The organism is Deltaproteobacteria bacterium (genome assembly GCA_016874775.1).
GTDB lineage: Bacteria > Desulfobacterota > Binatia > Bin18 > Bin18 > VGTJ01.
Window position 1 is genome coordinate 1 of sequence record VGTJ01000017.1, and the last position, 48,116, is coordinate 48,116.

Here is a 48,116-nt window from a genome sequence, read left to right on the forward strand (position 1 = left end):
TTACCCGCTGTCATCGCTGTCAGAGTATAGAGGAATTAGTCAATTTAGTCTTTGCTTGGCTGCAAAAACGCCGGTCCTTCCCGGTGGAACGTCAGGTGTATGCGCTTCCCCTCGCCGCCTAGCACTTTCCATCGAGTGAGTTTCTATTTAGGAATAGCTTGAGATAGTGCGTCCAAATGGACTCGTAAATGAGGCCTGAGAAACCGGAAAAAGCGAAGATCACGAAAATCAGGTTGCGAACGCCATGACTGGACTCGTGGATCACCTCGGAGTCAGGACAAGGGGGGGCAACATGGGGGGACGGAACCGCAACTTGAAGAGGAGGTGGTCCACCAGGTGCTGCAGCAGCTTCTGTTTCTACCGTGGGAATTTGAGTGACTTGCATAATACCCCCCGAAGGTGATCAATCGAGTTCCACCCTGCGATGATCTCTACGGAAGACACATCGGAAAGCGGGATGAAATCTTAAAGAAGAAAGTGAGTGTGGCAGCGAACGCAATGTTCGATGGAAAAAGGAGACGACCTCTTCGTTAGGACAGGTGATACTTGTGTAAACGATGACGAAGGGAACGATAGTTTATGCCGAGTACTTCTGCTGCCTTCTTTTGTACTCCCCCAGCCTTTTCGAGAGCAGCTCGAAGAATGGTTTGCTCGTACGCTTCTAGCTCCGCATCTAAACTGACTCCTTTACTGAAGAAGTCGGTAGATGTTTCCTGACTGCTTGCCTTCTGTGCTGTGCTGTTCGATGAGCTCTCTATATGAATACGGCTCAGTGTATGGAGATGTGCGGTAAGGTCTTTACTACGAATGATGTCCTCTTCTGCCATAGTTACAGCGTGTTGGATAATATTCTCCAACTCGCGGATATTCCCGGGATAGTGATAATCGAGCAAAATGCGCATGGCTTGCGGAGAGATCTGGGGAAGACTCTTCCCGCTTGCACTAGCGAACCGAACAAGAAAATGGTGGATCAATAGTGGTAAATCCCCAGGACGTTCTCGTAAGGGAGGTAAGGAAAGGGAAATGACATTGAGTCTATAAAAAAGATCTTGCCGAAACCGTCCTGCTGTAACTTCTGCTTCAAGGTCACGATTTGTTGCTGCAATGACACGAACATCGACGTGTACCCCTTTGTTGCTACCGATCGGAGTCACTTCTCGTTCTTGAAGGACACGCAAAAGTTTCACTTGCATTGACAAGGGAAGCTCACCGATTTCATCAAGAAAAAGGGTGCCGCCATGCGCTTCACGAAAAAGACCTAGTCGATTAGTCGTTGCTCCGGTAAACGATCCTTTGAGATGACCAAAGAGTTCACTCTCTATGAGTGACTCTGGAATGGCACCACAATTTACGGGGATAAAGACGTGCTTGGCACGTTGCCCCTCGTTATGAACTGCTTGTGCAACCAACTCTTTCCCTGTACCGCTCTCGCCAACAATAAGCACTGTGCTGGTGCTGTCCGCGACTTTTGTGATGAGTTGATAAACTTTATTCATCACTTCGCTGCGTCCAATTAAGCCAGCAAATGCTTCTACGCGTTCTCCCTCACTCCAGACGACAGTGTATTCTGCTTCCTGCGCGGCGTGCAGGCTGCGTTCGAGCGCCTTGATGCTTGTGATATCCTGAATGCTGTATAACATTCCGATCCCATTACCATAGGTGTCGTTCAGTGCTGAGCATGTCAGGCGGAGAACTCGTTCGCTATTGTCGTCGTGCCCTTGAAAAGTAAACTCAAACGGCTTTTCTGTGATTTTTGTTTCCGGTAGTGTTGGAAAGTGCTCGACAATTGCTTTCCCGAGCAAAGTATCGACTGGAGTTCCAGTAATCTCCCCAACTGCGCTGTTGGCATACTCGATAATGCCCTTGCTGTTAGTAATTAGCAGTCCACTTTCGAGATGTTGAACCACTCCTTGGTAGAGAGAGGAAAGATGACCGAATTCGAGATCCCGTTCGGCCAAAAGCTTTTCGACTTGAAACACCCGAAGGGTGAGGTAGCTACCGAGAAACGCGATGACGTAAAAGGAGACTAGAATGCCAGTAAGGCGCACGGTTAAGGCAAGACCTGGAGTGGGGCTCGCGAGTAAAAAGGCTGATGAGCTAAATTATGAGTAAGGAAGAATCCCATAGTACAGCAGATCAATTATCCCGCCATAGCAAAGTGTTGCTACTGTTGCGGCAACCACTGCTCCACGGCGAAAGAGAAGAAATGCGGCATTAAGGATGGCAAGGTGGTAAAGGAAAACGAAAGGACTCACAATCCCACCTGTGACTACAATAATACCCGTAATAAAAAGCGGGTCAAAAAACACTTGCGTATAGGCCAAAACCGCAAGGTCACGTACCTTTGTAACAAGGAGTCCTGAGGCGAGAGAGACGAGATTAGTGAAAACGAGAACACTCAGGAGCATACGCTCGGCAGGCGAGGCAAAGCTCCTGTGTTGATAGGAAAGAAAGACCGCTCCGAGTAGGCACGTGGTGATAACGACTCGGAGAAAGAGAAACCACGAGAAGCGCTGGCGCAGAGCGGTCTGCGAGTCCGACATAGTCTGAGCCGTTGATAATCGAACCCATTTTAAAGATCGGCATGTACATCGCGACTACGAGCCCACCAATCACGATACCAAGGAAGGCAATGACCATTGGTTCCATCATCGCAGTCAAGTTGTTGACAGCATTATCGACTTCGTCATCATAGAAGTCGGCAATTTTATTGAGCATGGAATCAAGCGCGCCAGTTGTCTCTCCGACATTGACCATTTGGCAGACCATTGGGGGAAGCACTTGGCTGGCGAGCAGCGGCTCGGTAAGTGTTTTCCCTTCGCTAATACTCTGCCGCGCGTTGAGAATTGCTTTCTCTACAACTTTATTGCCTGCGGTTTTTCCCGTGATGAGGAGCGAATCAAGAACTGGGACGCCGGAGGAGAGCAACGTTGCCAGGGTGCGAGTGAATCGTGCAACTGCAGCTTTGCGGATAAGTGTTCCGAAAATTGGCAGCTTCAGCAAGAACCCGTCTATAGCAAAGCGCCCCTTCTCGGTTTTGTACCACATTCGTATAGCTATAACGATCGCAATCCAGAAGGCAATGATATACTTGAGATAGGCGATGGTAACGTAACTGAGGTTGATGGCGATTTGCGTTGGGAGAGGGAGAGCCTTTCCAAAACTAGAAAACATGTCTGAGAAAGTTGGTATAACAAAGATGAGCAGAATTGCAGTGACGATGACCGCGACAGAAACGATACTGATCGGGTAGATCATCGCCCCTTTGATTTTGGCTTTCAGTTTGATCGCCTTTTCCATATAGCCAGACAGGCGCTGAAGAATAGTATCGAGAATACCGCCGATCTCCCCAGCATGGACCATGTTGGTGTACAGATTGTCGAATTGCTTGGGGTGTTTGGCGAGTGAATCGGCGAAAGTGGTTCCCCCTTCGACATCAAGCTTAATCTGCCTGATGACTTTACTAAAAGTCTTATTTTCACTTTGCTGGGCAAGGATGTCGAGCGACTGCACAATGGGCAGGCCGGCGTCGATCATGGTCGCGAGCTGGCGGGTAAAGATAACGATATCTTTCGGGGCGACTTTTTCGCCAAACCCTGGGATCTTGATCTCCTGATCGAATTTCCCTTTTGCCCGGATTTTATTGGTTTTGGGGCGAATGCGCTGAGCACGAAGACGAGAGACTACTGCGTCTTTCGAGGCAGCTTCCATCTCACCCTGTACTGACTCGCCGTTGGGGCCGACACCTTGCCAAATAAAAATTGCCATAGATACCTCGGGTTCTGGAAGTAGTAGGTGATGTTTCGTGTATCGGAAGAGGTGAGGTTTCTCTTTAGCATGGCAGAGAGAACTCCTTTTCCCTGCTCTTTACAATGGGAGAGGGTGGATAGGCAAGAGTCCTGAGGAAAATTATAAGAAATGAGAAACTGCCTCTTTCCTACAGAGGCTATCGGCAAGTCAGCCCAGAAATTGAGTATCAAAGACGTAGTATGGGTGCTACTGAAGAGCATGCTGTAACGCCCGCTTCATTATCTGCAACGGCGCTGGCACCCCCGTCCACAACGCGAAGGCCAATGCGCCTTGATGGAGTAGCATTGTTCGCCCGTCGAGTGTGGGACGCCGCCCTCTTCTCGCGGGTTGCAGGAATGAGGTGGGTTTTGGTCGATACAGCAGATCGTAGAATAAGCACATGCGTGGAGTTTCAGCATAGGCAAGTGGAAAAAAGTCTTCATCATGGAGACCGACTGAGGTGCTGTTAATGATCAGGGATGCACGTTCTAGTAACTGCGAGTTTTGTAGCGCGGCTAAGGGGAGTGCCGTTACTTCAGTTTGACTCACATGACGATAACTCCGCACAAGTGCTCGTGCATTCGCGAGGGTTCGGTTGACAATCGTGATCGGTCCGTATCCAGCACGGAGTAACGAGACCAATACTGCGCGAGCCGATCCTCCAGCACCAATCAATATGACTTCTCCTTGCTTTGGCGAGAGTCCATATTCTTTCAATGATTGCAGAAAACCACGACCATCGGTGTTATCACCGAAGAGATGACCGTCACGGTTCACGACGGTATTCACGGCGCCGCAGAGTTTCGCTTCTTCGCTGAGCGAGTCGAGATAGCGAACAATCTGTTCTTTGTGCGGAACCGTGACATTCACCCCAGCAAGATTGAGCGCTCGGATGCTGTGGACTGCGCGAGCAAGATCGGACGGATGGACGAGGAGAGGCACGTAGACGTACGGCAGTTTACACGCTTGGAACGCGGCATTTTGCATTGCTGGCGAACGCGTATGGCTAATCGGGTCGCCGAAGATACCGACGATGCGAGTCTGTCCTGTGATGCTTGTTGTTGCCATACAGCCAATTGTGGATAGGCGATCTAGGTGTTGGGGATTATGTGCTGGGTGCTAGGTAAAGAGTGGGTTTTCCCAGCATCTAGCACCTAACCCCTAGCCCCTTCTAAGCAGAAGCAGAGAACGCCATCTCTCCTGCTCTTTGCTTTCGCGCTCCGCGGGATTTCTTCTCAGTTTGAGCTTCCCGCAACGCTGCATGGGCCGCCGCCAGGCGCGCAATCGGTACACGATACGGCGAACAGGAGACGTAGTCTAACCCTGTACGATGGCAGAAGTCGACCGATGCTGGGTCGCCACCATGTTCACCGCAAATACCAATCTTGAGGTCGACGCGTGTCGCTCGTCCTTTCTGGACCGCAAGATCAATCAATTGGCCAACCCCGCTTTGGTCAAGCGAGACAAAAGGGTCTTGCGGAACAATCCCTTGGAGGATGTATTCAGGCAGGAATTTAGCGGAGTCGTCACGACTCACTCCCAGTGTCATCTGCGTAAGATCGTTGGTGCCAAAGGAGAAAAACTCCGCACTCTGGGCGATGGTGTCTGCGGCAATCGCTGCGCGTGGCACTTCGATCATCGTGCCGACGGTGAATGAAACGGTTACGCCTTTTCGGCGGGTCACGTCCTGACAGACCTGGACAATACGCTCACGCAAGATCTCAAGTTCGCGTTTGAAACCGACGAGCGGCACCATAATCTCAGGGATGACGTGAACGCCTTCACTCACGAGTTCGCACGCAGCTTCCATAATAGCGCGAGATTGCACTTCGTAAATCTCTGGGAACGTCACTCCCAAACGACAGCCACGATGGCCTAACATGGGGTTGGCTTCATGCAGGGCGTTGCGTTTGGTGCGCAAGCGATCGGCGGAAACCCCAAGCTTGGTGGCGAGATCGTGGATTTCTTCTTCAGTATGGGGAAGAAATTCATGTAGCGGTGGATCAAGCAAACGGATAGTGACAGGCAGTCCAGCCATAGCGCGCAAAATACCGAGAAAATCCGCCTTCTGCATGGGCAGGATTTTCTCTAATGCACGTACGCGACCAGCAGTATCTTCAGCCAGAATCATTTCACGTACAGCATCGATGCGGTCACCTTCAAAGAACATATGTTCAGTGCGACACAGACCAATGCCTTCCGCCCCGAATGCGCGAGCGACGCGTGCATCATGAGGCGTGTCAGCGTTAGCTCGCACTTTTAGGCGCCGGAAGCGATCTGCCCAGCTCATGAACTCTTTGAATTCTGGCGTATCGGGGTTAGGGTCGCGAGTCGGCACTTTCCCGCGGAAGACTTCGCCGGTGGACCCTTCGAGCGTGATCCACTCGCCCGCGCGGATAACCGTGCTAGAGCCACGAATGGCAAATTGCTGTTGTTCGTAATCGACTTCTAAGGCTTCACAACCGACCACTGCGCATTTGCCCATGCCGCGACTGACCAGCGCAGCGTGAGAACTGGCGCCACCACGCGCAGTAAGAATCCCTTGAGCGGCGTGCATACCGTTAATATCATCTGGTGAGGTTTCAATGCGCACGAGAATGACTTTTTCACCTTTATGCGCTTCGGCTTCGGCATCTTCGGCAGAAAAGACCACTTTGCCACTTACCGCACCGGGCGAAGCAGGTAAGCCACGGGCAATACGCTCTTTAGTAGCATTGGGATCAAGGGTAGGGTGCAGGAGCTGATCAAGTTGTGCAGGAGAGACACGTAACACCGCAGTCTTTTCGTCAATAACACCAGCGTGCACCATATCGACGGCAATTTTCATGGCAGCGGCGGTCGTGCGTTTGCCTGCTCGAGTTTGCAGCATCCACAAGTGGCCACCCTGAACGGTGAACTCAATGTCTTGCGCGTCTTTGTAATGCGACTCCAGCGTGTTGGCGATATTTTGGAGGGTCGCGAAACTTTCTGGCATCCGTTCTTCAAGAGAAGGATACACCTGCGCCCGCTCTTCATCTGAACGCCCTTCGCGGTGTGCGCGCTCGCGCGATGCTTGTAGGGTAATTTGTTGGGGGGTGCGAATACCCGCAACAACATCTTCCCCTTGCGCATTGACTAAGAAATCGCCGTTCAACGCATTCTCACCATTTGAGAGATCGCGTGTGAAAGCAACGCCAGTGGCGCAATCATCGCCGAGGTTGCCAAACACCATAGTCTGCACAGTGACCGCAGTGCCCCATTCGTCTGGGATATTCTCGATCTTGCGATATGTAATCGCGCGCGGGTTTTGCCACGAACCAAACACCGCGCCAATCGCACCCCACAATTGTTCTTGGGGATTGTCGGGAAATTGAATGTGCAAACGGTCATAAATGGTCGCTTTGAATTCAGCGACGAGTTCCTTCAAGTCGTCAACACTGAGGTCGGTATCGAGTTCGATACCTCTTGCTGCTTTCTTTTCTTCGAGAATTTTTTCAAACGGGTCACGTTCAGTTTTTGATTCAGGCTTGAGCCCTAACACTACATCGCCATACATCTGCACGAAACGGCGATAGCAGTCGTAGGCAAAACGCGGATTGCCTGACTGTTGAATCAATCCTTGCACGGTGTCGTCGTTTAAGCCGAGATTTAACACCGTATCCATCATGCCGGGCATGGAAACGCGTGCACCGGAACGAACCGATAACAGCAAGGGATTGGCTGCGTCACCGAAGCGGCGCTTCATGATCTTTTCGATACGCGCTAAGCCTTTTTGCACTTGTTGTGCTAATTCTTCAGGGTATTTCCGCCCATTGGCATAGTAATACGTGCAGACTTCCGTGCTGATCGTCATGCCTGGAGGAACCGGTAGTCCCAGGCCTGCCATTTCGGCTAAGTTTGCGCCTTTGCCACCGAGCAGCCAGTTCATGCTGGCGTTGCCATCGGCTTTGCCACCACCAAAAGAATAGACGTAGCGAACCTTGCGAGCTTTCTGTGCTTGCCCGTTCCATGTGTATTCTGCCATACCTTCACCTTACTTCAGAGATTTGCTTGCAAATGTGCTATTGCTTGATTTGGATCCCCACTGCATGGCCCTTGTTCAGCCTAGCAAAACTAGCGAAAGCAATGCTAGCACTTCGTTCGGGAGATTTTGGGTTGTCTCTGTTGCGTCGCTTCACTGGCAATGACAACCCTTCATAGTTTTGTCGGATCGTGGGGACGATGTGGGGTTAGGCTTCGATCCTCGTCACCAGCTCTGGGATCAACCGATCAATCGGCAGGCGAATCTGTTCGAGGGTGTCACGATCACGCAGTGTGACAGTATTGTCCTGCATAGTTTGATGATCGACGGTTAAGCAAAACGGGGTGCCGACTTCATCCTGACGACGATAGCGACGACCAATCGCTCCAGCTTGATCGTAGAATACGGCAAACCGTTGCTTGAGCAGATCGCGCAGCTCTAGCGCTTTTTCCGGTTGCCCATCTTTGCGTAACAAGGGAAAGATACCAACTTTGATGGGGGCAAGACGTGGCTTCAGACGCAGTACCACGCGTGGCTCGTCGTTTTGCACATCTTCATCATACGCATCAAGCAGTGTCACCAGCAAAATGCGATCAACCCCAGCCGCAGGCTCTATCACATACGGTTTGTAGCGTTCTCGGGTTTCATCATCAAAGAAGGAGAGGTCTTTGCCACTGTACTGCGTGTGTTGTCCGAGATCGAAGTCCGTACGACTGGCGACTCCTTCGAGTTCTCCCCAACCAAAGGGATAGAGGTATTCGATGTCGGTTGTGCCCTTTGAATAGTGCGCCAGATCTTCCTTGGGATGATCATAGAAGCGCAGGTTGGCGGCTTTGACTCCAAGCCAGTCGGTATACCACTGCATGCGGGCATTGCGCCAATAATCGAACCACTCTTGCTCGGTGCCGGGTTTGACGAAGAACTCCATTTCCATCTGTTCAAACTCACGGGTGCGGAAGATGAAATTCCCTGGCGTGATTTCATTACGAAACGATTTGCCAATCTGGGCGATACCGAACGGCGGCTTCAAGCGGCTGGCCTGTTGGACATTCTGGAAATTGACGAAAATGCCTTGTGCGGTCTCTGGTCGTAGAAACGCGACTGCGGCGTCTTCTTCGACTGGGCCGACAAAGGTCTTGAACATGAGATTGAATTGCCGGGCTTCCGTCAGATCGCATTCCATGCCTTTGGGGCACTGACGATCGGCTTTTTCGGGAATGTGGTCAGCGCGAAAGCGTCGCTTACAATTGCGGCAATCAACTAATGGATCTGAGAAACCGGCGATGTGGCCTGAGGCTTCCCACACACGAGGATGCATCAGGATCGCACTGTCGAGACCAACGACATTTTCACGCGAAGTGACCATGAAACGCCACCAGGCTTCACGGATGTTACGTTTCAATTCAACCCCAAGTGGCCCATAGTCCCAGGTACTGGCGAAGCCGCCATAAATCTCACTGGAAGGAAAAACAAACCCGCGTCGTTTACACAGGTTCACAATCTTGTCCATTGTCGCTACTGTCATAGGTGTCGAGCCGTATCATTCCCCTCTCGCATCGTCAACGAGCGAGTCGGTCAAGAGCCCGGTTTGTTCAAGGAAGGCACGCGACTTAAGCGGTCGAGTGATGTGGCGGGTAAGAAGCCCGGTAACAATTGCCCGCAATTCGCGACAAGTTTGTGGCGATGCCTGCGTGAGTAAAAGTGTCGTGGGTTGTGTGGATTGTGGGTTTTCGAGAATCTGCAAGGTGTCATGCGAAAGACGGACTGTCGCTCCACCGGTATCCCGACACCGTACACACAATAATCCGCCAAGACTTGGCGAGAACGAGACGAGTGAGTTATCAGATTCAGTAAGGGGTAGCCCGCAGCGTTGGCATCCTTCGATATTGGGAGCGTAGCCAGTGTGCACGAGTAACAATAACTCGAAAGCTGAGAGAAATAATGATGGGAGTTCTGCTTCTTCAAGCACGGTCAAACCTTGCAGTAACAATTCAAAGAGTTCCGGGCCAGCCTCACGTCCAGCGACCATCACATCAATGAGTTCGGTCAGATAACTAGCGAATCCGTAACGCTGGAGGTCTCGACTCGGAGCCCGGAAGCTACGCAGCAAATCACAACCAAAGATAAAAGCGAGTTCGTCAGCACGGATCGGGCGAAACCGTAACTGTACATACGTAAATGGTTCGAGCACGTTGACAAATCTTCGTTGCGAGCGTTTTGCTCCTTTCGCGATACCGGTCACTTTCCCCCAATCGCGGGTGAGAAAGGTAACAATCTTATCGGACTCTCCATGAGCCCGTCCTCGCAGCACAATCGCGGGTGTCCGTTCTTCGACCATAAATGCACTCTTTGCCTTGACACTCAGGAGGGTGGTTCTTAGATTTTGAGGACAGCGTCTCTATAGATAGAATACGAGAGGCCGATCTTTTCACAAGGGCAGGGGGTCATTAATGAGTACATCAGAACATGGGAACGGACAGGCTCCTGTGCAGGAGCAGTCTGACTCGTCTGTGTCGCAAGAAACAACAGCAGAGCACCAACAAGCCGAATCTGCGGTTGATGAACTGACCGCGCTCCGTCTACAAGTTGAAGAGAAAACGAAAGAAGCGAAGGCGAATTACGACCTTTTTCTTCGTGAGCGAGCGGAAAACGAGAATTTTAAGCGACGGCTGCAACGAGAAAAATCCGAGGCAATCCGCTTTGCTAACGAACCTCTTGTACGCGAGATCCTTCCAGTGCTGGATAATTTGGAACGAGCCATCGCTCACACGCAGAGTGGTGGTGGCGGTCAATCGCTGGTTGATGGTGTGACCCTGGTGGCACGAAGCTTTTTGGAAACACTTGAAAAGCATGGCGTAAGCCGAGTCAGTGCCAAAGGTCAATCCTTTGATCCAACCAAGCATGAGGCGATGGCGCAAGTTGAAAGTGCGGAAGTTGCACCCAATACTGTCGTAGATGAATACACGCCAGCCTACATGTTGCATGATCGCTTATTGCGCCCGGCATTAGTGACCGTTTCTAAAGCGCCATCCGAATAGAAAAATCTGTTGCTCAGCGGTTGCGTAACGATAAAGGGATGATTACAGGTCCTGTGTAAGGGCCGATAAGGTCGACGGTTTTTTAAGGAGCACGAATATGGCAAAAGTTATCGGGATTGACCTGGGGACGACGAATTCGGTGGTGGCAATTATGGAAGGGGGCGACCCTAAAGTCATCACCAACTCTGAGGGCAGCCGTATTACCCCTTCGGTAGTGGCATTTACCGATAGTGGCGAGCGACTCGTCGGACAAATTGCCCGTCGCCAAGCCGTGACCAATCCAGAAAATACCATTTTCTCAATTAAGCGATTGATCGGTCGTCGCTTTGACGATGCGCAAGTCGCAAAAGCCGCCAAGATTCTCCCCTATAAAGTGGTGAAAGCCGACAATGGTGATGCCTGGGTCGAGAGCCGCGGCAAAAAGTATAGTGCACCAGAAGTCTCTGCTTTTGTTTTGCAAAAAATGAAACAAACGGCAGAAGACTATCTTGGTGAAACGGTGACCGACGCTGTTATTACCGTACCTGCGTATTTTAATGACTCACAGCGCCAAGCGACTAAAGATGCTGGACGCATCGCTGGACTTAACGTGTTGCGTATTATCAACGAACCGACCGCTGCCTCACTGGCATACGGGCTTGATAAGAAGAAAGACGAAAAGATTGCGGTCTTTGACCTTGGTGGTGGTACGTTCGATGTCTCTATTCTCGAAGTCGGAGACGGTGTGTTTGAAGTGAAATCCACCAACGGCGATACGTTCCTTGGTGGTGACGACTTCGATCAACGCATTATCGATTATCTCGCTGACGAATTTAAGAAAGATCAAGGCGTCGATCTGCGTAAGGATCGTATGGCCCTACAACGTCTCAAAGAGGCAGCAGAAAAAGCCAAAATTGAGTTGTCGTCCTCAATGGAAACTGAGGTCAACTTGCCATTTATCACGGCTGACCAAAGTGGACCAAAACATCTGACGATGAAGCTCACGCGTGCGAAGCTTGAGGCCCTCTGCTCAGACTTACTTGATCGGCTCGAAGCGCCGTGCGTGGCCGCTTTAAAAGATTCTGGTTTATCGGCGAAGCAAATTGATGAAGTCGTTCTTGTTGGCGGCATGATCCGCATGCCAGCCGTACAAGAACGTGTACGCAAGATCTTCGGCAAAGAGCCGCACAAAGGTGTCAACCCTGATGAAGTCGTGGCAGTTGGTGCTGCGATTCAAGGTGCGGTCCTCAAAGGTGAAGTGAAAGATGTGCTCTTGTTAGACGTCACGCCACTGTCTCTTGGAATCGAGACCTTAGGTGGTGTGTTCACCCGCTTAATCGATCGCAACACGACGATCCCGACCAAGAAGAGCCAGGTGTTCTCGACTGCTGCGGATAGTCAGACTGCCGTGACGATTCGCGTCTTCCAAGGTGAGCGCGACATGGCTGCTGATAATAAACTGCTGGGGCAGTTCGATCTTGTCGGTATTCCACCCGCAGCACGCGGCGTTCCGCAAATCGAGGTAACGTTCGATATCGATGCCAATGGTATCGTGCATGTGAATGCGAAAGACCTTGGCACTGGCAAAGAGCAGTCGATCCGTATCACCGCGTCGAGCGGTCTCTCTGAGACTGAGATCAAACGGATGGTCAAAGATGCGGAAGCACACGCAGAAGAGGACAAGAAAAAGAAAGAACGTATCGAGGCACGCAATCATCTTGATACGCTTATCTACTCAACCGAGAAGTCGCTGAAAGACCATCGCAGTGACGTCGATGAAGCTGCGGCAAAGAACATCGAAGAGGCGCTAGAAAAAGCTAAGAAAGCGATGGAAGGTGACGATGTCGACGCGATCAAGTCGGCACAAGAGGAGCTGACCCAAGCCTCACATAAACTGGCCGAGGCCATGTATGCTCGTGTCGCCAAAGAACAACAAGCCGCAGGAGCGAATGGTGATGGGCAAGCAGGGGCAGCTGGGAGCGATAGCAAACCGCAAGACAAAGAGAATGTGGTCGATGCCGACTTTGAAGAAGTAAAATAGCCGGAAGGCCGCAGCAATACGACTGTCTTTCACCCCCACTTTTCTTCCATTGGAAGAGTGGGGGTTTTTTTGTTACAGGGGAAATGAGCGCGGGGTATGGCAAACAAAGCCGATTACTACGAACTACTGGGTGTCAAACGAGACGCGAGTGAGGATGAGCTGAAAAAGGCGTATCGCAAGGCCGCGATGCAGTATCATCCAGACCGTAATCCTGGGGACAAAAAAGCCGAAGAGAAATTCAAAGAACTGTCTGAGGCCTATCAAGTGCTTTCAGATCAGGAGAAGCGTGCACGCTACGATCGCTTCGGCCATGCTGCTTTCGAACAAGGTGGTGGTGGGCCAAGTGGATTCTCTGGTGGCTTCGATTTCTCCGGTAACTTTGAAGATATTTTTGGTGATATCTTCGGCGATATTTTTGGCGGTGGTGGTGGTGGTCGCGGTGGCCGCCGCCGCGCCCGACGAGGTGAGGATCTCAGTTACAGTATGGAGATCTCCTTTGAAGAAGCCGCGTTTGGTGCAGAGAAAACTATCTCCGTGCCACGCGCAACGACCTGTGAGACTTGCCAAGGCAAAGGGGCAAAACCTGGAACGACACCGAAAACCTGTGGTCAGTGTCGTGGCAGTGGCCAGGTTCGCTTTCAACAAGGGTTCTTCACTGTCGCTCGTACTTGTAACCAATGTGGTGGACAAGGGTCGGTGGTCACCGATCCCTGTGAGACGTGTCGTGGGACAGGAGCCACTCGTAAAACATCCACACTACAAGTGAAGATTCCTCCAGGGGTGGACAACGGCGCACGGCTGAAGTTGCGTGGAGAAGGAGAAGCTGCGGTGGGTGGTGGTCCTCCAGGAGATTTGTATATCCTCCTGCACGTGCGTGAACATCCTCTCTTCAAGCGCCAAGATACGACCGTCATCTGCGAAATCCCGATCAGTTTTCCTCACGCTGCACTTGGTACTGAGATCGAAGTGCCAACACTGGAGGGAAAAATTAAGCTTAAGATCCCAGCGGGAACACAATCTGGCAATGTCTTTCGTCTGCGTGGCAAAGGGATTCAAGACCTCCAAGGTGGTGGACGTGGTGACCAATTGGTACGTGTTCTCGTCGAAACACCGAAAAAACTCAGTGCCCGACAACGTGAGCTATTAGAAGAATTCGCACGCTTGGATGGCGCTGATGTGCATCCGATGAGCAAAGGGTTCTTCGAGAAAGTGAAAGAACTCTTCGGCTAACTGCCCATGAAGCTACGTGACCTTGGTGAGTTTCCCTTTCTCCGCCGGTTGCAACAACGCGTGCCGCGTGATGCACGTGTGCAGCTTGGTATCGGGGATGATTGTGCAGCGTTGTCTCTTCCTGGCACGACCTTACTGACAACAGACACGTTGATCGAGAATGTCCACTTTCGCCGTGAGTGGACGACCTTTTCACTCCTTGGTGAGAAAGCTTTTGCAGTGAATGCCAGCGATATATCCGCGATGGGGGGAGAACCAACCTTTGCTCTCCTGAGCTTGAGTGTCCCGCAAGATACCGAGGTTGCAGATCTCGACGCGTTCTTTGACGGTTTCCTCCGTGCTACAGAGTCTAGTCACACTTCGTTAATTGGTGGCAACATGAGTGCGGCACCGTGTTGGATGATCGCTGTTACGCTCCTAGGCCATGCTCCACACGGTATACTTACACGGGCTGGAGCTCACATTGGCGATGATGTGTATGTGACAGGAACGTTGGGCGATGCTGCGGTGGGTTTACGCGCCCTACAACAGGGACAGGTCGGCGTACACGCTGAAGAAGTGAAAGCGCGTTTTCGTTGTCCGCCGAGTCGACTTGCTATTAGTCGATCCTTAGCGGAGCAACATCTCGCCACCGCGATGATCGATGTGAGCGATGGATTGCTGCAAGACCTCGGGCACATCTGCGAGGCAAGTAAAGTCGGAGCAGAGATTGAGGGGGAGCGACTCCCCTTATCTTCCAGTTATCGTGCGTTGTGTGGCGAACGCGATTGGAACCTGGCTCTCACTGGTGGTGAAGATTACGAGCTGTTGTTTACTGTCCCGGTAGAGCGCCGTGACGCGATTTCCGAGATTGCTCAGGCGGTGTCAGTGCCTGTGACGCGTATTGGCCGTATCACGGTACACGCGCAGGGTATTGGAGTGCGCATGGCTGATGGTAGTATGTATACGCTGTCACAAGCGGGATACGACCATTTCCATAAGGAATAAAGTATGGATCGCACGCGGCTCCATGAACTACTCACTCAGGTTCGAGATGGCACGGTTGATGTCGAACGTGCCCTTGATACCCTCAAGACCTTACCCTTTGAAGATCTCGGCTTTGCTCGGGTCGACCACCATCGTGCTCTCCGTAAGGGCTTCCCGGAGGTGATTTTTGGCCAGGGAAAGACGGCACGTCAGATTAGCGAGATCGCACAGCGTATCGCAGCCAATGGGCAACACGCTCTCATTACACGATTAGATGAACAAAAAGCACAAGAGGTGTGTACGGCAATTCCCACTCTGCGTTATTACACCGATGCTCGTATTGGCGCCCTTGGCGAACCACCGACTCCTCCTGCGGGACAAGGGACGATACTCGTAGTTGCTGCAGGAACCGCTGATCTTCCGGTGGCAGAAGAGGCGGTGGTGACAGCAGAGCTGATGGCAAACAAGGTTGAGCGCTTATATGATGTAGGCGTGGCGGGTTTGCATCGGTTACTGAGTAGCGTTGAAAAGCTCTTCTCGGCTTCGGTTGTGATCGTGGTTGCTGGCATGGAGGGTGCGCTCCCCAGTGTCATTGGTGGATTAGTCGACCGCCCGGTCATTGCCGTTCCAACCAGTATTGGTTATGGCGCGAATTTTCATGGATTGGCCGCGCTGCTCGCTATGCTGAATTCCTGTGCTACTGGGGTAACGGTTGTCAACATAGATAATGGCTTTGGCGCGGCAGCTTCGGCTACGTTGATGAACCGCAAACATGCCTGAAAAAACCAAATCGCCACGCATCACCAAAGGCCGTGCGAAACGGGCATTGCAAGTGGGTTCGCTCACGACCTCGGTTGGCAGTAGCTATGTGTGGCATGCGCTCAAGCGTCCCTTTCAATCGCCTGCGACCAAAGACCAAGAGCTGTTTGACCTTCATCTGAAAAATGCCATGCGCATCGTGGAAAGCTCGCGTGAATTACGCGGTGCTTTCATGAAGCTCGTGCAGATGCTCAGTATGCGCGATGATATTTTTCCGACCGAGGCTCTCAACATCCTCTCGGTTGTTCAATCGTCTGTCCCACCGATGGAATACTCCCTCATTCGTGAACAAATCAAAACCGAATTAGGAAAGTATCCCGAGCAATTATTCAAGACGTTTGACCACGATGCCTTTGCCGCGGCGTCCCTTGGGCAGGTCCACAAAGCAACACTCAAAAATGGCAAGACGGTCGTTGTCAAAGTGCAATATCCTGGGGTTGACGAGACCGTCGAGCAAGACCTCAAAAACCTGAAAGCGCTTCTGCAAGTCTTTACCACGATGACCCGCGATGTCCTGCGCCAGAAGTTCGATGCCAGCGAGATTTATCAGGAGATGGAAGAGCGGCTGCGTGAAGAATTGGATTATGTGAACGAGGCTAACAATCTTGCGCTCTTTCAACGGTTATTTGCGGATGATACGGAAGTGATCATTCCGCGTGTTTATCCTGATTTTTCTGCGCGTCGCGTTCTGACCATGGCGCATGTGGAAGGCTACAAACTGCAAGACATGTTTTCGGCAGGGGTGGATCAATCGCTCAAAGACTGGTTGTCGGTCAAATACTTTCAGATCACTTGGCGACAGATCATTGAATTCGGTGTGTTACATACCGATCCGCATCCAGGGAATTACCTTGTTACCTATCATCCAAAGATCGCCATGCTCGACTTTGGCAGTGTGCGCATCTTTCCCGAGGAAATTCGCAAAGGGTACCTTGCGCTTGCCAGCGCGATTCTTGATCGTGACGAGCGCACGATGGAAGCATGTTTCATCACTCTCGGTTATCTCAATGCCGGTGAAGATCCCAAACCACTGGTGAAAATCATGCATTTGATTTTCGAACCCGTGCTGGAAGATCGCGTCTACGACCCGCACGAGTTCGACTCGGTGAGCAAGACGGTGGAGATTACCAACATCGGCATTGAGAACCGTGTGTTCAACGCACCTGGTCACCGCTTGTTTCTTGTCCGTGCCTTGTGGGGGCTCGACTCCTACATCCATCAGTGGCGTACGATTACCAACTGGCATCGTGTGTTTCGCGAGTGTGTAGCGCGGGTGAAACGTTAACTTCGCTAACAGATGGGGATTTTGAGCGATCCTTACCGAATCTCAAGAAATCGGACGCGATACGAACGGAACTCTGGCGCGTCTGACTTAAAGAAGAAGAAGCGGAATCCCTCCTTTGCTCCGGCTGGTAGTTGTTCAATTTTCATATCCGCGAGCGTTTTCTTGCCGTTTTCGTATTCTTCTTCACGCAGAGCTTCGGCTTTGCGATTATAGCCAAAGTCGCGAAGCACTACGGTGCCATCCTTGTTCAATAATTCAAATTGCATCTTTACATAGGTGAGCGGCTTGCCTGACGTATTTTCGAACTCCCCGGCGATGAGAAAGAAGGACTCTCCACCCCCCCCGCTCCCGAAAAATGCCCCCCATTCTCCACGGTGGGTAATGACCTGAATGCCAGCTTCTGGAAGAACAACGAGTGAACCTGAAACTGGTGCCACCGCGTCAGGAAGTTGGGGAACATCAAGCGCATTGGCGAGAGGCAGCGGAAACGACAGCCAGGTCAGCGACCAGACCACGGCAACGACGGATGCTTTCATGAACCCTCCTTGGTAGGTAAACTGAAGATGTCATTTGGCAAGCTCGCGAGTTTGTCCAATTTCGCTCGCTTCTAACCCGGGCACGACAGATGGCGACTCGCCCATCTCAGCGATGAACCGTTGAATGTCAGCCGGTCGACCGACCAACACGAGCTGGTCGCCGACTTTGAGAGGTTGGTTGGGATCAGGAAATTCATCAGCTTCTCCTGTACTGCTATGCTGGATCGCCACCACGGTGAGGTGGAATGTAGAGCGCAGCGCAATTTCTCGCAGTGTCTTCCCCGCGTAACGGCGCGACACTGGTACAACTTCGACAACATAAGAATGTGGCAGACGCACTTGTTTATGAACACTGCTTTGCTGTTGTTCGCTTCGCAGACTCAACCCGAGATATTCGTGGCGAAGAATCTCACGATGGTACAGATCAAGAACATCACGCTGGGAGATGATACCACACAGCTCACCCGTTGGGGTAAGCACTGGAAGATGCTCCTGCTCGGTCTGCGTGAACTTCTCCAGGCATCGCGCTAATGCTTCTTCTTCACTTGTAGTGACGGAACAGCGATGTGCCAGGTCCTTGGCGATAATGAGCGCACGTAGCGTTTCTTCCTGAAAAAGGTCTTTGACGTCGTGAATAGAGACTTGGCCGAGAAGATGACGACGTTCGTCAACAACGAAGCAGGTTGGGAAATTGGTTGCGAGGAAATGACGGACGACTTCAGCAAATGGGGTTGTGTCTGAAAGAGTAGGGACTTCACGGTGCATGACTTGGCTCACTGTGAATGCTTGCATGAGGTTCTCTTCACGCCGATGAATATCAATTCCTCGACGGAGCAGTTGAATCGTATAGATTGACTCCATACGGAGGAGCTTCGCGACCAAGGTGCTGACCGAGCAACTCAGCATCAGTGGTAGAATGATGTGGTAGTCGCCGGTCAACTCGAACAGCAACAGAAATGCGGTAATAGGCGAGTGGGTGGCGCCTGCGAGAAATGCGGCCATACCAACTAGGGCGTAGCCGCCGCTTGGCGCGGTAATCGTGGGAAAGATTGCTCCAGCGCCAATGCCAATGAGCCCGCCTGTAATGGCGCCGAGATATAGTGAGGGGAGGAAAATCCCACCTGAGCCACCTGAGGCGAGTGTTAAGCTCGTCGCCAGCATTTTTATCGGCAATAGTAGTAAAAGCCACGTCCACGACAGACCGCCGCGCAAGATCTCGTCCATCGTGGCGTGCCCAACACCATAGATATGCGGCACGAAAATAATGGCGACACCGAGAATCAAACCGCCGAGGGCGGGTTTGAGAAGCGTAGGAAGCGAAAGTCGGCTCCAGGCTTTTTCCATGAGATCGAGGACAGCAATAAAAGCGACGCCGCCAAGTCCACATGCAATACCAAGCAACAGGTAAATGATCAGTTCCCATTCGCTGAGTAAAGTATACGCGGGAACCATAAACACCGGTTGGTCGCCGAAGTATGCTCGACTAATGACTGTCGCAAGAACTGACGAGAGGACAACCGGACCAAAGGAAGGCATGGCGAAATTACCCATGATCACTTCGAGTGAAAAAAAGGCTCCGGCAATAGGCGCGTTGAAAGCGGCGGCAATACCTCCGGCGGCGCCGCAACCGACGAGAATCGGAAGTCGGTGCGCGGGAACCTGCAGGAGTTGTCCTACTGCCGATCCCAATGCGGCACCGATCTGGACGATCGGACCTTCACGACCAACAGAACCGCCGGTGCCAATAGTAAGAGCCGAAGCAACCGACTTTACCGCTGCGACCCGTGGGCGAATCTTACCGCCGCGCAGCGTTACGCTCTCAATGACTTGTGGAACCCCATGTCCCTGAGATTCGCGAGAAACGAGATAGACCAACGGAGCAACAAGCAGGCCGCCCAACACTGGAATCCAGAAGACACGATACCAGGGGAGCGTAGGCAACACGTGGAGAGGAAAATCGGTTGACCCAAGAGCCAGCCATTGGACGAGAGTAATCAGCTCAGTAAAGAGGATTGCCCCACACCCGGTGACCACGCCAACGAGTGATGCCAGCCCCATCAACGAGAATGGTTGGTGTCGATCAAATTGCTCACGAAAACGATCAAATGGCGATGGTGTCAAGGAAGACGTAAGAGGCTCTCTTCTCGCTAATGGCTGAGTCAAGTCCTTACCCAGGGGGGGTACGTGCTGTCAAGTCGCCGATTTTTCATGCCTTGACTTTCACTGGGAAACCTCTAAGTTGACCAATGGCCACCTAAAGGTCAATGCCTGCCTGAGAGGGGGTGAACGCTGCATGGCAGGAGTCCGCGTCAAAGACAGTGAACCGATCGAAAGTGCGATTCGTCGCTTCAAAAAGCAATGTGAAAAGGCTGGGATTCTGCAAGAGCTGAAAAAGCGCGAGCACTACGAGAAACCGAGTGTCCGCCGCAAACGCAAAGCCATTGCCGCTCGTAAACGCGCATTGCGCCGCGCCAGCCGCTCATTTTATTAACCGACCATAATGACGAGGTGCCTGTTGGAGGCACCTCTGTTCTATTTCTCCCTCCCTTCGTAATTCTGGGATAGACGCTTTCGTAGATTCGCGGCATAGATAATGTCTGCGGACCGCAGATTGTTTTGTTGCTATGGCCGAACGAATTCCAGAAGCGACGCTGGCCGAGATTCGTGCTCGGGTCAGTATTGTCGAAGTTATTTCTGCCCACGTTGCTTTGCGCAAAGCTGGGAGGAACTACACCGGACTTTGCCCATTTCATGGTGAGAAGACTCCTTCCTTCAGCGTGAATGAAGAAGGTGGGTTTTTCCACTGTTTTGGGTGTGGTGTAGGTGGCAATGCCTTTACGTTTCTCTCACGAGTCGAAGGCATTACGTTTCCTGAAGCCGTACGACGCCTTGCTGCCAAAGCGGGTGTCGCCCTGCCGCAAGCGGAGCGTGACCCACAGGCCCAAGAGCGAGCACGTCTCTATCGTATCAATGACATTGCTGCCACATACTTCCAACGTTGCCTGTGGGGGAATATCGGTGAGAGCGCCCGTCGCTACGTGGAAGAGCGCGGCATCAACAAAGACATTGCCGAGCGGTTTCGGTTGGGTTTCGCGCCGCCTGGACGAGATGGGCTCGTCCGCTTCCTTACCATGCAGAAGGCGCCATTAGACAAAGCAGCAAGCCTTGGACTGATTGGCAAGCTAGATGATGGAAGATTCTACGATAAATTCCGTTACCGCCTGATGTTTCCTATTACCGACATTGTTGGGCGGATTGTCGGTTTCGGTGGGCGCTTGATGCCGATGGCACAAGCGCAGACGACCAACAATGGACAAACGCGGACGTTGCCCAAATATCTCAACTCTCCGGAGTCAGCAATCTATAAGAAGAGCACTTTGTTGTATGGTCTGTTCCAGGCCAAAGACGCGATGAAGAAAAATGGTCGCGCAATTTTGGTTGAGGGATATATCGACCTGCTCGCGCTGGTGCAAAATGGGCACGAAGAAACCGTTGCGGTGTCAGGAACAGCCCTCGGTGCGGCGCAACTCAAAGCGTTGCACAACTTCATTCCTGAAGTCTACATCCTCTTTGATGGTGATGAAGCTGGGAGGAAAGCGGCAACTCGTGCATTCCCTTTGTGTGTGGAAGCCGAGTTGCGAGGGCGAGGTGTCTTCCTGCCACAAGGAGAGGATCCGGATACCTTTGCCCGTAAGCATGGCGAAGACAAATTGCGTGAGTTGATCGATCACGCTGAACCCTTGGAAGATTTCTATTTTGCTCGTCATGCACCACAGCCCGGTGCGACGGCGTTCCAGAGAGCGCAAGCTGCACGTGAGGCAATGGGGGTATTGAAGACGATGACCGATGTTGTTGCCCGTGGAGCATTATTGACTCAAATTGCCCAGCGGTTTGGCGTCAGTGAAGAAGAGTTGCGACGAACCGCAACGATGCAAGACTCCAACCGCTCTGCAGGACCGAAGAGCCCGGTCGTGCCAGTACGGCAAGAACCGCAAAATGCGATCGCTACCGCAGAGACAGAATTGCTGCAGTTGATGTTGGTCGATCGCCATGCTGCACTGCATGTTGCGCAAGAAGGAATTATTCCTGCATTTCAACATTGGGCACACCTTGCTACCGAGGTTGTCTCTGCCTGGCAAAATAGTGACATGCTCGACCTTGGCGATTTTCTTGGTCGGTTACCAAAAAGTGTAGCTGATCGGGTGACACGGATGTATGCTGGTGCGAGCAATGATCGTGAAATCGAAGCACGTCAACAGATGCTCCTCGATTGTATTGCCAAGATTCGTAATGTTCAGAAACGTGCGGAACGTGACCGGTTACGACAGGAACTTCGAGAAGCCGAACAGCGTGGCAATGAAGAAGAATTACGTACCCGGTTACAGCACTTACAACGGCGCGATAAGCAGGAATAGGAAAAACTAAACGGCTATGATATGAACACCGGCTTGGTAATAGTAATTGGGCCCATAGCTCAGATGGTTAGAGCTGCCGGCTCATAACCGGCTGGTCCCAGGTTCGAGTCCTGGTGGGCCCATTTGTGAGAGGGGTGCCTCGTCGCCCGTGATGTGAATCCAAAGGACGAAAGGAGGCTTCGTTGCCCACACCGATCGAGCTGTTAGCAGCTCTACAAGAAATCGACCAACGTTTACGCCAGAAAGAAACCACGCTTCAAGAGCTCCGACAGCAGATTACTTCCATTGCCGGTGCAGTCGAAACGAAAGAACAAGAGGCTGCCACTCAACAGCTCCGCCTCAATGAACTCGAATCCCGTCATCGGGAAGCTGAGTCCCAACTCAAAGAAGAAGAGGGGAAAATCAAAGAGAAACGCGTACGACAAAATCGCATTCGTAATGAGCGCGAACTGATGGCAGTGCGACGCGAAATCGAATTGATGAAAGAGGCGAATGAAAAAATCGAGGAGCAGGGAATTCAATTACTGGAACAGATTGAACAAGAGAAAGCTCGCTTGACGCAGACGCAGAGTCAGATTGAAGAACTCAAACAAAAGATGGTGGAAGAGTCTAGCCGAGTTGAGACCCACATTGCCAGTCTCGAACAGGAGGCACAACAGGAACGAAACGAGCGAGAGAAGTTCACCCGAGAAATTGATGCTGATCTGTGCGCGCGCTACGAGCGGATTTTTGCCAAGCGTGGTGGAGTTGTCGTCGTCGAGATTCGCTCCGACACGTGCCAAGGTTGCTACATGCGAATTCCTCCCCATATGAGCAATCAGATTCGCAGTAGTGTGCAAGTCAACGCGAATACGATTTTTCACTGTCCGCATTGCGGGCGTATCCTTCACTGGCGCCCAACCCCAGAAGGAGAGCCAAACGTCTAAACTGAAGGAGTGAGAGAAGATTAAACGGTCGCGTACCTATACATACGAGGAAAGTCCGGACTCCACGGGGCAGGATGGCTGTTAATGGCAGCGCGTCGCGAGGCGGGGAAAGTGCCACAGAAAAGAGACCGCTTGAGCGCCAGGTTCACTTGGCATTCAAGTAAGGGTGAAAAGGTGAGGTAAGTGCTCACCAGATTCTTTGGAGACAAAGAATGCTCGGTAAACCCCATCTGGAGCAAGACCAAACAGGAGGGAACCTGTCCACAGGTAAAAGCCGCCCCGCTTTCCCCTCCGGGTTCGGTCGCTTGAGCCCATCGGCAACGACGGGCCTAGAGGAATGACCGTTATCTCTTCTTGTTACGAAGGGAAACAGAATCCGGCTTACCGATCTTCTCTCACTTCTCTCGTCTTGTTCTTTAGCCTGAGTCATTCTTGAGGAGGGCATGTATGCCTGAGATGTGTCCCCCGTTGGGACAATTGCTATGGAAGTGTGAGTCTCGCTGGCTGTCATCTATCGTTCGCATGCGTATTCTACCGCCTCTGCGGGTAGCCACAGTCGTTCTCCTGCTACAGTCGGGAATCGGTGAACCTCCTTCCGCTCTCGCAGCTGACCCCGGTGTGAACCCCCCCGCTCAAGGAAGTGAGTCAGCTTTGGCTGAGAGCGAGGAAAGTGGCGATCAGGTTTTGAGCCTAGAGGAAGCCTATCGCCTCGCCCTTGGCAACGAAGAGCAAGTAAAAATTGCCGAGCATGAACTGACGAAAGCGCAACTGCTTCCCTGGCGAGCTATGACGCTCCTCTCTCCACGAGCGGCGATTGATGGGGTGTTCACTCGCAATAAAGAGGAAATCGCCTTTGTACGACAAGGAGACAACACTGGTGGGGGCGGATCAACGCCGAGTCCGTTTGGTGGTACGACGTCCGTCATTCGTCCGCTGGAAAGCTGGCAAGGCAACTTTGTGGTGACGCAGCCGATCTTTCAGCCGTCATTTTTGCCAACCCTGCGACTGGGAAAAGAGGCGGTCAAACAATCGGTCCAACGCTATGGACTCACTATTCGTGAAGTGCTCTTCGGCGTGGCACGGGCATATTACGATGTCCTGCGCTCGCGAGAACAGGTGCGGGTCGCTGGAGATACGTTACGGTTGACGAAAGAAGAACTGAAGCAAGCGCAAGCTCGCTTTCGTGTCGGGGAAGTGACAAAAACCGATGTCTTACGTGCGGAGGTCGAAGTGGCTCGCGCTGAACGTACGGTCATTGCGAACCAGAATACGTTGCAGTTGACACGCGCGACTCTCGTACGTGTTGTTGGGGTACCTGGATTTGTTCGCGTGGTTGAACCTACCCCGCCGACTTCTCGTGGAGAGCGCTATGATCAGTTACTCGAAGATGCGTTCTCTCGGCGCCAAGACATTCGTGCTCAGGAATCTGCCGTGGAAATCGCCCGAGAGCGTAAAAACCAAGTGCTTGCACGTTATTTCCCCAGCATTAATACACAGTGGAACTATCCACGCCTTGATACACCGACATTTGCCAATCGGGACAAATTTTGGGTGCTGACGCTCAACTTTCAGGTGCCGTTGTATGATGGCGGGGTCAGGGAGTTAGATCTTCAAGAACAGCAAGAAAATGTTGCGCAAGCCGAACTGCAACTGGCGCAACTCAAAAAGAATGTTGGCATTGACGTTCGGCAGGCGCTCCTCAATGTCGAGACGCTTGAAGCGACGCTGGAAACCTTGAAAAAAGAAGTCTCGCTTGCGCAGGAAAACCACCGTATTACATCGAAGCAATACGGTGTCGGGTTGGCGACCAGCCTTGATGTCAACACTGCGCTGAACACATTGACACAAGTGCGCACGCAATTGATTGATCAAACCTATGCCTATCAAGTGGCGCTGTTGGCGCTTGATCACGCGACTGGGCTGTTTGCCCAAGCGTACATTCCTCAGCGGTGAGCGCCGTTGACCAACGTAATGAATTCTTCCCGTGTCGCTTGATTGCTACGAAACACGCCAAGCATCGCACTCGTGGTGACGACCGAATTCTGTTTCTCGACTCCACGCATGCGCATGCATAAATGCTCTGCTCGAACGATGACACCCACGCCGCGGGGGTCGAGTTCTTCCATGACGGTGGTGGCGAGTTGGGTGGTTAAGCGTTCTTGGACTTGCAAGCGACGCGAATAGACTTCTACCAGGCGTGCAACCTTACTGAGGCCGACAATGCGACGCTTGGGAATATACGCAACGTGCGCACGACCATAGAACGGCAATAAATGGTGTTCGCACAGCGAGAAGAAGTCGATATCCTTCACTAAGACCATCTCCTGATAATCTTCGGTAAACATTGCCTGGTTAATGACAGCTTTCGGATCTTCGTCATAACCCTTGGTGAGATAGGCATAGGCGCGTGCGACTCGGTCTGGCGTCTTGACGAGCCCTTCGCGGTCTGGGTCTTCGCCAATATATTCAAGAATGCGTCGAACGCTTTCCACGAGACCGCCGTGCGCCTCAGCGGCGTTCCTGAGCGCGACGCCTTTGTTATTACGGACACTTCCTTGTTCCCCACGTTTGTTCCTCATGGACGCTATTTCTCCTCACACGCAAGTATTTTTTTCTTATGGCTGACTCTATGAGCGAACCCTAGAGCACTACATGCGGAATACACCCACCTTGTGATCAGGAATTGGTGCATTGAGCGACATGGCAATGCTCAGGCCCAGTACATTGCGCGTCTCACGTGGGTCGAGAATTCCATCGTCCCAGAGTCGTGATGTTGAATAATACGGGCTGCCTTCTTCTTCGTACTTCGCCAGTGTCGGAGCCATGAACGCTTTCTGTTCCTCAGCGCTCATCGTTTGGCCTCGATCCTTTAACTGTTGCAGTTTCACCGTGAGTAAGACACCAGCCGCCTGTTCTCCGCCCATGACTGAGATGCGCGAATTGGGCCACATAAATAACAACCGTGGCGAATAGGCGCGACCACACATGCCGTAATTGCCCGCACCGTTTGACGAACCGACGATAACGGTGAACTTTGGCACCTGGGCATTGGCGACGGCATGGACCATCTTCGCGCCATCTTTGGCGATGCCTCCTTGCTCGTACTTTTTTCCGACCATAAACCCGGTGATGTTCTGCAAGAAGATGAGTGGGATCTTACGTTGACTACAGAGTTCGATGAAGTGCGTCCCCTTCAGCGCAGACTCAGAAAATAACACTCCGTTATTCGCGACAATGCCGACAAGATAACCATGAATTCTCGCGAAACCAGTGACGAGCGTCGGGCCGTAGCGAGCTTTGAACTCATGAAACCGACTGCCATCAACGATTCTGGCAATGACTTCGTGGACATCATATGGGACCCGAGTGTCACGCGGTATGACTCCATATAATTCTGCCGGATCGTACGCTGGATCTTCTGGTTCTTCACGGTCAAGGGGAAATTTACGCGCGAGCGGTAGGTTGGCGAAGATCGACCGTGCGATATCAAGTGCATGCTCATCGCTATCGGCGAGGTAGTCTGAAACGCCGGACAGCCGTGTATGGACATCACCGCCCCCAAGTTCCTCGGCGGTCACTTCTTCCCCGGTTGCCGCTTTCACCAGCGGTGGACCAGCCAAAAAGATGGTGCCACGCTCACGGACAATAATACTCTCATCGGCCATCGCTGGGATGTATGCGCCACCTGCTGTGCACGATCCCAACACGACGGCGACTTGCGGGATGCCCATTGCCGACATGCGGGCTTCATTAAAGAAGATACGGCCGAAATGCTCGCGATCAGGAAAGATGTCAGCTTGATAGGGGAGGTTGGCACCACCAGAGTCGACGAGATACACACACGGTAAGTGATTCTCTTGCCCGACTTCCTGGGCTCGGAGATGTTTCTTTACAGTAAGAGGATAATAACTGCCACCTTTGACCGTGGCGTCGTTGGTCATGATCACGGCTTCGCGACCATGAATAACACCGATGCCAGTGACGATACCTGCCGATGGTGGATCATCATACATCCCGTACGCGGCAAGTGGCGAAAGTTCGAGAAACGGCGTATCAGGGTCGATCAATGCTTCGATTCGTTCATGCGCAAGCAGTTTCCCTCTCTCTTTGTGACGTTTGCGAAATTCTTCCGGCCCACCGAGGCGGGCTTTGGCAATTTCTTCTTTTAGTGTAGAGACCAGGCCCTTCATGTGGTCAACATTGGCCTGAAACTCTGGGGTATTGGTGCGAATTTTGCTCTCGATACGTTCCATAGAAACAGAGGCTCGGGGTTAGGAGCTAGGGGCTAGTTTTCAAATCCTAACCCCTAATCCTGAATTCCCAAATCCCAACTCCTTAAATTAGAATGATTCTCCGTATTTCTCGCGGAATGCGACTTTGCTCAATCGTTTTCTGACTTTCTTTTGCTGTTGTTCTGCATCGGTGGGATAGCCGAAAGGAATCACGGTGGTAAGTTCTGCCTCTTCGGGAATACCCAAGAGTTCTTTCACTTTTGGTCGGTCGATGCCGCCAACCCAACACGAGCCGATACCTTCAGCCCACGCTGCCAGCATTAAACATTCAACCGCACGGGTTGCATCGATGTATGGATTTTTTGCTCCTTCAATGGCAACGGCAATCGCCAGTGGTGCATTGGCAATGTAGGGGCCTGATGACGCGAGCGCGCCAATTTGTTTGATGATGTCACGGTTCTGAACAACCACGAACCGCCACGGTTGGCGATTTCGCTGCGAGTGTGCCTGCCGTCCGGCTTCGAGGATTTTCTTGATACTCGCCTCTGGGATCGGGTCAGGCCGAAAGTCGCGAATGGCTATGCGGGAACGAATTGCGTCTAAGACATTCATAATTAGTTATGCGTGATGAATGATGAGTTGCGGAAAGTCCAGAGTCAAAAATCTTGACGAGACATTGGTTGACGTAGTCTTATTTTTAGATCCTGGACTCTGGACGGCTCCTTTGCTTTTTGCTTTCTCCTAAGAGAATTGTGGGACTAGGTCGCGCCCATACGTCTCAATCTGTGAGACTAGATCCTCTGGCGGTACGATCGGCCACAGCACGAACTTGCTACACCCTGCATCGATATATGAGCGAATTTTGTCGATGCAATCTTGCGCGGAACCGATTGCACAACGCGCGGGCATTGATTCTGCCGGCAGCGCAAAGCCTTTGAAGAACTGCTGGGTGATCTCTTGGGCTCTGGCCTTGTTGTCGCTAATGTGAGTGAAGATCAGGACGCCAGCTTCACGCGGATTCATCTCGCGCCCGTATTGCCGCCCATACTCCATCAGTTTAGCCAAGCCTGACTGGAAATCCTGTGGCGTGACAAACGATGGAAACCAACCGTCACCATACCGCGCAGTTCGCTTGATCGCTAAGTCTGAATTACCACCGATCCACACATCTAGTGACCCTTTGGCTGGACGTGGTTCAATGGTCACGTCGCTGAACTTATAAAATCTTCCTTCATGTGTGACATTCGGACCAGCCCACAATTTCCGCATGACCTGCACGCCTTCTTCCATACGCTTGGCACGTTCGTCCGGGTTGATGCCACACGCGATACTATCGCGTGGATCACTGCCAAGACCGACCGCCATAATCACGCGATTACAGCTGCCGGTAATGTAGTCGAGGGTGGCATAGGTTTTCGCCACCTGTACAGGATCGCGAGCGGGAAGCGTCAAGACACTTGGCCCCATTTTGATTTTTTTCGTCCGTGCCGCAAACATCGCCATGACACAGTTGATATCGAGGTCAGGAATCCGCGAGACGATATGGTCAGAGAGCCAGATGGAATCGATACCGACAGCTTCTGCTCGTTCGGCGTAATCGCCAATAGTTGCCGGGCTCGGCATGCCTAACCGCCACAGACCGAAGCCAATACCGATCTTGATGCCACTCATGAGCGCTCCTCCCTTGGGTAAACTGGCGGCACTGTACCAGAAAATGCGCCAGAGAGGGAAGAGATGGTCATCCCAGACCAGCTTGGACGAATTCAAGCGACACCGATTCGAACGTCACGGAAGTGCGGATTGCGATTGTGTCACGCACCGCGAAGGTTCCCACATCTTGTGGTTGTACGTTGACGTCGAGTTTTGCGGTCAGGAGTCCTGCCGGTCCTTTCGAAAGGACGAGATAGCCATTGCCAGTGGTACTGAATATCCCTTCGCAACGATCGACGCCATGTATTCTCCCTGCGGAGTAACGAAGCTGGACGTTGAGCCCTCCGATCTGGATGGGAGAGTCAAATTCGGGATGGTCAATTGCGATACTGAGGGTCTCGTACGTATCATCGTCATCTCGCCACATGCTGAGCCGGTCCCATTTGCGAACGATAAGGACCAACTTTCCTCCTTTGGTCAGCTGGTGACTTTCGCGTAAGAGTTGCTGACATTCTTGCGGGTCCCACCCACCAGTCTTTTGCATTCTCAGGTGGGGAGGGAAAACAAACTGTGATCCCTTCACATAATACAATCGTTGCCCAGCCGTATGGGAGAATACCGCAGCAACACCAATAAGGACCAAAATGAAGCCAACCAGCAATCGATTCATGACACTCCTACGTATTCAGAGGAAGAAAAACGCAAGAGGCGGATTCTTCAGCTCTTACTAGTAGGGCGGACGAACTGTCAAGTGGTGACAGTCATTGAGTGATGATAACACCCACGACGAAAATAACCCAAACGGGGTGTAGGTGAGCACGCTGATAGAGGCAAGATCGATTTTCAGTCGATGGATATGCGCAAGGCCAAGGCCCAGCGCAGCGCAAATAATCGCCGCAATAGTCATGGTATGACTGACCACCGCAACAGCACCGCCGGGGTTGCTTTCTCGCAACTGCTCAATCACTGCCCAGGCGCGTGTTTGCAGCAGTTGTAGTGATTCTCCTCCAGGTGGTGCCACGTCTGCCGGGTCTTGTACCCACTGTTGAAAATACGATCGATGACTCCCGAGCAGCTCGGCGCGCGTCAGTCCCTCTAACTGGCCCTGATGCCACTCACGCAGGGCGTCGTGCGTTTCGACCGCAAGCCGATGCGGAGCGGCGATGGTTGTCGCCGTGTGGTAGCTTCGTTGTAAGGGACTGGTCAGAACAAGGCTCAATGGCTTTTCGGCCAATGCTGCCGCGATCGCGTGTGCTTGTTGCTGCCCTTTTTCCGTCAAAGGAATATCTGTGACGCCCTGACAGCGACCCTCTCGATTCCATTGGGTTTCGCCGTGACGAATCAAATAGACAGTGACACGCTGATCACGAGGCATGGCAAACTCGTAGCATGTGAGGCAGAACACGCAAGCGCCGATGCTGGACCTCGCTCCTGGGAATCTGCTACTCGTAAAGAAAGGGCAGAAACCCGGAGGTCACATGAGTCCGCAAACGGAGATGGAATCAGTACTCAAGCAACTTGAAGACGAATACCGCTTTTGGATGGTTGAAGCGCTGAAGATGGGACGTGGGATCGAGCTGATGGAAGAAGAGATTCAGGGCCACGACAGCGAGTTAGGCGCGGATCGCGTTGCCGATCTCAACCGCCGCCTGTCCTATGTACGAGAAAAACACCACGACCTCGAAGAGCGAATTTTTGCGATCCGGCAGAAGATTGAGGAGTTGCGCAAGCGGATCAAGGGGATGCAGTAAATTAAGGTTCTCAAGTTACGGCAGAATCGCAATGATGCGAGCCGGTCCGCCCGAACCTTTGGCAATCTTCATCGGCAGGGCAATCAACGTCGCCCCTTTCGCCGGGAGTTTCTCCAGGTTCGCGATATTTTCCAAGCCAGGTTTATTCGCCCCGTTGATAATCTGATGCACGATAAAGTCTTGAGATTGGCCGTAGTCGATGCTCGGGGTATCGATGCCGACGGCATCGATCTCTCGCTGTGAGACAAGAAAGTCAGCCGCCTCACGTGAAAAGCCTGGGAAATGGAGGTTCTCGGTATCGCCAGGCTTATCAGTGCCCAGGACACGTTTCTTGTCTGGCCAGCGCTCGCCCCAGCCACTGAACATCAACACGATCGCTCCTTTGGGCAAACGACCATATTTTTTCTCCCACGCTCTGATGTCATCAACTGTGAGGCGATAATCGGCGTCTTTGTTGACCTGCTCGTGGACGTCGATCACGGCTGCAGGGCCGATCAGCTGCTGAACCGGTACCTCATCTGCTGCACGTTTCCCTTCGGAGAAATGAATCGGTGCATCCATATGCGTGCCACCATGCTCAGCCAGACACACGTTGTTTGCGGCATACCAGAAGCCACCAGCAGTCTTGGCGGCTGAGACGATGTCTAAGTGAAACGGCTTCGCTGTCGGCCAGTAGATGGTGTGCTCGTCGAAAGAGTAGGTAAGGTCGATGACTTTCTTTTCGTCGATCATGTGTGCATTCACCACACCGACCCACAGGAAAAAGCCAAGCGCGCGAGTAATTTTCATGCGGTGCACCCCTAACCTAATACCGTGTCTCATAACTTCGTGAGCAGTTGTAGGGCGTGCGAAGCGCGCCAACTGACTGGCGCGTGGTACGTGCCCTACGATTTCACCGCTCATGAACTTGCGAGATACGGTACTAATGATAACGGAGAGACTATAGCCCTTCTTCCTCCCAAGTCCCAAGTCCCTAGCCTCAAGCCCCTGGGCTGCATGCGCATTGACAAACAGGCCGAGACAACCGGATAATCGCGCACGCTAAAAAGTCAACGACGAAAAGGCGAAAAGGACAGATGGCAACGAACAACGAAAACAGTCTGGAAAAAGCTCTCAACCGAACCGAAGCTGACGCCGAGGCCGCGTGTAAAGCGGCGACCGCTGCCCTACGCGCGATGAAAAAAATCCGCTCTGCGGCACAGGAGGGAAATCTACGGGAATTACGACGTACCCTTGAAACCGCGGGACAAACAATTTCCGAACTTGAACAGCAGTTCGCCACTGCCAAAACTGGCTGGAATTTTGATGAAGAAACCCACATGAGTGATGGTTCTTTTGTCGCTGAGGTGCTGGCGACGGCCGCCGATGCTGGTGTGCATATGTATGAACGTGATGAACGATTATACTGCTATCCGTCGTTGATTCGTGTGCTACCCAATGATCGTTCTGTGGTCATCGATAAGACGCGTGAGCGGCGCATCCGACCGTCGGTGCTCGTGCAACACCTGCACAAGCTGCAAAATAAACCTGTCCGCTTTAAGGCTGAGGCGTTTTTAGAGTCGCTCTATGATGCCTACACTACAGCTGTGAAGACGCGAGACAAAGAACGGCAAAGCTCGGACGCGATTGTTCCGCTGGTGGAAATTTACAATCTCCTCACGTTACTACCAGGACAAGCAAAGGAATATGCACGCCCAGAATTTGCTCGCGACTTATATCTGTTGGATGAGAGTGGCGTGAACGCAGCGCGTAGTGGTGCGGCGATGAGCCTCCATCCTGCGAGAGGGAACGAAGCGGCGAGTAAGGTCATCCATCTTGTGACGAAAGATGGCCGCGCCAAGACGTACTATGGGATTTCGTTTGCGAGTGATTAACGAGGAGACAAATTCATGTTCATCGTCCGTCGTCCCCATACATGTCCTCACGGCGGAAGGTACTCTCTTCAGGCCAGGCTTCCCACTTCCAGGAGGCGAGTCTTAACGGAGGTTTGGGGAGCCGTTTCGGAGAGGGACTCGTGCCATTGGTATCGATTACCACCACCACCCGATGTTCTCCTGGCGTGATGTCCGAGGGCAAAGTAATCGCCAGTTTGCCGTCTGACGTGACGACGGCGGTCGTTTCTATGGTTCGCATCGCTTCCTCTCATGACAAATGAGGATGCGTCAACCGTAACGACAAAACGTTTCCCTGTCTATATGTTTTCGTCAGCGCGGATGGTGTCACACTTTGTAATAGTTGCGATACCACTCAACAAAGCGCGCAATACCGACAGTGATTGGTGTGGCTGGTCGGAAGCCCACATCACGCATGAGATCGTCGACATCCGCAAAAGTTTCCGGGACGTCCCCTGGTTGCATCGGTAGCAAGCGTTTGTCTGCTTTGCGACCAATGCAGTTTTCTAACACGCTGATAAATTCCAGTAATTCAACTGGCTGGTTATTGCCGATGTTGTAAATACGATAGGGGGCCTTACTCGTACCTGGATCAGGCTTCATGCCAGACCACGCTGGATTGGGTTGGGGGATGGTATCGAGCACGCGAATGATTCCCTCAACGATGTCATCAATATAGGTAAAGTCGCGCCGCATTTTCCCTTCATTAAAGACCTCGATCGGTTTCCCCTCAAGAATTGCTTTGGTGAACATAAAGAGCGCCATATCGGGGCGTCCCCACGGACCATACACGGTAAAGAAGCGCAGACCAGTCGTTGGTAACTGGTAGAGATGGCTGTACGTATGCGCCATTAATTCGTTGGCTTTCTTTGAAGCCGCGTAGAGGGACACCGGATGGTCAACGTTGTCATGCACGGAAAACGGCATCTTGGTATTCGCGCCGTAGACGGAACTGCTTGAGGCATACACGAGGTGATGAACTTTGTGATGACGACACCCTTCGAGGATGTTCATAAACCCGACAAGATTGCTTTCGACATAGGCATGAGGGTTCGTCAGCGAATAACGCACTCCAGCTTGCGCAGCGAGATGCACGACACGCTCTGGGTGATGGTGAGCGAATAGCGCTTCCATGCCGGTGCGATCAGCTAAGTCGAGTTCTTGGAATTGGAACCGCGGATGCTCTTGGAGGTGGGCGAGGCGGTCCTGTTTCAAACGCACGTCGTAGTAGGTGTTAATGTTGTCTAGCCCTACGACGGAATCTCCGCGAGCAAGCAGGCGTTGGGCGACATGGAAGCCGATGAAACCTGCCGCTCCAGTAACAAGAACGTGCATGGGATGCTCCTTTGAGGGTAACAAACGCTGACTAGCTGCGTACCTCTGCCTGACCGGGAGGAGAAGTATCGGAGGGGGAGGAGAGGGAACGTTTGGCTCGTACCTGGCGGAAGACCTTGAGGTGGTAATCTATCCCAGACCAAAGGCTGAGCACTAATGCGATCCACAAAAAGTACATGCCAAAGACGTAGAAGTCGATGAAGCCATAGCGGTAATGCAGGAGTAAGCCATGTAATGCAAACATCTGGAAAATCATTTTGTATTTTCCTAATTCTTCCGCTGCCAGGACGATGCCTTCGTCAGACGCAATAGCACGGAGCCCTGTGACCGCGAACTCGCGTGCAATGAGAACAACAACCAACGCTGCAGGAACACGAGGCGTGCGATCAATGGCAGCCAACATAATCAGTGCCGCCGCAACAAGGAGTTTATCGGCAAGAGGGTCAAGAAACTTACCGAGATTGGTAATCACCCCTTGGCGGCGAGCGAGGTAGCCGTCGAAGTAGTCGGTGATGCTTGCGACAAAAAAGGTAATAGCAGCGAAAAGGCTGGACTGCTGACTTGGGTCGGTCAGAAAATAGACGAGCGGCGGGATCAACGCGATACGCAACAAACTCAGCAGGTTAGGCAGGGTCGCCACCAATGGAGCCCTGGAATAGCGATTCGCTCTCGGTTACGCCGGTGGGCGTACGAGGGTACTACGTTCTCGGTATGCTTCACGGAACCGCAATACTTTACGAACGTACTGTTGTGTTTCTTGATAAGGGGGAATGCCGTTGTACTTGCTCACCGCCCCGGCTCCCGCGTTATATGCTGCTAGTGCCAAGGTGACGTTCCCGTCATATCGCTCTAGGAGGAGGCGAAGGTGACGAACCCCACCCTCAATGTTCTGACGTGGAGAATGGATATCCGCTACTCCGTGGTCTGCAGCAGTCTCGGGCATTAACTGCATCAATCCACGCGCTCCGGCACGAGAAATTGCCCACGGGTTAAAGGCTGACTCTGCTTTGATGACTGCTTTTACCAACTCAAATTCTACACCATAACGCGCACAGGCTGCCCGAATCAGTCGGTCAAAGTCTGCGCTCTCTTTGCTCGTCATGCGACTCACATATGGCTGGAGGAACAAAAATGGGCGATAGCCAGGTTGATTCGGTACGTTGGTAAAGAGAAGGGTCCCTTGTTTATTCCGATACACATGAATCGGGGCAGTCGTCCGAGAATCATGGACGTAGCGTTTTGCCTCCCAGCGACCTGACAGGTCTTTGCGAACGTCGATGATACGTCCACCGAAGGGAGAAGCGCCGTCATTACTAGTCAGGCCATCTCGCTCTTTCCTTTGGCCTTTTGCTCGTACGTTGCGGAGGGAGTCTGCGTTTCGCTTGTAGCTCGATTTGTTCGTTGCAGAAATCCTCGCTGATCGAGAGGATTGGTTGGTGATATACAATACCCCGTTGCTCCCACGGTACACACGGATGTCCGCGGTAGCGACACCATCTCCTGTGAGAGGAGAGCCCATGACGAGTAGCATGCCACACAGGCCTGCGACCCCTTTCCCGATATGCTTACACATAAGAACTCTAAGATAAACGATTTTTTCCTACCTGGTCAAATCCCTCGACCGCCTTGACTCGCCCCCCTCGAACGTGCCAGCAATGAACACCCACATGAAGTGAAACTATGAGTCAAAGTGATTTTCTCATTATCGGAAGCGGAATTGCTGGCCTCAGTCTCGCCCTCAAAGCTGTCAAAAGCGGATCAGTCACGATCGTGACGAAAGATCGGTTACCAGAAAGTAATTCTGCCTATGCCCAAGGCGGAATCGCTTCGGTCTGGAGTGAAGAGGATTCGTTTGCTGATCACATCCAGGATACGCTAACTGCTGGAGCAGGATTGTGTCACCGTGATGTTGTTGAGGCAGTAGTAACCGAAGGGCCTGACCGTATTCGAGAATTAATTGCTCTTGGAACCAATTTCTCGCGCAAACCTGGGGGAGAAGAGGCGGAGTACGATCTAGGCCTGGAAGGTGGGCATTCCTATCGCCGTATCCTGCATGCGGCTGATGCGACCGGACAAGAAATTATCCGTGCACTCATTGCTGCCGTGCGTCAACACCCTGAGATTACCATCTGCGAGAAACATCTCAGCATCGATCTCCTTACGACTGAGGGGCCGAGCGGACAGGAGTGCTGGGGAGCGTACGTTCTCGACCTCAATACTAATGAGGTGAAAACGCTCACTGCCAAGGTCACAGTCCTGTGCAGTGGCGGTGCTGGGAAAGTCTATCTGTACACGAGCAATCCAGATGTTGCGACTGGTGATGGCTTGGCGATGGCATACCGTGCCGGTGTACCGGTTGGCAACTTAGAATTCTTCCAGTTTCATCCGACCTGCCTGTTTCATCCGAGAGCAAAGTCGTTTCTCATTTCTGAAGCGCTACGTGGTGAGGGAGCACTTCTGCGGCGACCTGATGGCGTTCCGTTTATGAAGAAGTATCATCCGAGCGCTGAACTGGCACCGCGGGACATCGTGGCACGGGCAATCGACCAGGAGATGAAAACCCACGGGTTCACGAATGTCCTGTTGGATATTAGCCATCGTGACGCTGACTTCTTACGCAAGCGGTTTCCTGCAATTTCACAACGTTGTCTGGAGTTTGGCATTGACCTGACCAAAGAGCCTATTCCCGTAGTTCCGGCGGCCCATTATCTTTGTGGAGGGGTAGTGACGGATCTGCATGGAGCAACCTCCATCCGTCGCCTCTACGCGGCCGGCGAAGTGGCAATGACGGGACTGCATGGGGCGAATCGGCTCGCGTCGAATTCACTCCTTGAAGCAGTTGTGTTCGCGCATCGCGTCTCTCTTCACGCGGATACACTGTTACGTGCCGATCGTCGCAACGCGCCAACATTTCCTGTGTGGAACCCCGGAGAAGCAGTCAACAGCGATGAGATGGTGGTGGTGACGCACACCTGGGAAGAGATCCGTCGTTTGATGTGGAACTACGTTGGCATCGTTCGTAGTGACCGTCGCCTTGCCCGTGCCCAACATCGTATTGCCCTCATTCAAGAAGAGATTCGCGAGTACTACTGGAACTTCATTGTGACTGGCGATCTCCTAGAACTGCGTAATCTCGCCACGGTGGCTGAATTGATTATCCGTTGCGCAAGCCTGCGGCAGGAGAGCCGTGGGCTACACTCAACCTTAGATTATGCTCAGGCTGATGATGTGCACTGGCAGCATGATACGATCGTGCAGCTTGAACAAGCGTAAAATCTTTCGCTACCGCTCCAATTCCTGAAACAGCGGCAGTTGCCTTCCGCGCGGTCGTTCGCCGAGTGGGACTGGATACCGGCCAGTGAAGCAGGCGTCACAAAAACTACTGCCATCTTCCTTCAAGGCAGCATACATGGCTGCTTCATCCAGATACGACAGGGAATCCGCCGTCACATAACGACAGATCTCTTCGATACTATGTGATGAGGCGATCAGCTCGCGGCGAGTTGGTGTATCGACACCGTAAAAACAGGGACCAATTGTTGGTGGAGAGCTAATACGTAGATGAACCTCTGTGGCACCAGCGTTACGGATCATCGAGACGATTTTGCGGCTAGTCGTGCCGCGCACAATCGAATCATCAACCACCACGACGCGTTTGCCGCGGAGTACTTCAGGCTGGGCATTCAGCTTCACTTTAACGCCGAAGTGGCGAATCGACTCTAACGGCTCAATGAACGTGCGGCCAACGTAATGATTACGGATGAGGCCCATATCAAAAGGGAGCTTTGCTTCCTCTGCATAGCCGAGTGCGGCTGGCACTCCAGAGTCAGGGACAGGAATGACAAGATCTGCGGGGATACCTGCGGACCGTGCAAGTTGACGCCCGAACTCTTTCCGCGTCTCGTAGACACTCCGCCCATACAGTAGACTGTCTGGGCGTGAAAAATAGATGTGTTCAAACACACAACGCGATAACGGTTCGTGCGGGAAAGGCGAGATCGAGGTCATACCATGTGAAGCGAACGACAGCACTTCTCCAGGAGCAACTTCTCGTTCATAGGTCGCACCGATGAGATCCAGTGCACACGTCTCCGAGGTGACGACGTACGTATCCCTGCCACCTTCATGGAGGCGACCAAGCACGAGTGGCCGAAAGCCGTACGGGTCACGAACAGCGACCATTTCGTCTTCAGAGAGAAAGACAAGCGAATAGGCTCCCCGCACTTGCCACAGCGCTTCAACAATGCGGTCGACCAACTGTTCTCTCCGTGAGGCGGCGATCAAGTGAAGGATCACTTCGGTATCGACTCCGGATTGAAAGATCGACCCGCGCGCCTCCAGTCGAGCGCGTAAATCTTCTGCATTGACCAAATTCCCGTTGTGCGCGATTGCGAGCGAACCGTGGGTGTACTTCACAACCAGGGGCTGACTATTTTTCAGCACCGTGGTGCCAGTGGTGGAATAGCGATTATGGCCAATCGCACTAGTACCTTCGAGACGGCGAATGATCTTTTCGTCAAAAATATCGGCGACAAGCCCCATGCCACGATGGACGAGTAGGGTCTGGCTGTTCGAGGAGGCAATACCGGCAGACTCTTGTCCACGGTGTTGCAACGCATACAACGCCAGATACGCGAGGTTCGCCGCTTCGGGATGGCCATACACGCCGACCACACCACATTCTTCATGAAAGCGATCGAATTGTTCGTCCTCTCCGTGTTCGTGTGGCACGCTACCTCCTGTTTTTGGCTTTCAGCGTTCAGCTCGCAGCTTTCAGCACTGCCTCTTTACTGATTGCTGACAGCTGACGGCTGACCGCTCTCCAGTTGTCGTGCTAATGCCGTTCGCCATTCTTGTTGCAAATTTTGCACTGGAAGCTGCAGGCAATTGGTAATGACCAGGTCCGTTCCGCCTACCTCGCCTAACACAGTGTACGGCACCCGCTGTGCCTTTGCCCGTTGTTCGACTCGGGAGAGTGTGTGTCGTGAGAGCGAGATAATCACCCGCGACTGGCTCTCCCCAAACAGAGCGACATCGGGGCGTAGGGTCTCTGACAAGGTGACGCGTGCTCCGAGAGGTCCTTCCGGGCGAGTGATGCACGCTTCAGCTAACGCAACTGCGAGCCCTCCTTCTGCGACATCATGGGCCGAAGCAACCAGCTGTTCTTGTGCGAACTGCAAACAAAGATGCTGGAGCCGTTTTTCTTGATCGAGGTCTAACTGTGGAGGTATCCCGGCGGTCATGCCATGAATAGTGGCGAGATATTCACTTGCACCTATCTCATTATGCGTCTCTCCGAGTAAGACGATAAGGTCGCCGGGTTGCTTGAACCATTGTGTGACATGGTGTGTGACATCCTGGAGAATTCCGACACTTGCAACGGTTGGGGTTGGTGGAATCGCTCTGCCTTCAGTCTCGTTGTAGAAACTGACGTTACCACTAACGACAGCGACACCCAACGCAAGACACGCGTCGCGCATACCAGCGATCGCTTGTTGAAACTGCCACATCACCTCGGGTTTTTCCGGGTTACCAAAATTTAAACAATCGGAAAGTGCGACCGGGCGAGCGCCACTCACAGCGAGATTACGAGCGCCTTCAGCAACGGCAATTTGCCCGCCTCGATACGGATCTAACAAACAGTAACGGCTGTTACAGTCGACACTGATACCGACCCCTTTTGCCGTACCTTTTAAGCGGATGATAGCTGCATCAGACCCTGGCTGCACAACGGTGTTGCCGCAGACAAACGAATCATATTGCCGATAGACCCACTCTTTACTGGCGAGATTGGGTGATGCCAGTAAGCGTAACAACACCTGACCACAATCTGATGGTAAGGGAAGAGCGGCGAGGTCGAGTCGCTGACGCGCGGCAAGGTTCGCTGGTGGTGCAGTTGGCCGTTCGTAGACGGGTGCGTCGTCAGTCAGGGCAGAAACTGGAATCCGTACGACTTCTTCTCCGTGCCAGTGAGTACGAAAAAATCCGTCCTCCGTCACTTGTCCCACGACTTCAGCTTCGAGATCCCAGCGAGTGAAAATCGCTTTTACGGCCTCTTCATGTCCAGCTTTGGCCACGATCAACATGCGCTCTTGCGACTCAGAGAGAAGGAGTTCGTATGGGATGATGTCGGCTTCGCGAGTAGGAATGCGATCTAAATTGAGAAGGATCCCCATCCCGCCACGACCTGCCATTTCTACTGAAGAACTGGTGAGTCCTGCAGCGCCCATGTCTTGAATCGCGACGATGAGATCTTTTTGCATCAATTCAAGACAGGCTTCGATCAAGAGCTTTTCGGTAAATGGGTCACCTACTTGTACTGCGGGGCGGAGCTCTTCTGACTTTGCGTCGAACTCCCGTGACGCGAGAAGGCTTGCGCCGTGGATACCATCACGACCTGTGCGTGAACCTACATAGATAACGGGATTGCCAACGCCAGCGGCGCGCGCACGAAAGATGCGATCCGTGCGAACTGTACCCAACGTAAACGCATTGACGAGAATGTTGCCGTTATAGCCAGCATCAAAGGAGACTTCGCCCCCAACGGTTGGCACGCCAACGCAATTCCCATATCCACCAATGCCAGCGACGACACCTTTAATGAGGAAAGGGGTGCGGGGATGATCGACTGCGCCAAAGCGTAGCGAGTTCAGCGACGCAATCGGGCGCGCACCCATCGTGAACACATCGCGCAGAATGCCGCCGACTCCAGTTGCTGCACCGTGATACGGCTCGATAAAGGACGGATGATTGTGACTCTCAATTTTGAAAACGACGGCGAGGCCATCGCCGACATCGACAATGCCAGCGTTCTCGCCAGGGCCTTGGAGGATCTCAGGGCCAGTGGTGGGAAGCTGGCGGAGAAACTTGCGCGAGCTTTTGTAACTGCAATGCTCTGACCACATGACCGAGAACACGCCAAGCTCTTCAAATGTCGGCGTACGACCAAGATGGCCCAAAATGCCTTGGTATTCGTCTGTCGAGAGCCCGTGGTCAAGTGCGAGCTGGAGCGTAACCGTTGGTGTCTTATGCATGAGAGTGTTTAGCGAGCGAGGACTGAAAGAAAAAGTTTGCGTCCGTCTTCACCGCCAAGCAACGCTTCTACTGCGTGCTCCGGATGAGGCATCAAGCCGACAACGTTGCCTTTCGCGTTTGTCACCCCAGCGATGTTATGGAGTGCGCCATTAGGGTTGGCACTATCGGTTGTTTCTCCTGCTGCATTGACGTAGCGGAAAACAACCTGCCCATTATCTTCCAATGTTTTGAGCGTTGTGTCGTCAGCCACGTAACAGCCTTCGCCGTGCTTAATCGGGATGCGAAGCGTTTCGCCGACTTTGCAGCCTGCGGTAAAGCGTGTGCGCGTCGTTTCCACACGAATCCGTGTCCACTCGCAGATATAGGAAAGCGAACGATTGCGAACCAGTGCTCCGGGCAAGAGGCCAGACTCGCACAGAATCTGAAACCCATTACACATGCCTAATACCGGACCGCCAGTGTGAGCAAAGTCGATCACGCTTTGCATGATTGGTGACATCCGCGCGATGGCGCCACAGCGAAGATAATCACCGTACGAGAACCCGCCGGGTAACACGATTGCCTCAACACCTTGCAGATCGCGATCCTTATGCCACAAACTCACTGCTTGTTGTCCAAGGACGGCCTCAAGACTGTACAGTGCATCGCGGTCATCAAGCGAGCCAGGAAAGGTGACGACACCCCATTTCACTACGTACTACTCCTCAATTAGTTCAAAGCGGAAATCTTCAATGACCAGATTCGCTAAGAGACGGCGACACATTTCCTCAACGCGCTCTGTTGCCTGTGCGCGTGAGAGTCCTTGCAAGCGCACTTCCAAGTATTTCCCCATGCGCACATCCGACACTTCACTATAGTTGAGCGCGTGCAGGGAATGGGCAATCGCTTTGCCTTGCGGATCGAGAATGGCCTTTTTCGGTGTAACGTGGACTCGTGCCAGCATGATAGTTGCGTTATCGTTCGGTAAGAACTCGGCGCATGATGACTTCCGTATGTCTGAGGGCATGGCGGGCATCAAACAACTGATCGATTTCAGCCGAGGTTAAGAGTTTTGTAATGTCAGGATCGCGACGAACTTCTGCAGCGAATGACGCGCTATTCTCCCAGACTTGCATGGCATTGCGCTGCACCCAGCGATAGGCTTCTTCGCGTGAGATGCCTTTGCGAATCAAGGCGAGCAGCAAGTGCTCCGAGTAAATCGCCTCGCCGAGTAACTCCATGTTCTTGCGCATACGCTCTGGGTGAATGACCAACTTGTCGAGAATGCCAGTCAAGCGTGCGAGCATGAAATCGAGCAGAATCGTCGCATCCGGGCCAATGACCCGTTCCACTGACGAGTGACTGATGTCGCGCTCATGCCACAACGGAACATTCTCTAGTGCTGAGAGTGCGTAGCCACGTAATAATCGTGCACAGCCACAGACGTTTTCTAATTGCCACGGGTTGCGTTTATGAGGCATTGCCGACGAGCCTTTTTGTCCAGGAGTGAACGGTTCTTCGACTTCTAAGACTTCCGTGCGCTGAAGGTGGCGGACCTCAGTGGCGATACGCTCTAACGAGCTACCAATAAGGGCAAGCGTTGAAAAATAGGCCGCATGGCGGTCGCGCGGCACAACTTGTGTGGCAACGGGTTCAGGTTGTAACCCCAGGCGCGAACAGACGTAGGCTTCGACTTCCGGGTCGATATTAGCGAACGTACCAACCGCGCCCGACGTTTTGCCGAACGCGATTTCTTTCTTCGCTAATTGCAATCGGTCCTGACTGCGGCAAATCTCGGCGTACCAATGTGCAGCTTTGAGGCCGAAAGTGATTGGTTCAGCATGGACACCATGTGTGCGACCGATCATCAGTGTGTTTTTGTGTTCTGATGCCAAGGCTTTAAGCACCTTGGCCAACGCTGCGAGATCGTTAAGCAGGACATCCGTTGCTTCGCAGAGTTGCACGGCAAAGCCGGTATCGATGACATCAGAAGAAGTCAGGCCAAGGTGCAGATAGCGTCCCTCTTCTCCGACTGTTTCTGCGACCGAGGAGACAAAGGCGATAATGTCGTGCTTTACCTCAGCTTCAATCTGTTGCATCCGGGCGACGTTCACACGCGCACCTTGGCGTAGTTTTTTGACTGCATCTTGAGGAATGTCGCCGCGTCTGGCTAAGGCTTCACAGGCCAAAAGTTCGACTTCCAGCCACTTCGCCAGTCGATTTTCTTCTGACCACAAACGGCCCATTACCGGTCGAGTGTAACGTTCAATCATAGTAGGTTACAGGGAACAGGTTACGGGTTACAGGAAAAGCGACTGTGAACCAACAAGTCGCTTGCGAGTCATTCTTATAACCTATCCCCTGTACCCTGTCACCTGTAACCTGAAGCCCGAGGGGTGTTGAAATTTTGTAGCTGAACACGCTAAGGTGCACGCTCATTCGGCGGCGTACCCAAGTGGTTAAGGGAGAGGTCTGCAAAACCTCCATTCACCGGTTCGAATCCGGTCGCCGCCTTCATCAATTCAGTGGGTTAGTGGGGAGAGAAGTGGGGTGGGTAGCTAAAGTGGTAGCTGTTGAGTTGGCTATCGTGTTTTCGAGCTTCCGAACCGCTTCTTTCAGGTCGCCGTCGCTCACGATGTTGTAGCGTTCAAAGACTGAGCGCGTCTTATGACCAGTGATGGTCATTGCTACTCGCTCTGGTACCCCAGCACGAACAAGGTTCCTCACCGCAGTCCTTCGGAAGTCATGGGGAATCTTTCCGACGAGGCCAGCATCCGTCACGGCCTTCTTCCAGTCCTTCGCATAGCTAATGATCGGCTTGCCAGAGCGGTGGAACACGTGGGGGCAGGTCGGGTAATGGCTCAGGTGTTGCTGCCATTGCTGGTCAAGGAGATCCACTAATAGCTGAGGGAGGTAGATCGGACGGGCATCGTCGTTTTTGGTGGTGTGGGCCTCTAACCGGACGGTTCCGGTTTCAAGATCGACCTGGCTCCAGGTAAGCTTGAGGATCTCGCTGGCGATCCGCCAGCCCGTATAGTAGGCAAAGCTCATGGGCGGGCGAAGCGCCTCAGGCAGATGAGCAAGGACAGCCTCGAACTCTCGAAGCTCGAAGAATCCATGCCGAACATTCCGTTCTTGAAGCAAGGGAATATAAGGTTTCTTCGTGATCAGGTCTGCTTGAAGGGCAAGGTTGTAGGAGCGCTTGAGGAGCGCCAGTTCCCGATTGATTTCGCCGTTGCTTGCTCCTGCCTCCTGCCGTTGCTTCGTGAATGCTTGGATGTCGGCAGTCGAGACCTCATGGGCTCGTTTGCCGGCAAAGTAGGGAAGTAGATGTTTGTTCACTTTGATCTTGACCCACTTCAGCGAACGTTTCCCGTTCGTGATGTAGTGGTTGAGCAGCCCAGCAATCAGGCCATCGACCGTCATGCGTTCCACTGCCGGGCCAAGGTAGCGCCCTTCAGCGACTTGGCCTAAGCGCTGCTGTCAGGTTCGCCGCGCCTCTGCTTTGTTCTTGGTTCCTGTGGCTTCAGTGACGGGTTGGCCATCGACGTAGTACTTGATATAACACCACCCTCGTTTCAGGTAGATGCTGCCTGACCCGCGTTTATACTTCGGCATTGTTGTTCCTCCTTTCTGTAGCTGGTTGTTCAGCTACAGGCTGTGATATTGATTGACATATGTGATGACATGCTTGTGTTTCTTTGCTGCAATCGCGGTCATGCCTCCTTTCTGACACTTGTCTTCTGTCCCTCCTTAGCAAGGTGTTGGTATTGATCGTGCCAAAAGAATCCAACCTTCATTGCCCGGTCAATCGAGCGTTCCGTTTCCTCACACAGCAGGCGTCCCAGATCAGTGAGAGCGCGGATACTCTCGGAGTCTACGTCGCCCGGACGTTCGCTCTCGCATTTCCACACACAAAACATTGCCTCGAACAGTGCCTTGATGTATGAGACCAAGGCTTCGGTATCCCCGTTGCGTTCCAGGATCTCGGTGAGATCCGGTGGTTCGTTGGGCGGATGACTGCGGTCGAAGCTGAAGTACCCAGGAAGCTTCAGATCTTTGGGCCGCGGTTGGTTGCACGTGATACATGGGCGAATAGTTGAGGAGTCGGGTGTTGCGTCGTGCTTTTTTTTCATGAGGGTGTTCCTTCTCGTAGTTGAGGATGGGAGGGTACGCTTACGCCGCCTTCTTCTTTTGCGCCCTGCGCTGGTACCGCGCCCGTGCTTGATCGTCCCGTTGGTTCCACCGCGCCTTGATAAAGTCTCCCCACGTGACACTACGGTTATGGAACAGTGCGAGCGTAGGATCTCCGTCTTTTTTAATTCCGAGTTCGATCCGTGGAACCCGATGCTCAAAGAGCAAAAGGGTGGGCTGGTGATCAACGTGCATCCCAAGACTGATTTGTATATGCCCTTGCTCGTCATAAAAGGTGAGATGTGGCCCATCCTCTTCAGCGCCAAGCGTGATCCTGACTCGGCCCTTGTTGTCGACGATTTCAAGCCGATGGGTCCGAAAAACCGTAGGAGACGTGTCTGCCGTGGTGTTCATGCTGTTGTTCCTCGTGATGAAGCGATTCGTTGCGCTGCATATCTGTGCGTGCTGGGGGAAGGATGTTTCCGACATGCTAACAACGGAACACCCTAAGGCTTATCAGGGTGACCGCTCTGATAAGCCCTTTCCGCCTACGCAGCTACGAGATGCCGCTCAATTGGTCCGATCCTGCCGTTGTTCCATGCAACACTGACCAGGTGTCCACTGAGGGCAATCACTTTGCCCTTCATTCCGTCACGTTCCACCTCATCACCAAGGTGATAGCGTTTCTCCTCAACGGCCTGGACCGCTCGGACGATCGTCAACGCCAGCATTGCCACGTGTTTGCAGTGCCGATGATGAAAGCGACTATCTGGGCATTCGCAATGCACTGAGGTAGCGGTCAACGTCACCTGGTACGCCGCTCCCTTTCCCCTCACACAACCCGAGACAGCGTGCTCGGTACAGCGTGAGACCGTGATGATGTAACTCCCTTCCATCAAGGCCGTTGCTGCCTTCGCCAACCGTGTCGCTTCGACATTCTTCAATGCGTGTAGTGCGATCATGAGTAGTTCCTCCTGTATCTTCTGTATGGTTTATTTATATATCGTTCCTTACGTTATGTCAAGTCCTATAGATATTGTTCTTGACATATAAAATTCCGACTTCTATTCTGACCATGAGGAGGACGTAATGAGGAAGAAGGAAACACAAGTGCAAGTCCAAACCTTTACAGTGACACGAAAAGTGACCTTAGAAGAGAAAGCATGCGTGCAGTGTGGCACCCGATTTATGGGACGAAGGAACAAAGAGTACTGTTCAAAAGCTTGCGCCAAGAAAGCTGCTTACCACCGTAACCCCGAAGCCTACCGGGAAAGCCGCATGAAGAGCTATCGCAAGCAGAAGGGCCAGGAACAAGCGAAGTCATAACACTCTCCTGAGTCTTCCCCTCACTGGCGCAGGCTCTGGTCTCTTGTTGAAGATTAATAACATTTTGTGATGGTCATGCGTTCTTCTCTGAGGAAGTGTCCCCGTGAGGGCAAATCCCGTGTCCTTCCCCTTACTGACGAGCGTGTGAGGGGGAGGAGGGATCACGCTGAACATCATTCAGTCAGGGCATTGCTGGTCCACTACGTCCCTCAGTGAGGGGCAACCACCGCCCCTTACTGGGCAGCATCCCCAGGGACGAACGGTAGGCACTGAACCGCGTTCAGTCAAGCTGACAAGCGAGGGAGCAAGGCCGTCATCGAGGGGAAGGCCGTGCCCTTACGGACGAGTCACCCCTCCACCTCACAGTAGTCAATCACATTTTGTGATCAATACGCTGGTCCGGGTACTGTGGATACGTTCTCACCTGATCGGCGAGGCCCTCGCCTGGTGTGGTGTCCACCAGGTTTGGGGACGTTCTTCCGTAGCCTGGTATAGCGTCCACCAGGCTATAGGGTAGATTTCTGAGCTTGGCGACTAATCACATTTTGTGATCAATCTTCCTCAAGCGCCCAGCCTCCTCCTCAGTGAGGGCATGGATTCCCCTTCCTGAAACGCTTTCCCCTCAATGGGCTGTTTTCCCCTCGGTAAGGGGAGGGCACTGAACACTGTTCAGTCATGATCGCCACCGATGCAGCCTCCTCCCTAATGAGGGGCAGCGGTTTCCCCTCACTAGCGAGGAGGCAAGGGGAGCAGAGATAAATGATAACTTTTTGTGATGGTGTTGTTTCCAGATGCTAAGAGCGTTGCCAGTAAGGGGAAGTCCCTTCCCGTTCCCTCAATGAGACGGTTGTTCGGAAGGCAGAGATCATGCAGAACAACGCCCCGTGATGACGTTCAGTTCATTTCTGAAATAGCGACTTTAGGTCCCTAATGGCCTCAAGCTGTCCCTTCTCCGCTTTTTTCAATAGCCTTTCTAGTACCTCCCCGTTTTTGGGATCAGCGTATATATTCCCTAGGATGTGCCGGAGCTCCTGCTCTCGTTCTTGAGATAAAGACTCAGGCTCGAATTTCTTTACACGGTCGAAGAAGGTTGATGATTTTAGAAAGAGTTCCTTATCGACATCGGATGTGGGGCGACCGTGCAGCAGGGATCTATCGTCACGCTGCTTTAAAAGGGCAATATCCCGCTGCATTTCGGTTAACATGTTGATGATGATCTTATCGGGGGTAACCTCGGTCTGGGTAAGAGCAGCAACCTGAAACTCACCAAAGTTCTTTAGAAATGGAGAATGATTGGGATTCTGCTGTGCTGCTTTGTAGGTTGCCAATACCTTGCTGGCAAGGATGCGCTGAAAGTCGACGATCTTGCTGAACCGCAGATCACGCGGGTATCCAACGTGCTCGATAATCCCCGTGTCAAACGAGTAATCGGTCTTGTCATCCTTGATGATGACTGTGGGTTTATCAAACGCCAGCCGTAGACCGAGCTCGAGCATCACGTTCGGATTCTTGGCGCTCACGTCACACACCACTATGTCTGAGTTGTAGACGTTCTGCACGATGCGCTTTTGAATGACTCCACCCTCGTCCGCCTCACTGACGAGACGAAGGCGGTGGCAGGAAACAACTTACCGCAATAGTGATTGACCGGAGTGGAGAGCCTCTGCACAAGAGCAGGGATGAGAGACGAGACCATTGTGTGCTGGCTTCGGTCTAAGTATCGAAGTCTGGTCGAAGAGCTGGATGAACGCGGGCGAC

General features: G+C 52.6%; 43 protein-coding genes, 2 tRNA genes and 1 other RNA gene. 17 read left to right on the forward strand and 29 right to left on the reverse strand.

Features of this window, described 5'->3' with window-relative positions; all coding sequences use genetic code 11:
- Nucleotides 1-530 precede the first annotated feature (530 nt).
- The 6 genes from FJ147_04660 to recO all read right to left on the reverse strand — a co-directional run bounded on the left by FJ147_04660 (nucleotide 531) and on the right by recO (nucleotide 10,127).
- On the reverse strand, nucleotides 531-2,048 hold the full coding sequence (locus FJ147_04660; GenBank protein MBM4255172.1) for a PAS domain S-box protein: 1,518 nt from the start codon (nucleotides 2,046-2,048) through the stop codon (nucleotides 531-533).
- A 331-nt stretch (nucleotides 2,049-2,379) separates the two neighbouring features.
- Nucleotides 2,380-3,768, reverse strand: coding sequence for a type II secretion system F family protein (locus tag FJ147_04665; GenBank protein ID MBM4255173.1), 1,389 nt, complete (start codon nucleotides 3,766-3,768; stop codon nucleotides 2,380-2,382).
- Nucleotides 3,769-3,996: 228 nt separating this feature from the next.
- A complete protein-coding gene (locus tag FJ147_04670; protein ID MBM4255174.1) occupies nucleotides 3,997-4,857 on the reverse strand; it encodes a shikimate dehydrogenase in 861 nt (286 codons plus the stop codon).
- A gap of 103 nt (nucleotides 4,858-4,960) precedes the next feature.
- A complete protein-coding gene (locus FJ147_04675) occupies nucleotides 4,961-7,792 on the reverse strand; it encodes a pyruvate, phosphate dikinase (GenBank protein ID MBM4255175.1) in 2,832 nt (943 codons plus the stop codon).
- Between the two features lie 205 nt (nucleotides 7,793-7,997).
- Nucleotides 7,998-9,314 (reverse strand): glycine--tRNA ligase, encoded by a 1,317-nt coding sequence (locus FJ147_04680; protein MBM4255176.1) that lies wholly within the window; start codon nucleotides 9,312-9,314, stop codon nucleotides 7,998-8,000.
- Between the two features lie 15 nt (nucleotides 9,315-9,329).
- Nucleotides 9,330-10,127 carry a DNA repair protein RecO gene (gene recO, locus FJ147_04685; GenBank protein MBM4255177.1) on the reverse strand — a complete coding sequence of 266 codons (798 nt, stop codon included), beginning with the start codon at nucleotides 10,125-10,127 and terminating at the stop codon, nucleotides 9,330-9,332.
- Nucleotides 10,128-10,239: 112 nt separating this feature from the next.
- Between recO and grpE the strand changes: the two genes are divergently transcribed.
- The 6 genes from grpE (at nucleotide 10,240) to FJ147_04715 (ending at nucleotide 17,147) form a co-directional block, all read left to right on the forward strand.
- Nucleotides 10,240-10,827: a nucleotide exchange factor GrpE gene (gene grpE, locus FJ147_04690; GenBank protein MBM4255178.1), complete on the forward strand. Its 588-nt coding sequence runs from the start codon at nucleotides 10,240-10,242 to the stop codon at nucleotides 10,825-10,827.
- Nucleotides 10,828-10,924: 97 nt separating this feature from the next.
- Nucleotides 10,925-12,847 (forward strand): molecular chaperone DnaK, encoded by a 1,923-nt coding sequence (gene dnaK, locus FJ147_04695; GenBank protein ID MBM4255179.1) that lies wholly within the window; start codon nucleotides 10,925-10,927, stop codon nucleotides 12,845-12,847.
- Nucleotides 12,848-12,943: 96 nt separating this feature from the next.
- A complete protein-coding gene (gene dnaJ, locus FJ147_04700) occupies nucleotides 12,944-14,077 on the forward strand; it encodes a molecular chaperone DnaJ (protein MBM4255180.1) in 1,134 nt (377 codons plus the stop codon).
- Nucleotides 14,078-14,083: 6 nt separating this feature from the next.
- Complete coding sequence (gene thiL, locus FJ147_04705) at nucleotides 14,084-15,064, forward strand: thiamine-phosphate kinase (protein MBM4255181.1); 981 nt, start codon at nucleotides 14,084-14,086, stop codon at nucleotides 15,062-15,064.
- 3 nt (nucleotides 15,065-15,067) lie between these two features.
- Entirely contained in the window at nucleotides 15,068-15,823 is a 756-nt protein-coding gene (gene larB / locus FJ147_04710; protein MBM4255182.1) for a nickel pincer cofactor biosynthesis protein LarB, read from the forward strand.
- Entirely contained in the window at nucleotides 15,816-17,147 is a 1,332-nt protein-coding gene (locus tag FJ147_04715; protein ID MBM4255183.1) for an AarF/ABC1/UbiB kinase family protein, read from the forward strand. The genes larB and FJ147_04715 overlap by 8 nt, the downstream gene beginning before the upstream one ends.
- Nucleotides 17,148-17,179: 32 nt before the next feature.
- On the opposite strand, the gene FJ147_04720 is transcribed toward FJ147_04715, so the two are convergent.
- Entirely contained in the window at nucleotides 17,180-17,683 is a 504-nt protein-coding gene (locus FJ147_04720) for a DUF3426 domain-containing protein (protein MBM4255184.1), read from the reverse strand.
- A gap of 30 nt (nucleotides 17,684-17,713) precedes the next feature.
- A complete protein-coding gene (locus FJ147_04725; GenBank protein ID MBM4255185.1) occupies nucleotides 17,714-19,846 on the reverse strand; it encodes a CBS domain-containing protein in 2,133 nt (710 codons plus the stop codon).
- A 130-nt stretch (nucleotides 19,847-19,976) separates the two neighbouring features.
- Between FJ147_04725 and FJ147_04730 the strand changes: the two genes are divergently transcribed.
- The 6 genes from FJ147_04730 to FJ147_04755 all read left to right on the forward strand — a co-directional run bounded on the left by FJ147_04730 (nucleotide 19,977) and on the right by FJ147_04755 (nucleotide 24,977).
- A complete protein-coding gene (locus FJ147_04730) occupies nucleotides 19,977-20,174 on the forward strand; it encodes a 30S ribosomal protein S21 (GenBank protein ID MBM4255186.1) in 198 nt (65 codons plus the stop codon).
- Between the two features lie 133 nt (nucleotides 20,175-20,307).
- Entirely contained in the window at nucleotides 20,308-22,098 is a 1,791-nt protein-coding gene (locus tag FJ147_04735; GenBank protein ID MBM4255187.1) for a DNA primase, read from the forward strand.
- Nucleotides 22,099-22,146: 48 nt separating this feature from the next.
- Nucleotides 22,147-22,220, forward strand: a tRNA-Met gene (locus FJ147_04740).
- Nucleotides 22,221-22,280: 60 nt separating this feature from the next.
- On the forward strand, nucleotides 22,281-23,024 hold the full coding sequence (locus FJ147_04745; protein ID MBM4255188.1) for a hypothetical protein: 744 nt from the start codon (nucleotides 22,281-22,283) through the stop codon (nucleotides 23,022-23,024).
- Nucleotides 23,025-23,036: 12 nt separating this feature from the next.
- An RNA gene (gene rnpB / locus FJ147_04750) (RNase P RNA component class A) lies at nucleotides 23,037-23,424 on the forward strand.
- 47 nt (nucleotides 23,425-23,471) lie between these two features.
- A complete protein-coding gene (locus tag FJ147_04755) occupies nucleotides 23,472-24,977 on the forward strand; it encodes a TolC family protein (protein ID MBM4255189.1) in 1,506 nt (501 codons plus the stop codon).
- Here FJ147_04755 and folE read toward each other — a convergent pair.
- From folE to FJ147_04785, 6 genes are all read right to left on the reverse strand, one after another.
- A complete protein-coding gene (gene folE / locus FJ147_04760; protein MBM4255190.1) occupies nucleotides 24,968-25,603 on the reverse strand; it encodes a GTP cyclohydrolase I FolE in 636 nt (211 codons plus the stop codon). The genes FJ147_04755 and folE overlap by 10 nt on opposite strands.
- Before the next feature lie 69 nt (nucleotides 25,604-25,672).
- The gene (locus FJ147_04765) at nucleotides 25,673-27,277 is read right to left on the reverse strand and encodes a methylcrotonoyl-CoA carboxylase (GenBank protein ID MBM4255191.1); all 1,605 of its coding nucleotides are present in this window, start codon (nucleotides 27,275-27,277) and stop codon (nucleotides 25,673-25,675) included.
- Between the two features lie 87 nt (nucleotides 27,278-27,364).
- Nucleotides 27,365-27,868 carry a nitroreductase gene (locus FJ147_04770; protein ID MBM4255192.1) on the reverse strand — a complete coding sequence of 168 codons (504 nt, stop codon included), beginning with the start codon at nucleotides 27,866-27,868 and terminating at the stop codon, nucleotides 27,365-27,367.
- A 129-nt stretch (nucleotides 27,869-27,997) separates the two neighbouring features.
- Nucleotides 27,998-28,927, reverse strand: coding sequence for an LLM class flavin-dependent oxidoreductase (locus tag FJ147_04775; GenBank protein ID MBM4255193.1), 930 nt, complete (start codon nucleotides 28,925-28,927; stop codon nucleotides 27,998-28,000).
- Between the two features lie 67 nt (nucleotides 28,928-28,994).
- Nucleotides 28,995-29,576, reverse strand: coding sequence for a hypothetical protein (locus FJ147_04780; GenBank protein ID MBM4255194.1), 582 nt, complete (start codon nucleotides 29,574-29,576; stop codon nucleotides 28,995-28,997).
- 57 nt (nucleotides 29,577-29,633) lie between these two features.
- Entirely contained in the window at nucleotides 29,634-30,281 is a 648-nt protein-coding gene (locus FJ147_04785; protein ID MBM4255195.1) for a histidine phosphatase family protein, read from the reverse strand.
- A 103-nt stretch (nucleotides 30,282-30,384) separates the two neighbouring features.
- Between FJ147_04785 and FJ147_04790 the strand changes: the two genes are divergently transcribed.
- Nucleotides 30,385-30,657 carry a hypothetical protein gene (locus tag FJ147_04790; GenBank protein MBM4255196.1) on the forward strand — a complete coding sequence of 91 codons (273 nt, stop codon included), beginning with the start codon at nucleotides 30,385-30,387 and terminating at the stop codon, nucleotides 30,655-30,657.
- A gap of 15 nt (nucleotides 30,658-30,672) precedes the next feature.
- On the opposite strand, the gene FJ147_04795 is transcribed toward FJ147_04790, so the two are convergent.
- Nucleotides 30,673-31,446 (reverse strand): cyclase family protein, encoded by a 774-nt coding sequence (locus tag FJ147_04795; protein MBM4255197.1) that lies wholly within the window; start codon nucleotides 31,444-31,446, stop codon nucleotides 30,673-30,675.
- Between the two features lie 287 nt (nucleotides 31,447-31,733).
- Between FJ147_04795 and FJ147_04800 the strand changes: the two genes are divergently transcribed.
- The gene (locus tag FJ147_04800; GenBank protein ID MBM4255198.1) at nucleotides 31,734-32,531 is read left to right on the forward strand and encodes a hypothetical protein; all 798 of its coding nucleotides are present in this window, start codon (nucleotides 31,734-31,736) and stop codon (nucleotides 32,529-32,531) included.
- 19 nt (nucleotides 32,532-32,550) lie between these two features.
- On the opposite strand, the gene FJ147_04805 is transcribed toward FJ147_04800, so the two are convergent.
- From FJ147_04805 to FJ147_04820, 4 genes are all read right to left on the reverse strand, one after another.
- Nucleotides 32,551-32,790 (reverse strand): hypothetical protein, encoded by a 240-nt coding sequence (locus tag FJ147_04805; GenBank protein ID MBM4255199.1) that lies wholly within the window; start codon nucleotides 32,788-32,790, stop codon nucleotides 32,551-32,553.
- A gap of 86 nt (nucleotides 32,791-32,876) precedes the next feature.
- Nucleotides 32,877-33,884: an NAD-dependent epimerase gene (locus FJ147_04810; protein MBM4255200.1), complete on the reverse strand. Its 1,008-nt coding sequence runs from the start codon at nucleotides 33,882-33,884 to the stop codon at nucleotides 32,877-32,879.
- 31 nt (nucleotides 33,885-33,915) lie between these two features.
- The gene (gene pgsA / locus FJ147_04815) at nucleotides 33,916-34,527 is read right to left on the reverse strand and encodes a CDP-diacylglycerol--glycerol-3-phosphate 3-phosphatidyltransferase (GenBank protein MBM4255201.1); all 612 of its coding nucleotides are present in this window, start codon (nucleotides 34,525-34,527) and stop codon (nucleotides 33,916-33,918) included.
- A 30-nt stretch (nucleotides 34,528-34,557) separates the two neighbouring features.
- Nucleotides 34,558-35,457 carry a lytic transglycosylase domain-containing protein gene (locus FJ147_04820; GenBank protein MBM4255202.1) on the reverse strand — a complete coding sequence of 300 codons (900 nt, stop codon included), beginning with the start codon at nucleotides 35,455-35,457 and terminating at the stop codon, nucleotides 34,558-34,560.
- Nucleotides 35,458-35,564: 107 nt separating this feature from the next.
- Between FJ147_04820 and nadB the strand changes: the two genes are divergently transcribed.
- The gene (nadB, locus tag FJ147_04825) at nucleotides 35,565-37,157 is read left to right on the forward strand and encodes an L-aspartate oxidase (GenBank protein ID MBM4255203.1); all 1,593 of its coding nucleotides are present in this window, start codon (nucleotides 35,565-35,567) and stop codon (nucleotides 37,155-37,157) included.
- A gap of 9 nt (nucleotides 37,158-37,166) precedes the next feature.
- Here the strand turns inward: nadB and FJ147_04830 are convergent, their stop codons facing one another.
- Genes FJ147_04830 through FJ147_04850 form a run of 5 tightly spaced genes read right to left on the reverse strand, consistent with a single transcriptional unit; the run spans nucleotide 37,167 to nucleotide 43,171 of the window.
- Entirely contained in the window at nucleotides 37,167-38,615 is a 1,449-nt protein-coding gene (locus FJ147_04830; protein ID MBM4255204.1) for an amidophosphoribosyltransferase, read from the reverse strand.
- A gap of 56 nt (nucleotides 38,616-38,671) precedes the next feature.
- The gene (gene purL, locus FJ147_04835; protein MBM4255205.1) at nucleotides 38,672-40,918 is read right to left on the reverse strand and encodes a phosphoribosylformylglycinamidine synthase subunit PurL; all 2,247 of its coding nucleotides are present in this window, start codon (nucleotides 40,916-40,918) and stop codon (nucleotides 38,672-38,674) included.
- An 8-nt stretch (nucleotides 40,919-40,926) separates the two neighbouring features.
- A complete protein-coding gene (gene purQ, locus FJ147_04840; GenBank protein MBM4255206.1) occupies nucleotides 40,927-41,610 on the reverse strand; it encodes a phosphoribosylformylglycinamidine synthase subunit PurQ in 684 nt (227 codons plus the stop codon).
- 6 nt (nucleotides 41,611-41,616) lie between these two features.
- The gene (gene purS, locus FJ147_04845; protein MBM4255207.1) at nucleotides 41,617-41,862 is read right to left on the reverse strand and encodes a phosphoribosylformylglycinamidine synthase subunit PurS; all 246 of its coding nucleotides are present in this window, start codon (nucleotides 41,860-41,862) and stop codon (nucleotides 41,617-41,619) included.
- 10 nt (nucleotides 41,863-41,872) lie between these two features.
- Nucleotides 41,873-43,171, reverse strand: a complete 1,299-nt coding sequence (locus FJ147_04850) for an adenylosuccinate lyase (protein ID MBM4255208.1) — start codon at nucleotides 43,169-43,171, stop codon at nucleotides 41,873-41,875.
- A gap of 168 nt (nucleotides 43,172-43,339) precedes the next feature.
- On the opposite strand from FJ147_04850, the gene FJ147_04855 reads away from it, so the two are divergent.
- Nucleotides 43,340-43,415, forward strand: a tRNA-Cys gene (locus FJ147_04855).
- Here the strand turns inward: FJ147_04855 and FJ147_04860 are convergent.
- The 4 genes from FJ147_04860 to FJ147_04875 all read right to left on the reverse strand — a co-directional run bounded on the left by FJ147_04860 (nucleotide 43,416) and on the right by FJ147_04875 (nucleotide 45,994).
- Nucleotides 43,416-44,324 (reverse strand): site-specific integrase, encoded by a 909-nt coding sequence (locus FJ147_04860; protein MBM4255209.1) that lies wholly within the window; start codon nucleotides 44,322-44,324, stop codon nucleotides 43,416-43,418.
- Between the two features lie 290 nt (nucleotides 44,325-44,614).
- Nucleotides 44,615-45,034: a hypothetical protein gene (locus FJ147_04865; GenBank protein MBM4255210.1), complete on the reverse strand. Its 420-nt coding sequence runs from the start codon at nucleotides 45,032-45,034 to the stop codon at nucleotides 44,615-44,617.
- Nucleotides 45,035-45,074: 40 nt separating this feature from the next.
- Nucleotides 45,075-45,446, reverse strand: coding sequence for a hypothetical protein (locus FJ147_04870; GenBank protein ID MBM4255211.1), 372 nt, complete (start codon nucleotides 45,444-45,446; stop codon nucleotides 45,075-45,077).
- Between the two features lie 134 nt (nucleotides 45,447-45,580).
- A complete protein-coding gene (locus FJ147_04875; GenBank protein ID MBM4255212.1) occupies nucleotides 45,581-45,994 on the reverse strand; it encodes a hypothetical protein in 414 nt (137 codons plus the stop codon).
- 127 nt (nucleotides 45,995-46,121) lie between these two features.
- Between FJ147_04875 and FJ147_04880 the strand changes: the two genes are divergently transcribed.
- On the forward strand, nucleotides 46,122-46,358 hold the full coding sequence (locus FJ147_04880) for a hypothetical protein (protein MBM4255213.1): 237 nt from the start codon (nucleotides 46,122-46,124) through the stop codon (nucleotides 46,356-46,358).
- 899 nt (nucleotides 46,359-47,257) lie between these two features.
- Here the strand turns inward: FJ147_04880 and FJ147_04885 are convergent.
- Nucleotides 47,258-47,878 (reverse strand): hypothetical protein, encoded by a 621-nt coding sequence (locus tag FJ147_04885; protein ID MBM4255214.1) that lies wholly within the window; start codon nucleotides 47,876-47,878, stop codon nucleotides 47,258-47,260.
- Nucleotides 47,879-48,116 lie beyond the last annotated feature (238 nt).

What these genes read in the sequence shown, in the direction of transcription:
- FJ147_04665 (MBM4255173.1), bottom strand. Translation starts at nt 3,768, where the DNA reads ATGGCAATTTTTATTTGGCAAGGTGTCGGCCCCAACGGCGAGTCAGTA.
- FJ147_04670 (MBM4255174.1), bottom strand. Translation starts at nt 4,857, where the DNA reads ATGGCAACAACAAGCATCACAGGACAGACTCGCATCGTCGGTATCTTC.
- FJ147_04675 (MBM4255175.1), bottom strand. Translation starts at nt 7,792, where the DNA reads ATGGCAGAATACACATGGAACGGGCAAGCACAGAAAGCTCGCAAGGTT.
- FJ147_04680 (MBM4255176.1), bottom strand. Translation starts at nt 9,314, where the DNA reads ATGACAGTAGCGACAATGGACAAGATTGTGAACCTGTGTAAACGACGC.
- recO (MBM4255177.1), bottom strand. Translation starts at nt 10,127, where the DNA reads ATGGTCGAAGAACGGACACCCGCGATTGTGCTGCGAGGACGGGCTCAT.
- grpE (MBM4255178.1), top strand. Translation starts at nt 10,240, where the DNA reads ATGAGTACATCAGAACATGGGAACGGACAGGCTCCTGTGCAGGAGCAG.
- dnaK (MBM4255179.1), top strand. Translation starts at nt 10,925, where the DNA reads ATGGCAAAAGTTATCGGGATTGACCTGGGGACGACGAATTCGGTGGTG.
- dnaJ (MBM4255180.1), top strand. Translation starts at nt 12,944, where the DNA reads ATGGCAAACAAAGCCGATTACTACGAACTACTGGGTGTCAAACGAGAC.
- thiL (MBM4255181.1), top strand. Translation starts at nt 14,084, where the DNA reads ATGAAGCTACGTGACCTTGGTGAGTTTCCCTTTCTCCGCCGGTTGCAA.
- larB (MBM4255182.1), top strand. Translation starts at nt 15,068, where the DNA reads ATGGATCGCACGCGGCTCCATGAACTACTCACTCAGGTTCGAGATGGC.
- FJ147_04715 (MBM4255183.1), top strand. Translation starts at nt 15,816, where the DNA reads ATGCCTGAAAAAACCAAATCGCCACGCATCACCAAAGGCCGTGCGAAA.
- FJ147_04720 (MBM4255184.1), bottom strand. Translation starts at nt 17,683, where the DNA reads ATGAAAGCATCCGTCGTTGCCGTGGTCTGGTCGCTGACCTGGCTGTCG.
- FJ147_04730 (MBM4255186.1), top strand. Translation starts at nt 19,977, where the DNA reads ATGGCAGGAGTCCGCGTCAAAGACAGTGAACCGATCGAAAGTGCGATT.
- FJ147_04735 (MBM4255187.1), top strand. Translation starts at nt 20,308, where the DNA reads ATGGCCGAACGAATTCCAGAAGCGACGCTGGCCGAGATTCGTGCTCGG.
- FJ147_04755 (MBM4255189.1), top strand. Translation starts at nt 23,472, where the DNA reads ATGCCTGAGATGTGTCCCCCGTTGGGACAATTGCTATGGAAGTGTGAG.
- folE (MBM4255190.1), bottom strand. Translation starts at nt 25,603, where the DNA reads ATGAGGAACAAACGTGGGGAACAAGGAAGTGTCCGTAATAACAAAGGC.
- FJ147_04765 (MBM4255191.1), bottom strand. Translation starts at nt 27,277, where the DNA reads ATGGAACGTATCGAGAGCAAAATTCGCACCAATACCCCAGAGTTTCAG.
- FJ147_04770 (MBM4255192.1), bottom strand. Translation starts at nt 27,868, where the DNA reads ATGAATGTCTTAGACGCAATTCGTTCCCGCATAGCCATTCGCGACTTT.
- FJ147_04775 (MBM4255193.1), bottom strand. Translation starts at nt 28,927, where the DNA reads ATGAGTGGCATCAAGATCGGTATTGGCTTCGGTCTGTGGCGGTTAGGC.
- FJ147_04780 (MBM4255194.1), bottom strand. Translation starts at nt 29,576, where the DNA reads ATGAATCGATTGCTGGTTGGCTTCATTTTGGTCCTTATTGGTGTTGCT.
- FJ147_04785 (MBM4255195.1), bottom strand. Translation starts at nt 30,281, where the DNA reads ATGCCTCGTGATCAGCGTGTCACTGTCTATTTGATTCGTCACGGCGAA.
- FJ147_04790 (MBM4255196.1), top strand. Translation starts at nt 30,385, where the DNA reads ATGAGTCCGCAAACGGAGATGGAATCAGTACTCAAGCAACTTGAAGAC.
- FJ147_04795 (MBM4255197.1), bottom strand. Translation starts at nt 31,446, where the DNA reads ATGAAAATTACTCGCGCGCTTGGCTTTTTCCTGTGGGTCGGTGTGGTG.
- FJ147_04800 (MBM4255198.1), top strand. Translation starts at nt 31,734, where the DNA reads ATGGCAACGAACAACGAAAACAGTCTGGAAAAAGCTCTCAACCGAACC.
- FJ147_04805 (MBM4255199.1), bottom strand. Translation starts at nt 32,790, where the DNA reads ATGCGAACCATAGAAACGACCGCCGTCGTCACGTCAGACGGCAAACTG.
- FJ147_04810 (MBM4255200.1), bottom strand. Translation starts at nt 33,884, where the DNA reads ATGCACGTTCTTGTTACTGGAGCGGCAGGTTTCATCGGCTTCCATGTC.
- FJ147_04820 (MBM4255202.1), bottom strand. Translation starts at nt 35,457, where the DNA reads ATGTGTAAGCATATCGGGAAAGGGGTCGCAGGCCTGTGTGGCATGCTA.
- nadB (MBM4255203.1), top strand. Translation starts at nt 35,565, where the DNA reads ATGAGTCAAAGTGATTTTCTCATTATCGGAAGCGGAATTGCTGGCCTC.
- purL (MBM4255205.1), bottom strand. Translation starts at nt 40,918, where the DNA reads ATGCATAAGACACCAACGGTTACGCTCCAGCTCGCACTTGACCACGGG.
- purS (MBM4255207.1), bottom strand. Translation starts at nt 41,862, where the DNA reads ATGCTGGCACGAGTCCACGTTACACCGAAAAAGGCCATTCTCGATCCG.
- FJ147_04850 (MBM4255208.1), bottom strand. Translation starts at nt 43,171, where the DNA reads ATGATTGAACGTTACACTCGACCGGTAATGGGCCGTTTGTGGTCAGAA.
- FJ147_04860 (MBM4255209.1), bottom strand. Translation starts at nt 44,324, where the DNA reads ATGACGGTCGATGGCCTGATTGCTGGGCTGCTCAACCACTACATCACG.
- FJ147_04865 (MBM4255210.1), bottom strand. Translation starts at nt 45,034, where the DNA reads ATGAAAAAAAAGCACGACGCAACACCCGACTCCTCAACTATTCGCCCA.
- FJ147_04870 (MBM4255211.1), bottom strand. Translation starts at nt 45,446, where the DNA reads ATGAACACCACGGCAGACACGTCTCCTACGGTTTTTCGGACCCATCGG.
- FJ147_04875 (MBM4255212.1), bottom strand. Translation starts at nt 45,994, where the DNA reads ATGATCGCACTACACGCATTGAAGAATGTCGAAGCGACACGGTTGGCG.
- FJ147_04880 (MBM4255213.1), top strand. Translation starts at nt 46,122, where the DNA reads ATGAGGAAGAAGGAAACACAAGTGCAAGTCCAAACCTTTACAGTGACA.